Origin of the sequence: Streptomyces sp. 2A115 (assembly GCF_052245575.1) — a bacterium.
Lineage (GTDB): Bacteria > Actinomycetota > Actinomycetes > Streptomycetales > Streptomycetaceae > Streptomyces.
On record NZ_JBQQCG010000038.1, the window covers coordinates 1 to 55,055 of the forward strand.

At 71.0% G+C, this 55,055-nt stretch carries 56 protein-coding genes and 1 pseudogene (1 of these 57 running past the window's edge); 26 read left to right on the forward strand and 31 right to left on the reverse strand.

Annotation, left to right across the window (positions count from 1 at the left end; genetic code table 11):
- The first annotated feature begins 441 nt into the window (after positions 1-441).
- From ACTWQR_RS28965 to ACTWQR_RS28995, 7 genes are all read left to right on the forward strand, one after another.
- Positions 442-1,638 carry an ATP-binding protein gene (locus tag ACTWQR_RS28965; RefSeq protein WP_443230132.1) on the forward strand — a complete coding sequence of 399 codons (1,197 nt, stop codon included), beginning with the start codon at positions 442-444 and terminating at the stop codon, positions 1,636-1,638.
- Positions 1,635-2,036 carry a roadblock/LC7 domain-containing protein gene (locus ACTWQR_RS28970; protein ID WP_443230133.1) on the forward strand — a complete coding sequence of 134 codons (402 nt, stop codon included), beginning with the start codon at positions 1,635-1,637 and terminating at the stop codon, positions 2,034-2,036. The genes ACTWQR_RS28965 and ACTWQR_RS28970 overlap by 4 nt, the downstream gene beginning before the upstream one ends.
- Positions 2,033-2,407, forward strand: coding sequence for a DUF742 domain-containing protein (locus tag ACTWQR_RS28975; RefSeq protein ID WP_443230134.1), 375 nt, complete (start codon positions 2,033-2,035; stop codon positions 2,405-2,407). Before ACTWQR_RS28970 ends, ACTWQR_RS28975 begins: the two co-directional genes overlap by 4 nt.
- The gene (locus tag ACTWQR_RS28980; protein ID WP_443230135.1) at positions 2,382-2,972 is read left to right on the forward strand and encodes a GTP-binding protein; all 591 of its coding nucleotides are present in this window, start codon (positions 2,382-2,384) and stop codon (positions 2,970-2,972) included. Before ACTWQR_RS28975 ends, ACTWQR_RS28980 begins: the two co-directional genes overlap by 26 nt.
- A 117-nt stretch (positions 2,973-3,089) precedes the next feature.
- On the forward strand, positions 3,090-4,391 hold the full coding sequence (locus ACTWQR_RS28985; protein WP_443230233.1) for a cytochrome P450: 1,302 nt from the start codon (positions 3,090-3,092) through the stop codon (positions 4,389-4,391).
- Positions 4,392-4,492: 101 nt separating this feature from the next.
- Positions 4,493-5,755: a cytochrome P450 gene (locus tag ACTWQR_RS28990; protein WP_443230136.1), complete on the forward strand. Its 1,263-nt coding sequence runs from the start codon at positions 4,493-4,495 to the stop codon at positions 5,753-5,755.
- Positions 5,752-6,555, forward strand: a complete 804-nt coding sequence (locus ACTWQR_RS28995) for an enoyl-CoA hydratase/isomerase family protein (protein WP_443230137.1) — start codon at positions 5,752-5,754, stop codon at positions 6,553-6,555. The genes ACTWQR_RS28990 and ACTWQR_RS28995 overlap by 4 nt, the downstream gene beginning before the upstream one ends.
- 29 nt (positions 6,556-6,584) lie before the next feature.
- On the opposite strand, the gene ACTWQR_RS29000 is transcribed toward ACTWQR_RS28995, so the two are convergent.
- The 7 genes from ACTWQR_RS29000 to ACTWQR_RS29030 are packed head-to-tail and all read right to left on the reverse strand — an operon-like array spanning position 6,585 to position 14,095.
- On the reverse strand, positions 6,585-8,003 hold the full coding sequence (locus ACTWQR_RS29000) for an NADH-quinone oxidoreductase subunit N (protein ID WP_443230138.1): 1,419 nt from the start codon (positions 8,001-8,003) through the stop codon (positions 6,585-6,587).
- Positions 8,000-9,505, reverse strand: coding sequence for a complex I subunit 4 family protein (locus ACTWQR_RS29005; protein ID WP_443230139.1), 1,506 nt, complete (start codon positions 9,503-9,505; stop codon positions 8,000-8,002). The genes ACTWQR_RS29000 and ACTWQR_RS29005 overlap by 4 nt, the downstream gene beginning before the upstream one ends.
- 5 nt (positions 9,506-9,510) lie before the next feature.
- A complete protein-coding gene (locus ACTWQR_RS29010; RefSeq protein ID WP_443230140.1) occupies positions 9,511-11,364 on the reverse strand; it encodes an NADH-quinone oxidoreductase subunit 5 family protein in 1,854 nt (617 codons plus the stop codon).
- Positions 11,361-11,666: an NADH-quinone oxidoreductase subunit NuoK gene (locus tag ACTWQR_RS29015; RefSeq protein WP_443230141.1), complete on the reverse strand. Its 306-nt coding sequence runs from the start codon at positions 11,664-11,666 to the stop codon at positions 11,361-11,363. Before ACTWQR_RS29015 ends, ACTWQR_RS29010 begins: the two co-directional genes overlap by 4 nt.
- Complete coding sequence (locus ACTWQR_RS29020; RefSeq protein WP_443230142.1) at positions 11,663-12,223, reverse strand: NADH-quinone oxidoreductase subunit J; 561 nt, start codon at positions 12,221-12,223, stop codon at positions 11,663-11,665. The genes ACTWQR_RS29015 and ACTWQR_RS29020 overlap by 4 nt, the downstream gene beginning before the upstream one ends.
- A gap of 59 nt (positions 12,224-12,282) precedes the next feature.
- Positions 12,283-13,227, reverse strand: a complete 945-nt coding sequence (locus ACTWQR_RS29025) for an NADH-quinone oxidoreductase subunit H (RefSeq protein WP_443230143.1) — start codon at positions 13,225-13,227, stop codon at positions 12,283-12,285.
- The gene (locus ACTWQR_RS29030; protein ID WP_443230144.1) at positions 13,220-14,095 is read right to left on the reverse strand and encodes a hypothetical protein; all 876 of its coding nucleotides are present in this window, start codon (positions 14,093-14,095) and stop codon (positions 13,220-13,222) included. Before ACTWQR_RS29030 ends, ACTWQR_RS29025 begins: the two co-directional genes overlap by 8 nt.
- Here ACTWQR_RS29030 and ACTWQR_RS29035 point away from each other — a divergent pair.
- A complete protein-coding gene (locus tag ACTWQR_RS29035; RefSeq protein WP_443230145.1) occupies positions 14,081-14,716 on the forward strand; it encodes a hypothetical protein in 636 nt (211 codons plus the stop codon). The two genes, ACTWQR_RS29030 and ACTWQR_RS29035, sit on opposite strands and share 15 nt — an antisense overlap.
- Before the next feature lie 143 nt (positions 14,717-14,859).
- Here ACTWQR_RS29035 and ACTWQR_RS29040 read toward each other — a convergent pair whose 3' ends face one another.
- The 3 genes from ACTWQR_RS29040 to ACTWQR_RS29050 all read right to left on the reverse strand — a co-directional run bounded on the left by ACTWQR_RS29040 (position 14,860) and on the right by ACTWQR_RS29050 (position 17,965).
- Entirely contained in the window at positions 14,860-15,216 is a 357-nt protein-coding gene (locus ACTWQR_RS29040) for an NADH-quinone oxidoreductase subunit A (protein ID WP_443230146.1), read from the reverse strand.
- A 129-nt stretch (positions 15,217-15,345) separates the two neighbouring features.
- A complete protein-coding gene (locus ACTWQR_RS29045; protein WP_443230147.1) occupies positions 15,346-17,607 on the reverse strand; it encodes a heavy metal translocating P-type ATPase in 2,262 nt (753 codons plus the stop codon).
- A gap of 73 nt (positions 17,608-17,680) precedes the next feature.
- Positions 17,681-17,965, reverse strand: coding sequence for a heavy-metal-associated domain-containing protein (locus tag ACTWQR_RS29050; protein WP_443230148.1), 285 nt, complete (start codon positions 17,963-17,965; stop codon positions 17,681-17,683).
- A gap of 196 nt (positions 17,966-18,161) precedes the next feature.
- On the opposite strand from ACTWQR_RS29050, the gene ACTWQR_RS29055 reads away from it, so the two are divergent.
- The 3 genes from ACTWQR_RS29055 to ACTWQR_RS29065 all read left to right on the forward strand — a co-directional run bounded on the left by ACTWQR_RS29055 (position 18,162) and on the right by ACTWQR_RS29065 (position 21,630).
- Positions 18,162-19,136 carry a hypothetical protein gene (locus ACTWQR_RS29055; protein ID WP_443230149.1) on the forward strand — a complete coding sequence of 325 codons (975 nt, stop codon included), beginning with the start codon at positions 18,162-18,164 and terminating at the stop codon, positions 19,134-19,136.
- A gap of 19 nt (positions 19,137-19,155) precedes the next feature.
- A complete protein-coding gene (locus tag ACTWQR_RS29060) occupies positions 19,156-20,721 on the forward strand; it encodes a DHA2 family efflux MFS transporter permease subunit (protein WP_443230150.1) in 1,566 nt (521 codons plus the stop codon).
- 273 nt (positions 20,722-20,994) lie between these two features.
- On the forward strand, positions 20,995-21,630 hold the full coding sequence (locus ACTWQR_RS29065; protein WP_443230151.1) for a DUF2218 domain-containing protein: 636 nt from the start codon (positions 20,995-20,997) through the stop codon (positions 21,628-21,630).
- Between the two features lie 107 nt (positions 21,631-21,737).
- Here the strand turns inward: ACTWQR_RS29065 and ACTWQR_RS29070 are convergent, their stop codons facing one another.
- The 3 genes from ACTWQR_RS29070 to ACTWQR_RS29080 form a co-directional block, all read right to left on the reverse strand.
- The gene (locus ACTWQR_RS29070) at positions 21,738-22,391 is read right to left on the reverse strand and encodes a TetR/AcrR family transcriptional regulator (RefSeq protein WP_443230152.1); all 654 of its coding nucleotides are present in this window, start codon (positions 22,389-22,391) and stop codon (positions 21,738-21,740) included.
- Between the two features lie 142 nt (positions 22,392-22,533).
- The gene (locus ACTWQR_RS29075; RefSeq protein WP_443230153.1) at positions 22,534-22,902 is read right to left on the reverse strand and encodes a BlaI/MecI/CopY family transcriptional regulator; all 369 of its coding nucleotides are present in this window, start codon (positions 22,900-22,902) and stop codon (positions 22,534-22,536) included.
- Between the two features lie 84 nt (positions 22,903-22,986).
- Positions 22,987-23,208: a heavy-metal-associated domain-containing protein gene (locus tag ACTWQR_RS29080; RefSeq protein ID WP_443230154.1), complete on the reverse strand. Its 222-nt coding sequence runs from the start codon at positions 23,206-23,208 to the stop codon at positions 22,987-22,989.
- A 156-nt stretch (positions 23,209-23,364) separates the two neighbouring features.
- Here ACTWQR_RS29080 and ACTWQR_RS29085 point away from each other — a divergent pair, with 156 nt between their 5' ends.
- Complete coding sequence (locus ACTWQR_RS29085) at positions 23,365-24,723, forward strand: alpha/beta hydrolase (RefSeq protein WP_443230155.1); 1,359 nt, start codon at positions 23,365-23,367, stop codon at positions 24,721-24,723.
- A gap of 160 nt (positions 24,724-24,883) precedes the next feature.
- Here the strand turns inward: ACTWQR_RS29085 and ACTWQR_RS29090 are convergent, their stop codons facing one another.
- Together ACTWQR_RS29090 and ACTWQR_RS29095 are read right to left on the reverse strand one after the other, a co-directional pair.
- Positions 24,884-25,579, reverse strand: a complete 696-nt coding sequence (locus ACTWQR_RS29090; protein ID WP_443230156.1) for an HAD family hydrolase — start codon at positions 25,577-25,579, stop codon at positions 24,884-24,886.
- Between the two features lie 19 nt (positions 25,580-25,598).
- Positions 25,599-26,075 (reverse strand): Lrp/AsnC family transcriptional regulator, encoded by a 477-nt coding sequence (locus tag ACTWQR_RS29095; protein WP_443230157.1) that lies wholly within the window; start codon positions 26,073-26,075, stop codon positions 25,599-25,601.
- A gap of 237 nt (positions 26,076-26,312) precedes the next feature.
- Between ACTWQR_RS29095 and ACTWQR_RS29100 the strand changes: the two genes are divergently transcribed.
- Positions 26,313-27,821: an FUSC family protein gene (locus ACTWQR_RS29100; RefSeq protein ID WP_443230234.1), complete on the forward strand. Its 1,509-nt coding sequence runs from the start codon at positions 26,313-26,315 to the stop codon at positions 27,819-27,821.
- Between the two features lie 349 nt (positions 27,822-28,170).
- Here ACTWQR_RS29100 and ACTWQR_RS29105 read toward each other — a convergent pair whose 3' ends face one another.
- Entirely contained in the window at positions 28,171-28,347 is a 177-nt protein-coding gene (locus tag ACTWQR_RS29105) for a hypothetical protein (protein WP_443230158.1), read from the reverse strand.
- Positions 28,348-28,605: 258 nt separating this feature from the next.
- On the opposite strand from ACTWQR_RS29105, the gene ACTWQR_RS29110 reads away from it, so the two are divergent.
- A complete protein-coding gene (locus ACTWQR_RS29110; RefSeq protein WP_443230159.1) occupies positions 28,606-29,664 on the forward strand; it encodes a lactonase family protein in 1,059 nt (352 codons plus the stop codon).
- 231 nt (positions 29,665-29,895) lie between these two features.
- Here the strand turns inward: ACTWQR_RS29110 and ACTWQR_RS29115 are convergent, their stop codons facing one another.
- The 4 genes from ACTWQR_RS29115 to ACTWQR_RS29130 all read right to left on the reverse strand — a co-directional run bounded on the left by ACTWQR_RS29115 (position 29,896) and on the right by ACTWQR_RS29130 (position 33,919).
- A complete protein-coding gene (locus tag ACTWQR_RS29115; RefSeq protein WP_443230160.1) occupies positions 29,896-30,819 on the reverse strand; it encodes a sirohydrochlorin chelatase in 924 nt (307 codons plus the stop codon).
- A 195-nt stretch (positions 30,820-31,014) separates the two neighbouring features.
- A complete protein-coding gene (locus tag ACTWQR_RS29120; RefSeq protein ID WP_443230161.1) occupies positions 31,015-32,046 on the reverse strand; it encodes an N-acetylglucosamine kinase in 1,032 nt (343 codons plus the stop codon).
- Complete coding sequence (locus ACTWQR_RS29125; RefSeq protein ID WP_443230162.1) at positions 32,043-32,720, reverse strand: uracil-DNA glycosylase; 678 nt, start codon at positions 32,718-32,720, stop codon at positions 32,043-32,045. The genes ACTWQR_RS29120 and ACTWQR_RS29125 overlap by 4 nt, the downstream gene beginning before the upstream one ends.
- A 113-nt stretch (positions 32,721-32,833) precedes the next feature.
- Positions 32,834-33,919, reverse strand: a complete 1,086-nt coding sequence (locus ACTWQR_RS29130) for a WD40/YVTN/BNR-like repeat-containing protein (protein ID WP_443230163.1) — start codon at positions 33,917-33,919, stop codon at positions 32,834-32,836.
- A 211-nt stretch (positions 33,920-34,130) separates the two neighbouring features.
- On the opposite strand from ACTWQR_RS29130, the gene ACTWQR_RS29135 reads away from it, so the two are divergent.
- A complete protein-coding gene (locus ACTWQR_RS29135; protein ID WP_443230164.1) occupies positions 34,131-34,703 on the forward strand; it encodes an Rv1733c family protein in 573 nt (190 codons plus the stop codon).
- 105 nt (positions 34,704-34,808) lie between these two features.
- On the opposite strand, the gene ACTWQR_RS29140 is transcribed toward ACTWQR_RS29135, so the two are convergent.
- On the reverse strand, positions 34,809-35,888 hold the full coding sequence (locus tag ACTWQR_RS29140; protein WP_443230165.1) for an NADH:flavin oxidoreductase/NADH oxidase: 1,080 nt from the start codon (positions 35,886-35,888) through the stop codon (positions 34,809-34,811).
- A gap of 170 nt (positions 35,889-36,058) precedes the next feature.
- Between ACTWQR_RS29140 and ACTWQR_RS29145 the strand changes: the two genes are divergently transcribed.
- Complete coding sequence (locus ACTWQR_RS29145) at positions 36,059-36,418, forward strand: ArsR/SmtB family transcription factor (RefSeq protein ID WP_443230166.1); 360 nt, start codon at positions 36,059-36,061, stop codon at positions 36,416-36,418.
- Here the strand turns inward: ACTWQR_RS29145 and ACTWQR_RS29150 are convergent.
- Together ACTWQR_RS29150 and ACTWQR_RS29155 are read right to left on the reverse strand one after the other, a co-directional pair.
- Positions 36,338-37,735 carry a nucleobase:cation symporter-2 family protein gene (locus ACTWQR_RS29150; protein ID WP_443230167.1) on the reverse strand — a complete coding sequence of 466 codons (1,398 nt, stop codon included), beginning with the start codon at positions 37,733-37,735 and terminating at the stop codon, positions 36,338-36,340. The genes ACTWQR_RS29145 and ACTWQR_RS29150 overlap by 81 nt on opposite strands.
- Positions 37,736-37,994: 259 nt before the next feature.
- On the reverse strand, positions 37,995-39,347 hold the full coding sequence (locus ACTWQR_RS29155) for an FAD-dependent oxidoreductase (protein ID WP_443230168.1): 1,353 nt from the start codon (positions 39,345-39,347) through the stop codon (positions 37,995-37,997).
- Positions 39,348-39,594: 247 nt separating this feature from the next.
- On the opposite strand from ACTWQR_RS29155, the gene ACTWQR_RS29160 reads away from it, so the two are divergent.
- Positions 39,595-40,080, forward strand: a complete 486-nt coding sequence (locus tag ACTWQR_RS29160) for a DUF6214 family protein (protein ID WP_443230169.1) — start codon at positions 39,595-39,597, stop codon at positions 40,078-40,080.
- Between the two features lie 94 nt (positions 40,081-40,174).
- Here ACTWQR_RS29160 and ACTWQR_RS29165 read toward each other — a convergent pair whose 3' ends face one another.
- Entirely contained in the window at positions 40,175-40,852 is a 678-nt protein-coding gene (locus tag ACTWQR_RS29165) for a DUF305 domain-containing protein (RefSeq protein WP_443230170.1), read from the reverse strand.
- 173 nt (positions 40,853-41,025) lie between these two features.
- On the opposite strand from ACTWQR_RS29165, the gene ACTWQR_RS29170 reads away from it, so the two are divergent.
- Positions 41,026-42,528 carry an LVIVD repeat-containing protein gene (locus ACTWQR_RS29170; protein WP_443230171.1) on the forward strand — a complete coding sequence of 501 codons (1,503 nt, stop codon included), beginning with the start codon at positions 41,026-41,028 and terminating at the stop codon, positions 42,526-42,528.
- Here ACTWQR_RS29170 and ACTWQR_RS29175 read toward each other — a convergent pair.
- Entirely contained in the window at positions 42,516-43,253 is a 738-nt protein-coding gene (locus ACTWQR_RS29175; protein WP_443230172.1) for a TetR/AcrR family transcriptional regulator, read from the reverse strand. The two genes, ACTWQR_RS29170 and ACTWQR_RS29175, sit on opposite strands and share 13 nt — an antisense overlap.
- Before the next feature lie 250 nt (positions 43,254-43,503).
- Here ACTWQR_RS29175 and ACTWQR_RS29180 point away from each other — a divergent pair, with 250 nt between their 5' ends.
- Entirely contained in the window at positions 43,504-43,749 is a 246-nt protein-coding gene (locus tag ACTWQR_RS29180) for a DUF2630 family protein (protein ID WP_443230173.1), read from the forward strand.
- 39 nt (positions 43,750-43,788) lie between these two features.
- Here ACTWQR_RS29180 and ACTWQR_RS29185 read toward each other — a convergent pair whose 3' ends face one another.
- The 4 genes from ACTWQR_RS29185 to ACTWQR_RS29200 all read right to left on the reverse strand — a co-directional run bounded on the left by ACTWQR_RS29185 (position 43,789) and on the right by ACTWQR_RS29200 (position 46,921).
- Positions 43,789-44,502, reverse strand: a complete 714-nt coding sequence (locus tag ACTWQR_RS29185; protein WP_443230174.1) for an HAD family hydrolase — start codon at positions 44,500-44,502, stop codon at positions 43,789-43,791.
- Between the two features lie 67 nt (positions 44,503-44,569).
- Positions 44,570-45,256: a phosphatase PAP2 family protein gene (locus ACTWQR_RS29190; RefSeq protein WP_443230175.1), complete on the reverse strand. Its 687-nt coding sequence runs from the start codon at positions 45,254-45,256 to the stop codon at positions 44,570-44,572.
- Positions 45,257-45,315: 59 nt separating this feature from the next.
- A complete protein-coding gene (locus tag ACTWQR_RS29195; RefSeq protein WP_443230176.1) occupies positions 45,316-46,248 on the reverse strand; it encodes a M56 family metallopeptidase in 933 nt (310 codons plus the stop codon).
- Between the two features lie 139 nt (positions 46,249-46,387).
- Complete coding sequence (locus tag ACTWQR_RS29200) at positions 46,388-46,921, reverse strand: DUF5134 domain-containing protein (protein ID WP_443230177.1); 534 nt, start codon at positions 46,919-46,921, stop codon at positions 46,388-46,390.
- 221 nt (positions 46,922-47,142) lie between these two features.
- Between ACTWQR_RS29200 and ACTWQR_RS29205 the strand changes: the two genes are divergently transcribed.
- The 5 genes from ACTWQR_RS29205 to ACTWQR_RS29225 all read left to right on the forward strand — a co-directional run bounded on the left by ACTWQR_RS29205 (position 47,143) and on the right by ACTWQR_RS29225 (position 52,583).
- Entirely contained in the window at positions 47,143-48,846 is a 1,704-nt protein-coding gene (locus tag ACTWQR_RS29205; RefSeq protein ID WP_443230178.1) for an FUSC family protein, read from the forward strand.
- Positions 48,843-49,448, forward strand: coding sequence for a MarR family winged helix-turn-helix transcriptional regulator (locus ACTWQR_RS29210; protein ID WP_443230179.1), 606 nt, complete (start codon positions 48,843-48,845; stop codon positions 49,446-49,448). The genes ACTWQR_RS29205 and ACTWQR_RS29210 overlap by 4 nt, the downstream gene beginning before the upstream one ends.
- Positions 49,449-49,534: 86 nt before the next feature.
- Positions 49,535-49,693 carry a hypothetical protein gene (locus ACTWQR_RS29215; protein ID WP_443230180.1) on the forward strand — a complete coding sequence of 53 codons (159 nt, stop codon included), beginning with the start codon at positions 49,535-49,537 and terminating at the stop codon, positions 49,691-49,693.
- Positions 49,663-50,010 (forward strand): hypothetical protein, encoded by a 348-nt coding sequence (locus ACTWQR_RS29220; RefSeq protein WP_443230181.1) that lies wholly within the window; start codon positions 49,663-49,665, stop codon positions 50,008-50,010. Before ACTWQR_RS29215 ends, ACTWQR_RS29220 begins: the two co-directional genes overlap by 31 nt.
- Positions 50,011-50,024: 14 nt before the next feature.
- Entirely contained in the window at positions 50,025-52,583 is a 2,559-nt protein-coding gene (locus tag ACTWQR_RS29225) for a cellulosome protein (protein ID WP_443230182.1), read from the forward strand.
- Between the two features lie 27 nt (positions 52,584-52,610).
- On the opposite strand, the pseudogene ACTWQR_RS29230 reads toward ACTWQR_RS29225, so the two are convergent.
- Positions 52,611-53,072: pseudogene (locus ACTWQR_RS29230) on the reverse strand (VOC family protein); the annotation flags it as partial.
- Positions 53,073-53,100: 28 nt separating this feature from the next.
- Between ACTWQR_RS29230 and ACTWQR_RS29235 the strand changes: the two are divergent.
- On the forward strand, positions 53,101-53,433 hold the full coding sequence (locus ACTWQR_RS29235) for a cellulose binding domain-containing protein (protein ID WP_443230183.1): 333 nt from the start codon (positions 53,101-53,103) through the stop codon (positions 53,431-53,433).
- Here the strand turns inward: ACTWQR_RS29235 and ACTWQR_RS29240 are convergent.
- Positions 53,402-54,487: a Ppx/GppA phosphatase family protein gene (locus ACTWQR_RS29240; RefSeq protein WP_443230184.1), complete on the reverse strand. Its 1,086-nt coding sequence runs from the start codon at positions 54,485-54,487 to the stop codon at positions 53,402-53,404. The two genes, ACTWQR_RS29235 and ACTWQR_RS29240, sit on opposite strands and share 32 nt — an antisense overlap.
- 232 nt (positions 54,488-54,719) lie before the next feature.
- Between ACTWQR_RS29240 and ACTWQR_RS29245 the strand changes: the two genes are divergently transcribed.
- Positions 54,720-55,055, forward strand: partial view of a CBS domain-containing protein gene (locus tag ACTWQR_RS29245; RefSeq protein WP_443230185.1) — the 5' portion only. 105 nt of this gene lie beyond the right edge of the window; 336 of the gene's 441 nt are visible here — the first part of the coding sequence; its start codon is at positions 54,720-54,722; its stop codon lies off the right edge, out of view.

Here is a 55,055-nt window from a genome sequence, read left to right on the forward strand (position 1 = left end):
GCCCAGGAGGGGGGACGCCCCCCCCCTCAGGGCCCAAGCCGCTTTGCCGTGGGCGCGTATTGCCGCAGTCTGGCTGAAAGTCGACAGATCGGGTGTCGGGCCCCGGGTGCGTCGGCGGCGGGGCGCGAGGCCGCTTACTCATCTGGTGATGGCCCGTCGACGGGTCCTGGAGTGGAACCGGTCGCGAATCTGCTGTGAAGGTCTCCAAGTAGGCGGTGGAGCAGGGTTGTTGAGCCACTTCAAACTGCTAAGATCATCACACTTTTCAGTAGGCTGACGGCACGTCAAATGCGTGCACGGGGGACAGTCTCTAGGGCCCCATCGCTAAGGAGCGGCTGTTGGTCCGCCGGTATGGTCCGCGGCCGGACGAGGCCCGCGATCTTGGCCTGAACCCAGCGGACGACAACTACGCCTGCCGCGAGGCGACTTGAAGAGAGTCTCATGACGTCATTGATCCAGGATCCGCTGTTGTGGATCTCCCTCCTGGTCTTCGTCGCTGCGATTGCCGCAGTGATGCGCGCCCGGAGAACCAACCTGGCACTCCGCAGGGAGAACGTTGCCCTGCAGAGCGCCCACGACGCCGAGCGAGCTCGGCTCTATGCGGAACACACGGCGCTGAGCGACGTACACGCGGCCGACGTGGCGGCAGTGCGCAAGGATGCGGAAGACACCATCAAGGCCGTCCTGAAGTCGGCGATGCGCTCTCTCCAACTCCTCGCCGACGAACAGCAGTTCCTGATCGCGAACGCGCAGAAGGAGCACGGGGACAACCCGGATGTCCTCTCCGTCCTGATGCAGATCGACCACGCCAACAGCCAGTTCGGCCGCCGTGCCCAGGGCATCGCGGTGCTGTGCGGCGGCTGGCTCGGCCGACGCGAGATGTCCACCGCTCCGCTGTACGACGTGGCCCGCAGCGCGCAGGGCCGCATCAAGCAGTTCGACCGGGTGAACATCAACTCGCAGGTGAACGTGGCGCTGGCCAGCAAGGCCGTCGAACCCGTGGCGGTGGTCCTGGCGGAGCTGCTGGCCAACGCGACCCGCTCCAGCGCACCCGGCACGCGTGTCGACATCAACATCCAGGCCGTGCCCACCGGAGTCTGCCTGATCGTCGACGACGCCGGTGTGGGCATGAGCCAGGAGGAGATGGCCCGCTCCACGGCTCTGCTGTCCCCTCAGGGGCCGATCGACATCACCAGCCTCGGCGACCCGCCCAAGTTCGGCTTCGCCGTCTCCGGGATGCTCGCCACCCGATACGGCTTCAAGGTGTCGGTCGATTCCGTGTCCCCCTACGGCGGCGTACGCGCGGTGATCCTTTTGCCTGAGAGCCTCCTGGCGAACGACGTTCCCGAGCCCGCGGGCGGAGCCGAAATGGAAGAGAGCGAGGCGGAGGCCGAGGCCCCCGCGCCGCAGCGGCTGACTCCGGTGGCCACTCCGGCACCGCCCGTCCAGATCGGCACGACGGCGGGCGGTCTTCCCAAGCGAAGGCGGCGGTCCAGCCCCGTCGCGGTGGTGCCGTCGCCCGAGGGGATGGAGCCGGAACACAACAGCGAGGTGACGGCTTCGCGTATCGGGGCGTTCGGGCGCGGGACGCTGCGCGGGCGGGAAACGACCACTACGGAAGGACCTCAGGACCAGTGAACGCCGATCTGTCATGGGTGCTGAATGACGTGCTTCAGGTGCGCGGAGCCCGCCACGCGATCCTCGTCTCGTCCGACGGTCTGCTGCTGGAACGGTCCAGTGACATCGGGCGCGACGACGCGGAGAAGAACGCTGCCGCGATGAGCTCGATGCAGTCCCTGGGCCGGGCCGCCGCCGGCTTCGTCGGCGCCGGGCAAGGTGTCTGGAAGCAGACCCTCATCGAGTACGACGGCGGCTGGATCTTCCTCATCGCCGCGGGCAGCGGTGCCTACCTGGCCGTGTCCGCGGCCCTGGAGGTGGACATGGAGGCCATGTCGTTCCGGATGCAGCAGCAGGTGAGCGTCCTCGGGACGGCGATGACCACGCCTCCCCGTCAGAACGCCGGTGCCGAGGCATGACCACGCCTGGCGAGGAAGCGCCGGTCACAAGCGACTTCGTCCGCTCGTACGTCATCACCGGCGGCCGGCGCCTGCCGACCGCGGACGATCTGTCCCTGCACACCCTGGTGTCCCTGGCCCCCGACCGGGAGCCGCCCCTGGCGGCCAGCCCCGAGGTGCGGGCCATCTGGGAGCTGTGCGCGGGCGGCTACCTGGCCGTCGCCGAGGTGGCCGGCCACCTGAAGCTGCCGGTGGGCGTGGCCCGACTGCTGCTGACCGATTTATTCGAGCAGGGGCATCTGCTGCGCCGCGCGGCACCCCCTCGCGCCCAGTCCGTCGACAGAGGAATTCTCGAAAGGGTGCTGCATGGACTCGAATCCAAATACGGCTGAGACGATCTACGTCTCGGATGCGGTGACCACTACGGCGAAGATCCTCGTCGTCGGGCACTTCGCCGTAGGCAAGACGACCTTCATCGGCGCGCTCTCGGAGATCACCCCGCTGCGCACCGAGGAGAAGATGACGCAGGCGTCCGTCCATGTGGACGACCTGCGGGGCGCACCGGACAAGATCACGACCACTGTCGCCCTGGACTTCGGCCGGCTGACCGTGGGCGACGAGCTGGTGCTCTATCTGTTCGGGACGCCCGGCCAGCAGCGGTTCATGCAGGTGTGGGAGGACATGACCCAGGGTGCGCTCGGCGCACTGCTGCTGGTCGACCCCTCCCGGCTGGCCGAGACGTTCCCCGTCATCGACCTGGTCGAGAAGTACGGCCTCGAATACGCCATCGCGGTGAACACCTTCAACCCGGACGCCCAGTACGACGTGGAGGAGATACGCGAGGCGCTGGATCTGCTCCCCGACACCCCCGTCGTGTACTGCGACGCGCGGGACCAGGCGTCGTCCGCCAAGGCGCTGATCGCTCTTGTCCAACATCTGCTCACCCGCGCGGCCTGACCCCCGGGCCTTCGTCACCCCCAGGTCCGGGCCGCGAGGACTCCGGTAACGCAAAGGAACACGCTCATGGACTATCAGCACGCGGCCGCCGCACCAGGTGCTCCGGCAAGATGCCCGATGCACGGCGAGGACTTCGCCGCCGAGCCGCACCAGATGTACGACCGCCTGCGGGCGCAGGGTCCCGCGGCACCCGTCGAGCTCGCCCCCGGCGTGGACGCCACCCTCATCGTCCAGCACGAGATGGCGCTGAGGGTTCTTCAGGACACCCGACTGTTCGTCCGCGACTCCCGCCGCTGGGCAGCGCTGAACGAGGGCCGCATATCCCTCGACAACCCCGTGCTGCCGATGATGGCCTACCGGCCCAACTGCCTGTTCACCGATGGCGCGGTGCACCTGCGGCTGCGCAAGGCCGTCACCGAGAGCCTCGACCGGCTCAACATCAACCGGATCCGCCGGGATGTCGAGCCGATCGCCGACTATCTCATCGACCAGTTCAGCGAACGCGGTCGCGCCGACCTCCTCAACGACTACGCCAAGCTGCTGCCGCTGCTCCTGTTCAACAAGCTCTTCGGCTGTCCGGCCGACATCGGCGACCGCCTGACCAGCTCGATGTCCGCCATCTTCGACGGCAAGGACGCCCTGCGCGCCAACGAGGAACTCACCGCCTGCCTCATGGAGCTGATCACGCTCAAGCGCCGTGAGCCCGGCGACGACATGACCTCCTGGCTCATCCAGCACCCGGCCGGCCTCAACGACGAGGAGCTCAAGGACCAGCTCGTCATGCTGATGGGCGCGGGCGTCGAACCCGAGCGCAACCTCATCGGCAGCGCGCTGCTCCTCCTGCTGTCCGACGGTCCCTCGGGACGCGGCACCGGCATGCTCGTCGACGAAGCGCTGGACCACGTGCTGTGGAACAACCCGCCCATCGCCAACTACGCCACGCACTTCCCGCGGCAGGACGTGGACCTCGGCGGGGTCGTGGCCGAGGCCAACTCCCCGGTGGTCATCAGCTTCGCCGGCGCCAACAACGATCCCGCCCTCAACGAGGCCCGCCGGGCGCACGGCAACGGCGCCCACCTGGCCTGGGGAGCCGGCGCGCACGCCTGCCCCGCCAAGGACCCGGCCCGGATCATCGCGCTGACCGCCATCGAGAAGATCCTCAACTCGCTCCCCGACCTCGCCCTCTCGGTTCCCAGCAAGAACCTGATGTGGCGTCCGGGTCCGTTCCACCGGGCGCTGGTCGCGCTGCCGGTGCGGTTCAGCCCGACACCCGCCACCCGTGTCGCGGCGGCGCTCCAGCAAGCGGCGGCGTCCCGGCCCGTGACAGCCCAACCGGCTCCGGCGCCCACTGCCGCCTCCCCGGAACCGGCCAAGAAGAAGGGTTTCTGGAGCTCGTTCCTCGACACGTTCCGGCTCTGACACGGCATGTGACGGGAGCAACACGCAGGGGTGCATGACAGAGGAGGTCGGAAGGGTAGGTTCCGCCAGTAACGGTAACGCCCTGCCCAAAGGAGCTCCGCGTGACCGCTGTTGGTGACATACGCGGCACAACCCACGACCGCCGAGCCGTCATCTCCGTTCTCCGTCGTCTCCGCGCCCCCGATGGGCAGAGCAACCCCTTCCCCCTCTGGGCGGAACTGCGGAGCATGGGAGACGTCGTACCCGCCCCCTGGGGTGGTTACTTCATCACCGGATTCGAGGCATGCAGCCAGGTCCTGCGCGGCAGGAACTGGCTCGTGCCCGACTTCGCCTGGCAGGAGCGGCAGCCGGACGCCGAACGCTGGCACGCACCCGCCACCTTCGAAATGAGCAGCAAACTCTCCCGGCTCAACGCACCCGCGCACACGTCTCAGCGCCGCAGTCTGGGCAATCCCTTCGACCGCCAGACCATCGAGGACATGCGGCCCGAGATCGCCGCGCACACCACCCGGCTCCTCGACGACCTGGAAGAGCGACTGCGCACCCACGGCGAGGCAGACTTCGTCGCCACCGTCAGCGAGAAGCTGCCGATCCACACCGTCGGCCGCTGGCTCGCCCTCCCCGCCGAGGACTACGCGCACATTCTGGACATGACCCACCGCCAGGTCCACGCCCAGGAACTGCTGCCCACCAAAAGCGACTTGGCCGTCTCCGAGGAGGCGACCGGGCAGATCCGTGCCTTCTTCACCGAACTGGTACGCGGACGCCGCGCACATCCTGGCGACGACGTCGTGTCCGACTGGATACGCCACTGGGACGAACAGTTCCCGGACGATCGGGCCGCCGCCGACCGGATCGTCTACGACCTCACCATGTTCATCACGATCGCTTCCCTGGAGACCACGGCGACGCTGCTCTCCGTCACCGTGGCGATGCTGCTCCAGAATCTCGCGCAGTGGGACTGGCTGCGCGGACATCCCGAGCACGTCGACGACGCCATCGAGGAGGCGCTGCGCTACGACCCGCCCATCCACCTCAACTCCCGGATCGCCGCGGACGACACCGTCCTGGCGGGAGTGTCCATAGCCAAGGACTCGATGGTCCACGTCCTGTTCGGTGCGGCCAACCACGACCCCCGGCGCAACGAGAGCCCGCAGACCTTCGACATCCTCCGGGGCGGCGCCCACCTCACCTTCGGCGGCGGCGCCCACTACTGCCTGGGGGCGGCCCTCGCGCGACTCGAGGCCCAGACGTTGCTCACCCAGTTACTGAATCGATTCGCCACGCTGCGGCCGGCCTCGGACCTCACCTATGCGCCCCGGATGGTCTTCCGGCGCGTGACTTCTTTGAAAGTGACGACATGACTGCTCTGACCCCCTCGGTCACCCGGACAGGGACCGCCCTGAAGACCGTGAGGGTGGACCGGCAGGGCCCTGTCCTGTCCATCGAGCTGAACAGCCCGGATCAAGGCAACACCGTCAGCGACGCGGTCCTTGACGACCTGCTGACCGTCCTCGACGACCAGGACCCCCTGATCCAGGTCATCGTGCTCTCCGGCGCCGGAGACGATTTCTGCCTCGGCGGAGACCGCAACGAGTTCACCGAGCACCTGGCCCACGACCCGACGGGCAGCGGCATCCGGAACTCGGGGATCAAGGCCCGGCGTGTCTGCGAAGCACTGACCGGCAACCCCGCCGTCACCATCGCCAGAGTCCAGGGCAAAGCCATCGGCGCGGGTCTGGCCCTGGCCCTCGCCTGCGACCTTCGAGTCGGCGCCGAGAACGCGACGTTCCGGCTGCCCGAACTCGCCCTCGGTCTGCCCACCGCCTGGGGCGGCCTCCTGCCCCGCCTCCTCAGCGAGGTCGGCGCCGCCCGCGTCCGCGAACTCATCCTCACCGGCCGGTCGTTCGGCGCCGAGGAGGCCCTGGCGCTGTCGATCCTGCAGAAGGTCGTCCCCGGACCAGAACTGGATGCGGCGGTGACCACATGGGCCAAACCCATCATCCGACGACAAGCCGCCGCCCTGCGCGTCACCAAGACACTGCTCAACTCCTACACCGCCCCCACGCGCCTCGCCGACGCCTCAGCCCTGGACGGCGAACTCATGGCAGCCGTCCTCGCCGCGACCCACCACAGTCGAGCGCAGGAACCAAGGCGTTCCTAGTCCTTCGACCGGCACGGCCAGGTGACTGCCTAACGCATGATCGGTCCCGCCAGCGCGTCCAGGACGGGCCCTCCGGCCAGGCCGAGTCCGACGGAGACGGCCGCGGCGGCGTACGCGATGACGCGCGCCGCACGGTCACCCTCGGCGGGTCGCGGTGATCCGCCGCGCGAGACCGCGGGCACGATCCAGCGCAGGTAGTAGAAGAGGGACGCCACGGTGTTGACGGCGGCCAGGACGACGAGCCAGGCGTAGCCGCCGTCGAACGCGGCGCTGAACACCTCGAGTTTGCCGAGGAACACCGCGGTGGGCGGGGTACCGACGAGGCCCAGGAGGCAGATGACCAGGCTCGCGGCCAGCAGCGGGCGCTCCTTGGCGAGGCCCCGGTAGTCGTCCAGCGTGTGGGCGCGGGGGAGGGCGCAGACCACGGCGAAGGCGCCGAGGTTGGTGACGGTGTAGGCCGCGAGGTAGTACAGCAGCGCCTGCTGAGCGAGGTCCGAGCGGCCGGCCACCGCCACCGGCATGAGCAGATAGCCGACCTGACTGATCGTCGAGTACGCGAGCAGCCGCTTGACGTCCTGCTGGAAGAACGCACCGAGGTTGCCCAGCGTCATGGACGCGGCGGCGAGTACGGCGATCAGCGCCGGCCAGGGCAGGGGACTGCCCGCGAAGACCGCGTCACCGAGCCGGAAGAGCGCGGCAAGTGCACCTATCTTCGGCAGGGTTGTGAGGAGCGCGGCGACCGGGGGGCTGCTGCCCTGCACGGCGTCGGGGACCCAGAAGTGCGCCGGCACACCCCCGGCCTTGAACAGCACGCCCGCCAGCAGCCCGATCGCCCCGGTGGCGATCAGCACCTCGGGTGCGTCGCGCAGTGCCTCCCCGAGCATCGGATACGCGGTACCGCGCCCGGTCGCGTACAGGACGGTGACGCCGGTCAGCATGAGTACGCCGAGCAGGGCGCCGACCACGTAGAACTTCAGGGCGGCTTCGGTGCCCGGCCCGTCCTTGCGGAACCCGGCGAGGGTATAGGCGGGGATGCTCGCCAGCAGGTACGCGGCGGCGAGCAGCAGCAGGTCCTGCGCCCCGGCCATCATCAGCGCGCCGAGGGCGGCCAGCTGCACCAGAACGTAGAACTCGCTCTCCCTCGGATCCGCTCGCAGGGGACCGAAGGACACGCCGAGTACGAGCAGCGTGCCGCCGAGCACGACGATCCGGGACGTGCTGGTCACCGGATCGATGGTGAAGGCGTCACCGAAGGCGGTCCTGGCGGGCTCGGCGGCGGCCACCGCCGCGGCGACGATCCCCGCCACACACGCGACGGCCGCCAGGAGCCCCACGGCCCACTGCCGGGCGCGCGGCAGCCAGGAGCCGAGCAGGAGCCCGAGTACGGCCGAGGCGGCCAGCAGCACCTCGGGGAGGAGGTAGAGGGGGTTCTCGTTCATCTCGGTCATCGGGCGAGCAACTCCAGGACGGACCGGGAGGCCGGCTCGATGACGTCGAGCATGAAGCGGGGCGCCACGCCGAGGACCACGGCCAGGACGAGCAGTGGCACGACGGCGGCGCTCTCGTGCGCGCGGATCTCGGGGAACACCCGCGGCGTACCCGGTGCGTCGGGCAGCCGCAGCGGCCCGGTGAACACCTGCCGCAGTGCGCGTAGGAACAGCCCGGCGGTGAGCAGGATGCCGAGCACCGAGAGCGCCGTGGCCAAGGGCTGTGGCCCGAGGCTGCCCGTGAAGATCTGGAACTCGGCGATGAAGCCGGAGAAGCCCGGCAGCCCGAGCGAGGCGAACGCGGCGACGCCCGTCATGGCCGCGAACGCCGGTGCTGCGGCGGCGAGTCCGGAGTACGCGCCCATGTCATAGGTACGTCCGCGTTCGTACAGCACGCCCGCGAGCAGGAACAGCGCCCCGGTGAGCAGGCCGTGGCTGACCATCTGTGTCACCGCGCCGGTGACGGCGAGCGAGCGAGCCTGCTCGGAGCCGTCCGCCGTGGCGGCGGCCGCGCCGACCGCCAGCACGATGTATCCCATGTGGTTCACGGAGGTGTACGCGACCATCCGCTTGAAGTCGGTCTGCGCGAGGGCCACCAGGGCACCGTGGAGGACCGAGACGACACCGATGACGACGAGGACGATCGCGTAGCGGCGCCAGGCCTCGGGGAGCATCGGCATGGCGATGCGTACGAACCCGTACGTGCCCATCTTCAGCAGCACCCCGGCGAGGATCGCCGAACCGGCGGCGGGCGCCTCGACGTGGGCCGGCGGCAGCCAGGTGTGGAAGGGCACCGTCGGTGTCTTCACCGCCAGGCCGACGACGATGGCGAGCAGAACCAGGGCTCCGTAGACTGAGCGCCCGGCGACCGGGTTCTGCTCCGTCAGCTCGACCATGTCGAAGGTGTGGGGCTCCGCCGCGAGGTAGAGGCCGATGAAGCCGAGCAGCAGGGCGAGCGACCCGATGAAGGTGTAGAGGAAGAACTTCAACGCCGCGCGTGCCGCGTGCCGGTGACCCCATCCGGCGATGACGAAGTACATCGCCACGATGGACAGATCGAAGAAGACGAAGAAAAGGATCAGGTCGAGGGCCGCGAACAGGCCCAGGCAGGTGGTCTCCAGGAAGAGGAACAGCGCGGCGAACTCGCGGATACGGCGGTTCTCGCGCAGGGAGTACACCGCGCAGGCGAGGAACAGCAGGCCGGTCAGCGCGAGCAGTGGAAGCGACAGCCCGTCGACGCCGACGTGGTAGCCGACGCCGGCGCTGGGAATCCAGCGGGCGCGTTCCTCGTACTGCATGCCGCCGGCGGAGTCGTATCCGGCCCACAGGCCGATGACCAGGGCGAGTTCGATGGCCGACACCGCCACCCAGACGACGCGGAAAACCGTCGGTGAGGTGCGGCGCGGCAGGGCGAACAGGAGTAGTGCCACGGCCGTGGGCGCGAAGACGAGGGCGGTCAGCAAGGGGGTCACCTCACGAGGACGAACACGACGGCGAGGACGGTGAAGGCGGCGACGGCCTGGGCGAGGTACTGGTGCAGTTGACCGGTCTGCGGGCGGCGGGACCAGCGTCCGAGGGCCCGGGTCCCGGCGGCGACCGCGCCCACAGTGCCGTCGACGGCCCGTTCCACGACACCGTCCGTCCAGCGCGCGAGCCGTACGGCGGCCGCGGCGGAACCGTCCACGGCGCGGTCGAGGACCCGGTCGTCGAAGGCCGTCGCCGCGCGGGCGAGCCGCATCGTCGGTGCGACGAGGAGGACATGCGCGGCACGTTCGAGGCCCAGCCAGTCACGGAAACCCGTCTTCGCCCTCTGGGGCAGGGGCAGTTGGCGTGATCCCCAGGCCCAGGCGACGGCCGCCGCGAGAAGGGCCAGTGCGCCCGAGAGAGCGAACTCCCAGGGATGCGGGGAGGGTTCGATGCCGGCGGAGAGACCGAGTACGCGCTCCACGCTGTCGCGCGGGGGAGCGAAGGCCAGTGGCGTCAGCGCGATACACGCCAGGGCCAGCAGGACCAGCGGCGCCACCGCCCCGCCGGGGATGCGCCGGGCATCGGGGCGGGGCACGGCGGGGCGCCACAGGTACCACAGGACCTTGGCGCTGTAGACCGCGGACAGTACGGCTCCGGCGAGCCCGGCGGCGTACAGCCAGGGGCTGCTCTCCAGGGCTCCGGCGAGCAGGACGTCCTTGGCGGCCCACAGCGAGAGCGGCGGTAGCCCGGCCAGGGAGAGCGCGGCCACGGTGAAGGCCACACCGGCTGCTCGGTGCCGGCGCGCGGCGCCGATCAGCCCGGGGAGTCGCTGCGTGCCCAGTGCGGTCAACCACGCGCCCGCGCCGAGGAAGAGCAGACTCTTCGCCGCCGCGTGGGCGATGAGCTGGAGTGTGCCGCCCGTGGCGGCATGAGCCCCGGCCGCGAGCACCATGAAGCCGATCTGCGCGCACGTCGACGCGGCGAGCAGCTGCTTGAGATCGGTCTGCGCCACCGCCACCAGCCCGAGGAGGAGGGCGGTGACCGCGCCGGTCCACGCGACCACGTCGTCACCCCAGCCGGAGGCGTCCAGCAACGGACCGGTCCGCAGCAGCAAGTACGCCCCGGCGACGACCATCGTCGCCGAGTGCAGCAGCGCGGACACCGGGCTCGGACCCTGCATGGCCTTCGACAGCCAGAAGCTGAAAGGCAGTTGGGCGGACTTGCCGAAGGCGGCGACGACCAGGCCCGCGGCGACGAAGGACAGCCACGGCTCCTCGGCGCGCGCCAGCCCGTCGAGCGACAGCGCCGAGTCGTGGCCGCTCGCGAGCGCCGCGCCCGCCGCCAGATAGAGGCCGAGGTCCGCGGTGCGGGTGGTGAGGAACGCGGTGTCGGCCGCGCTCGTACGCTCCGGATCCCGCCACCAGTAGCCGATCAGCGCCCACGAGGTGGCGCCCATGACCTCCCAGCCCATCAGCAGGACGGGCAGGGTCGTAGCGGTCACCGTGACGAGCATGCTCCCGGCGAACAGCAGCATCAGCCCGAAGAAGCGCGCCCGCGCCTCGCCCGCCCCGAACTCCGCCGCGCTGAAGAGGAGTACGGCGAGCGTGACCGCGGTGATCGTGACGGCCAGCAGCCCGGAAAGCCCGTCCACCGCGAACCGCACCGGCAGCCCGTCGAGGAACGGTGCCCGCGCGGACGGATGCCGGAACGCCGCGGCGACGGCCAGCCCCAGGGCGGCGACCGCGACAGCGAGCGCCACGCCGGGCGCGGCACGATCGGCCCGCCGCCCGACCGTCAGGAGCAGCGCACCGGCACCGAGCGGCAGGGCGACCAGCGCCCACATCAGGGCGCTCACTCCTTCAACTCCGCCGCCATGTCGGTCATGTCGACCTCGCGGGAACGGAACAGCGCGGTGACCACGGCGAACCCGACCGCCATCTCCAACGCCATCGCCGTGACCGCCAGGACGATCAGCACCTGACCGTCGGCCGCCGCCGGCGCGATGTAGTGCCAGGCGGCCGCGGCGGCCAGGATGACCCCGCCCAGCATCAGTTCGAGACCCATCATCAGCATCACGATCGACTGCTGGGTGAGAGCCCCGAACAGGCCGACGCAGAACAGCGCCGCGGCCACCAGCAGAAGCAGTTCCAGACTCACCGGCCGACACCGCCCCGTACGGGATCGTCCGCGTGCTGTGCCCGCAGGTCGTCGCCCAGCCGGTCGTACCGTCCCCGCCGGGTGGCCAGCACCACCGTGGCGACGATCGTCGCGAACAGCGCCAGGCCCAGCGTCATCATGGTGAGCATCTGCGGGCCCATCAGCGACATGCCGAGTTCCATGGTCGGATCGGCAGGGGCCTTGCCCCGGCGCGCGGGCCAGGGAGCCAGCATGATCCCGGCGGCCAGCAGCACGAAGACCAGACCGCAGACGACGGCCGCGCCCTTCTTGTTGTGCATCATCGTCATCGGCATGAGCCCGGCCGGGTTCATCATGTACATCACCATGAACACCGCCATGATGGCCATCTCGATGGTCATCATCAGCACGATGACGATGCCCAGATAGTCGAGCCCCAGCAGGATGACCAGGCCGCCCACACACAGCAGCGAGGTCAGCAGGGAGAACGTCGCTCTGGCCATGGAGTCGAAGCGGAACACCCACACGCCGCTGACGACCGCAAGGACGGCCAGGATCCAGAAGACCGCGACATCCATTTGCGTACGTCACCTCGCCCTCGTCACGGAATTCGCGGATTTCACGGAGTTCACGGATTTCACCGGTTCAGCACCACCACGGCCACCACCAGCGCCTGGGCGATGGCGAGCGGGGTCAGCACGACCCAGGCCAGCTCCAGATAGCGCTCCATGCGCAGGGTGGGAATCCTGCGCCGGGCCCACACCAGGAAGGCCAGTACGGCGGCCGTCTTGAGTACGGTCCATACCCAGCCGGGCAGCAGTGGCCCGTGCCCGCCGCCGAGGAAGAGCGGCACGCTGAACGCCGCTGCCACGACCAGCAGCAGCCACCGGCCGCCGAGGAAGAGCACGCGGTCCGCGCCCGACAGTTCGGCGGCCGCGCCGCCCGCCACGTCCTGTCCGGCGGGCTGGTCGAACGGACCCCAGAAGGCCATCGCCATGGCGCTGAGCAGATAGATCCCGAAGGCCGCCGGCATCCACACCGCGAACCACAACCCCGCCTGGGCGTCAACGACTTCGCCGACCCGCAGCGACTCCGCGCCGAGCGCGGCCGTGGTGATGGCGAGCATGTGCGGCAGCTCGTACGCCAGGCCCTGTGCGAGGAAGCGGTAGCCGCCGATGAGCGAGAGGGTCGAGTTCGGCCCCCAGCCGGCCAGCCACACCGCTGCCCAGGCCAGCGCCTCCATCGCGTTGAACCAGACGATCCCGTCCGGCAGATCGCTCACCGACCGGAAGCCGAGGGGCAGCACGACGGCGGCCAGGACCGCGGCGACGGGAAGCAGGGCCGCGCCGATGCGGGCGAGCGGCACATCGGACGCCCGGGTCCGCCGCGGCTGCTGGACCAGCTGCCGCAGCACCTCACGGCCGGGACCGGCCGCCCGTACGGCCACCTCGCGCAGTGACGCGGGCCGCCCGGTCCGAGCACCGGCCGCGAGCACGGCATCGACGCCGGCCGTCACCAGCGCCACCGCGACCAGGAGGGCAGGCAGGACGAAGACCGCCCACAGCGGCGTGCGTTCAGCCATGGGCCATCTCCGCGACCGGCATGCGCGCGAGCTCGTCGGGGTCCGGGTCCAGGCTCGCGACGGTGATCCGCGCGCACGCGAACTCGGCGCCCTCCAACAGGCCGGGCAGGACGTCCAGCAGCGCCCGCGACGGAGGTACCGGCCCGTCGACGCGCCCGCGTGGCCCGATGACCTCGGCCCCGTCCAGCGCCTCGGTGTCGTCGCAGGCAGCCGCACTCCGCCCGACCGCGTCGAGCCACACGAGCATGCGGCTGTGCGCATCGCCGTCGGCGACCAGCGCCGGTCCGGTCACCCCGGAGTGAAGCGCCCGTTCCGTGCGCAGTACCCCGAGCCCCGTCGTGAGTCGTCGCAGGGCCCAAGAGCGCCCGGCCCGACGGATCAAGGGACGTACGAGGGAGGTGAGTTCGGCGGCGTCGACCCCGGCCAGGGCTCGATCGCGTACGTACCGGGTACGGGCGGCCATGTCGGCCCACCCGGCCACGGCGAAGAACCTGCCCAGGCTGTCCAGATGCGCCGCACACAGCCGTCGTGCCGCGTCGCCCTTCGAGACACGTTCACCGGCGGCGGTCCGCAGCCAGGGTTCGTCCCAGAAGGCCCGGAAGTCCCAGGAGTGGGGACGCGGAGACGGCAGAACGGCCACTGTCTCGACGGTCACCTCCTGAACGACGTCGCCCTGCAGGGCCATACGCAGAATCAGCCCCGCGGGCCAGTCGGCCAGCGCGGGCCCCAGCGGCACGTGCAGCCGGTCGAGCCTCAACCCGTCCCGGTCGTCGGCCCGGTCGGCCATGGGCAAGCCATCCACGAGGCCGCCCATGTCGTGTCCGGCGTGCCCGTGATGCCCACCGTGCATGTCGTGTCCGGCGTGCATGTCGTGGCCGTCGTGGTCGCTGTGTGCTTCGTGTCCGGCGTGCATGTCGTGGCCGTCGTGGTCGCTGTGTGCTTCGTGTCCGGCGTGCATGTCGTGGCCGTCGTGGTCGCTGTGTGCTTCGTGTCCGGCGTGCATGTCGTGACCATCGTGGTCGCCGTGCGCCTCGTGCCCGCCGTGCATGTCATGACCGTCATGCTCGTCGTGTGCCTCGTGTGCCTCGTGTGCCTCGTGTGCCTCGTGTGCCTCGTGTGCCTCGTGTGCCTCGTATGCGCCATGCATGTCGTGACCGTCGCGCTCATCGTGCGTCTCGTGTCCGCCGTGCATGTCGTGTCCGCCATGGTCGCCGTGTGCCTCGTGCCCGCCATGCTCTGCGTGCTCGTCCGCCTCCGGCCGCTCGCCATGCCCGACGTCCGCACCATGATTACGGTTCGAGGTCTCGGCCGGACCTGGGAGTTGGCCGTGCGTCAGCTCGGCCAGCCCGCGATCGAGGGCGTCGGCGGTGCGCTCGGGATCCGTGACTTCCACGCGGGCCTTGGGCGCCGGAATGCCGCGCCACAGATTCTCGACCCAGTCGCTCTCCTCGCTCCCCCCGGCCTCCCGATCACCCAGGACCACCAGTAGATCCGCCGCCGCGGGGGCGCTCACACTCGGCCATCCGCGACGCGCCAACTCCGCCTCGACGGCGAGCCGTTCCCGCGTGGCACCGGGACAGACCGCGAGCAGAACTCCCGGCCGGGACACGGCTGTCCGCACCAGCCTGCGCCTCAACTCCACCGGAACGCCCCTTCCCGCCAGGCGTATCCGACCCCGGCGAGCAGCACGCCCAGGAAGAGGAACATCTCGACGACCGCGGTCGTGCCGACGGCCGAGACGACCTTCGTCCACGGGTACATGAAGAGCATCTCCATGTCGAACGCGAGGAAGACCATCGTGACGGGGTACCAGCGCACGTGGAACCGGGAGAGGGGATGTTCCCGCGGTTCGAGCCCTCCGCTGAACGGGCCGGTGTGCAGCGGCTCGCGGACCGCCCGCAGTGCGAGGGACAGGGCATGGAGCAGAACGACGGCCGCGACGACGAGCACAAGGAGGACCAGTACCGGTTGCCAGTCGGACGTCTCCACGCGGACTCCTTTCCGACGATCGTTCTCAGGCGTTCACGCACGCCAGGGATCTTCTAAGCAGCTTAGCAATGTTGCTCTCGGGATGGTCGGGGACATGCGGCCGAACCGCATGTCCCCGAGGGGGGTGGTTCAGTCGGCGGCGCGGAAGGAGCGCAGCCGCAGGGAGTTGCCGACGACGAAGACCGAGGAGAAGGCCATGGCCGCTCCGGCGATCATCGGGTTGAGCAGGCCGGCCGCGGCGAGCGGCAGGGCGGCCACGTTGTAGGCGAAGGCCCAGAAGAGGTTGGACCGGATCGTGCCGAGAGTGCGGCGGGAGAGGCGAATGGCGTCGGCAGCGGCGCGCAGGTCGCCTCGTACGAGGGTCAGGTCGCCGGCCTCGATCGCGGCGTCCGTGCCGGTGCCCATCGCCAGACCCAGGTCGGCCTGGGCCAGGGCGGCCGCGTCGTTGACACCGTCGCCGACCATGGCGACCGAACGCCCCTCGCCCTGAAGCCGCTTGACGACGTCGACCTTCTCCTGCGGCAGCACCTCGGCGATGACGTCGGAGGCGTCGATGCCGACCTCCCGGGCGACCGACTCGGCAACGGCCTTGTTGTCGCCGGTCAGCAGGATCGGTGTCAGACCGAGGGCACGCAGCCGGGCGATCGCCTCCGGGCTGGTCTCCTTCACCGCGTCGGCGACTTCGAGGACCGCCCGCGCTTCACCGTCCCAGGCGACCGCGATGGCCGTACGCCCGGACGCTTCGGCCTCGGCCTTCGCCCGCTCCAGCTCGGTCGGCAGCTCCATGGCCCACTCGGCGAGCAGCCGCTCGCGCCCGACGAGGACGGCGTGGCCATCGACGATGCCCTGCACGCCGAGTCCGGGGACGTTGGCGAAGTCCTCGGGCGTGGGCAGGGCGCCCAGCTTCTGCAGCGCCCCGTCGGCGACGGCCCGGGCGATCGGGTGCTCCGAGGAGTGCTCCAAGGCCCCGGCCAGGCGCAGGACTTCGGCCTCGTCGGTGTTATCTGCGGTGTGCACGGCCAGCAGGGTCATACGGCCGGTCGTGACGGTGCCGGTCTTGTCCAGAACGATGGTGTCGACCTTGCGGGTGGACTCCAGGACCTCCGGGCCCTTGATCAGGATCCCGAGCTGGGCGCCGCGTCCGGTGCCGACCATGAGCGCGGTCGGAGTGGCCAGGCCGAGGGCGCACGGGCAGGCGATGATCAGTACGGCGACCGCGGCGGTGAAGGCGGCCGTCAGCCCGGAGCCGTTGCCCAGCCAGAAGCCCAGGGTGCCGAGCGCGAGAGCGATCACGATCGGTACGAAGACGGCGGAGATCTTGTCCGCGAGCCGCTGCGCGGCGGCCTTGCCGTTCTGCGCGTCCTCAACCAGCTTGGCCATCCGGGCCAGTTGGGTGTCGGCGCCTACCCGGGTGGCCTCGACGACCAGACGGCCGCCCGCGTTGATCGTGGCACCGGTGACCGAGTCGCCGGTGCTCACCTCCACCGGTACGGACTCGCCGGTGAGCATCGAGGCGTCCACGGCCGAGGAGCCCTCGACGACCGTTCCGTCCGTGGCGATCTTCTCGCCGGGGCGCACGAGGAAGCGGTCGCCGGCCTTCAACTCGGCGGTGGGGATGGTCTGTTCGCTGCCGTCGGGGCGCAGCACGGTGACGTCCTTGGCGCCCAGCTCCAGCAGCGCCTTGAGCGCCGCGCCCGCCTTTCTCTTGGAGCGGGCCTCGAAGTAGCGTCCGGCCAGGATGAAGGCGGTCACACCGGCGGCTGCCTCCAGGTAGATGTTCCCGGCGCCGTCGCTGCGGGAGATGGTCAGCTCGAAGGGGTGCGTCATGCCGGGCATGCCCGCGGTGCCGAAGAAGAGGGCCCACAGCGACCACAGGAACGCGGCCGACGTACCGACCGAGATCAGCGTGTCCATCGTGGCCGCGCCGTGCCTTGCGTTGGTGAACGCCGCCTTGTGGAAGGGCCAGGCGGCGTACGTGACGACCGGCCCGGCGAGGGCCAGCGAGAGCCACTGCCAGTACTCGAACTGCAGGGCCGGGACCATCGCCATCGCGATGACGGGCACGGACAGTACGACCGCGGTGATCAACCGCTCGCGCAGTGGCCGCAGTTCGTCGTCCGCCTCCGCCGCTTCGTCGCCGCTCTCGGGCCGGTCCTGTACGGGCGCGGGCTCCTGCGCGGTGTAGCCGGTCGCCTCGACGGTGGCCACCAGGTCCTGGACGGACACCCCGTCGGCATACGCGACCTTGGCCTTCTCGGTGGCGTAGTTGACGGTGGCGGTGACACCGTCCATGCGGTTGAGCTTCTTCTCGATACGCGCCGCGCACGAGGCGCAGGTCATGCCGCCGATGGCGAGCTCTACCTCGGCGGCGCCGGTCGTGGTGGTGGTCATGGCTGCTCCTCGTACGGGGTGGGCGGCCGAGGCCCGGCGTAACCAGGGCCCCGGCGGTTCAGGAGAGTGCGGGTCAGGACCGGCCGGTCAGCTCGTAACCGGCTTCGTCGACGACCTTGGCGATCAGGGCGTCGTCCGGCTCGGCGGCACTGGTGACGGTGACCCGGCCGGTGTCGACGTCGACGTCGACCTTGGCCACGCCGTCCAGCCCACCGATCGCCGAGGTGACCGTGGCCTTGCAGTGGCCGCAGGTCATCCCGGAGACGGTGTAGGCGGTGATGACGCCCTCGGTGGCCGTTGCCTGGCCGGTGGTGCCGGTCGAGCAGTTGCCGTCCGCGGAGCAGCAAGACGAAGACATGGGTCCTCCTGTGTGGGTGGAATAGGGGCCCGACATAGGGGCCGGGGGTATCCGTGCCGGATCCCTGTATACCCCCAAGGGGTATCGTACGCAAGGGGCGCAGCGGCCTTGACATCATACCCCCTAGGGGTATGGTCGAACGAAATGAGAGAGCCTCGTACCCAAGCCGAAGGCCCAGCCCTTAACGGAGATGACCATGCACACCGGAGTGAAGATCACCGCGTTCGCCGCCGCGCTGGCCGCAACTTTCGGCACCGCCTATGGCGTCGGCCAGGGCATCGATCCCGTCGTCGCGGAGAGCGAAGGCTCAGCGAGCAGCCACAGCGAGGCATCGCCGACACTGGAGGGAGGCGGAGCCCGTGCGGGGAACGAACGGCTCCCGGCCGGCGGGCTGCAGATCTCCGAGAGCGGTTACACCCTCGACCTCGAGACTCCCCGCATCGAGGCCGAGGAGCGCACCGAACTGCGCTTCGCCATCCGGGACGGCAAGGGTCGCGCCGTGACCTCGTACGAGCGCGAGCACGACAAGGAACTCCACCTCATCCTGGCCTCGCGCGACCTGGTCACCTACCGCCACCTGCACCCCGCCCGCGCCGCCGACGGAACCTGGAGCATCCCGGTCGACCTGCCCCGGGCAGGCGACTACCGCGTGTTCGCCGACTTCACCCCGGCGAAGGAAGGCGCGGAGAACCTCACCCTCGGAGCCGACCTGGCCGCTTCGGGCCCGTACGAGCCGAAGGACCTGCCGGCGCCGAGCGCCAGTGCCAAGGTCGACGGCTACGAGGTCAACCTGGACGGCGGACTGCGTCCCGGGACGGAGAGCGAGCTGAAGCTCAACGTCTCCCGGAACGGCAAGCCCGTCACCGACCTCCAGCCCTACCTCGGCGCCTACGGTCACCTGGTCGCCCTGCGCTCCGGCGACCTCGCCTACCTCCACGTCCACCCCAATGGTGAGCCCGGCGACGGAACGACCGAGCCCGGCCCGGATGTCTCGTTCTCGGCCACCGCACCCAGCGTCGGCACCTACCGCCTCTTCCTCGACTTCAAGCACCAGGGCGTGGTCCGGACCGCCGCGTTCACCGTCCAGGCCGGAGCCGCGGCGGAGGCGACGGACGGCGGCGCCGAGCAGGACGAGGCCGTGGAAGAAGGCTCGGACGGCCACGGGCACTGAGGGAGCGAGGTGAACCACCATGCGGGCGACTGAGTCGACTCGACTCGATGCGACGTTGGGACCCCGGCGACGGACCGCCGTTCTCGCGGTGATGTGCCTTGCGCTCGCCGTCGTCGTGGGCATGCTCGCGTCGCTGCTGGTGGCAGTGCCGGACATCGCGCGGGATCTCGGGGCGAGCGAGTCCGACCTGCAATGGATCATGAATGCGTACGGGGTGACGTTCGCCGGCCTGCTGCTGCCGGGCGGAGCCCTGGGGGACCGGTACGGACGCAAAGGGGTGCTGCTGGCCGGGCTGGTCCTGTTCGGCGCGGCCTCGGGTGCCGTGGTGTTCGTCGACGACGTGAACGTCGTCATCGCGCTGCGGGCAGTCGCCGGCGCGGGCGCGGCGCTCGTCATGCCGATGACACTGTCGATCATCACCAACGTCTTCCCGCCACAGGAGCGCGGCCGGGCCGTCGGCGTGTGGTCCGGCATCAGCTTCGGCTCCGCCCTGCTCGCCGTGCTCCTCGCGGGCGGACTGCTGGAGGCCTTCTCGTGGCGGTCGGTGTTCTGGGTGAACACCGGGCTCGCGGCCGCCGCCTTCGTCGCCGCCGCGCTCATCGCTCCCACGTCGAAGGATCCGCATGCCGCCGCGCTGGACATCGGCGGCGCCGTGCTGTCCGTCGTGGGCATCGGAGCCCTCGTGTACGGGATCGTCGAGGGCCCGGAAGCCGGCTGGGGCGATCCGGCGGTGGTGACCGGCTTCGTCGTCGGGGTCGTCGGCCTTCTTGCCTTCGTCGCCTGGGAGTTGAGGGCCGAGCGGCCGCTGCTCGACGTACGGGTGTTCCGGCTGCGCGGCGTGTCGGCGGGGTCCCTGGTCATCACGGCCGAATCGCTGGCGATGTTCGGGTTCTTCTTCCTGCTCCTGCAGCACCTCCAGGAGATCCTGGGCTACTCGCCGTTCCGCGCCGGGGCCGCGCTGGTCCCCATGGCGATCGCCGCGATGGTGGTCTCGCCCGCCGCCCCACCGCTGGCGCATCGGTACGGGATGCGCCCGGTCATCGGCCTGGGCATGGCGATGATCGCGACCGGACTCGGCATGATGGCCGGGTTCACCGACGGGGCGGACTACTGGCCCGTGCTGGCGAGCACGGCCCTCCTCGGTGCGGGCATCGCCTTCGCCGCCACTCCGGCCACCGACGCGATCGTGGCGGCCCTGCCACCTGCCAAGCAGGGCGTCGCCTCGGCGCTCAACGACCTGACCCGTGAACTCGGGGGAGTGCTGGGCATCGCGGTCCTGGGCAGCGTGTTCAACAGCGTCTACCGCACCGAAACCGGGGAAGCGACCCGGGACCTGCCCGGCGAGGCGGCCGACGCGGCCCGCGATTCCCTCGCGGCCGCGCTGCGCGTCGCGCAGCAGCTCGACGGCCGCCCGGGCGCCACCCTGGCCGACGCGGCCCGCGACGCCTTCGGCTCCGGCCTGAACGCCGCGCTGCTCATAGGCATGGCCGTGGTGATCGTGGGAGGCGCCGTGGCGGTCGCCCTGCTGCCTGCCCGATCGGCGGCGCCGGGCGAAGAGACTGGCCCCAAAGCCGAGAAGACGTAGCGGAGTTGGCGTCCGCCACCCTCCCGCCACTGATGACGGCCGCCTGAAGGCGGCGGACGACCTGGTCAGTCCGGAGCGTCCTTCGTGCCGCAGCAGTCCGCAATCCCGGAAGGGCGTCGGCCTGCCTGAAGACACTCCGTATTGACAGAGACACTGTGTATCGATAAAGCTGGCGGGCGTCCTGAAGGTCCGACGGTGATCCGGCACGCCGTACGCGGCGGGGCCGCGTGCCCAGGGGTGTCGACCTGGGAGAACCCCCAGAAGGGAAACGCCATGCCGATCGCGGAAGCTCGCGTCGAGACCGAACGGGCGAGCCGCTACCTCGTCCAACTCTGCCGTCATGCGCAGCAGATGAGGCGCCGCCACTTTCGGCCACGCGCCCACGCCGGCGGTGGTACGCATACGCCGCCCGAGGTGCATCACGTCGAATGGTCCGACACCCACGGGACCGTCCGCCTGAGCTTGGGCCAGTGGACCTTGCGGGCCACCCCGGACGCGCTGGTACTGCGCGCCGACGCGGCCAACGAGGAGGACCTGCGACGGATGCGGAGCCTCGTCGCCGCCCGTGTCGAGAAGATCGGCAGGCGCGATGACCTGACGGTGGTCTGGCAACGGACCGAAGCGCCCAGCGCTCACTCCGGCACGGACGACCGGACGGACGGCCCGCACCCACCCGTCCCGGAGGAGTCGGGGCACGCCGGCGCCGGCACACGCAGGCGGACCCTCAAGGCGGTTGGCGCAGTCGCGGCGTTGATCGTCGCCGCGCACCTGGTTCTCGGCGGCTCCGTGCTGGCCGCTTCGCAGTGGCTGGGCTGGGGCACCGGAGCCATCGGCCTCGCGGTCGTCCTCGTGAAGGTCATCGGAGTGGGCGGCTTCGCGGCCCGCCACCGCCACAGGCGTGCACGGTGAACCAGGCGCGACGGCCCGCGCGGTGAACCAGCGCGAAGGCCGGCATGGTGAACCAGCGCGACGGAGGGACGCACGGTCATACGGGCAGAGCCTGCGGCTCCGGCAGCTCAGCGGTCAGGGTGGTGCTGCGCGCGGTGGCCGTCGTGCTCGTGAGCTGCCGTCGGTTTCCGGTCGACCAGTGCCTGGGACGGGGCACGCAGCCCGGCCAGAGTGACGGTGACGAGGCGGGCGACCGCCGCCTCGGAGCGCAGGGCGCCGGCGGCTGTGAGGGCGTGGAGACAGAAGGTGGCGAGTTCGTCGGGCGCGACGTCGTCACGGAAGTCGCCGGCCCGCGCGCCCTCGGCCAGCAGGTCCCGGACCATGTCGTGCAGCTGCTGCTGTGCCCGGACGACCCGCTCGTCCCGGTGCAGGAAGGCCGAGAGTTCGGTGCCGTGATGCTTCTGCGTCTGCCGGGAGATGGCAGCGAAGGCCTCAAGAACCGCGGTGAGCCGTTCACCCGCGTCCTCGGTCCGGTCCCGGACTTCCGCGAGGTGTCCCAGGTGCTCGGTGATCTGTCGGTCGTGCCAGGCGAGCAGGATCGACTCGACGTCCGGGAAGTACTTGTACAGGGTGGCCCGGCCGATACCGGCCTTCTCGGCGATCTGCGACATCGTCACCGACCGCACTCCGTGCTCGGCCGCCAGCTCCGCAGTGGTGTTCACGACCGCGTCGCGCACCGCACGACGGTGCGCCTCGATCGTCTCGTTCCACAGTTTGGGCACCGGCTCAGTGTATGTGGCGGCGGTTTCGACACACCCTGGCCGATGACGTGTACGCCAATGGACGCCATGTATCGCGAACTGCTGGACGGACGAGGGTCGCGACCCGCCGGTGAACAAGACGGTGCCCGCCCTCAGGGCGCGGTCACGGCTTGGCCTGTCGTCCCACGTTCCGCAGGGCCTTGCGCAGGGCGGCGACCTCGTCCTCCGACATGTTCTCGACGAAGTGGACCAGCGCCGCCGGCCGGTCCTTGCTGGCCCCGAGACCGTCCTCCATGAGCGCGGCGGAATACGCCTCACGGCTGCGGACCGGGGTGTAGAGCCAGGCCCTGCCCTGCTTGCCGCGCAGCAACCAGCCTTTGGAGTACAGGATGTTGGTCACCGTCATCACCGTGGTGTACGCGACGGGGCGGACCTTGTTGATGTCGTCGACGACCTCGCGCACCGTCGCAGGGCGCTTCCACGTCCAGAGGCGGTCCATGATCTCCGCCTCGAGGTCCCCCAGCCGTCGCATGGCCCTGACTCCCTTTCGTCGCCGAGTGCGCAGGGCCATAGTAGATCGCCGGCCAGGTCGGACTTCCCGGGCGGAGGCGGAGGGTTACATCCGCCCGGTCAGTTCGTAGCCGGCCTCGTCGACGGCGGCGCGCACCTGCGCGTCGTCGAGCGGGGTGCTGGAGGCCACGGTGACGCGTCCCGTGGAGACGTCCACCTGGACGTCGACGACGGTTTCGAGCGCCGAGACCTCTTCCTTCACCGCGCTCTCGCAGTGGCCGCAGGTCATGCCGGACACGTGGTACTCGGTCTTCACTGGGTCGGACACCGTTCCTCCTCGGAGATCCTGCATACCCCAGGCGGGTATCGCGTCTTGCGTCTCCGTGTCTACTCCGGTGAGGCCCGGGATGCAAGGGCCGGTGATCGAGAGGCGAAGGGGGTGGACGAAGCTGGAGGGAAGCAAGTCCCTTGAAAGGAAAGCGATATGACGAGTGGTCTGCCGCGCAGGGCAGTGCTGGGCGGGTTCATCGGCGGTCTGGCCCTGGCCTCCGGCGCGGCCGGGGCGACCACCGCGTCCGCGCGGGCGGCGCGGCGGGAGCCGTACGTTCCGCTGACAGTGGGCGGCGGGGGCGGCCCGGCCGGCACGGACCGGGTGCATGTGCTCAAGGTCGGGCCCGACACCGCGCACACGGTACTGCTGCTGGTCCCGGGCATGTTCGGAGCCGCCAACGACTTCCGGCTGCTCGCCCGGGACCTGGTCGAGGCCGTGCCGGGGGTGCAGGTGTGGGCGTTCGACCGGCGCGAGGAGAACCTGGCCGACCGCTCCGGGTTCGCCGGCCCGGACCCGGTCGCGTACTACCTGGACGGTCACTACCGCTCGCATGACCCCAACACCTCCGGGTTCGCCGCCGGTTGGGGCCTGGCCCGCACCCTGGAGGACCTCCGCGTGGTCGTGACGGCCGCCGCCCGAGGTGGCCGGCGCCGGGTGGTGCTCGGCGGCCACTCCTGGGGTGCGACCACTGCGATGACGTACGCCAACTGGGACTTCGACGGCCGCCCCGGGTACCGGGATCTCGCGGGCCTGGTGCTGATCGACGGCGGTGTGGGCGGGGCCTTCGAGGGGACGGGCCAACCGATCCGCAACTCGCCGGAGGAGGTACGGGAGCGGCTGGCGGCCATCGAGGGCGGCGCCGTCTTCGACATGACCCTGAGCGGCGTCGGGCTGGGTGGGCGCGCGGAGAGCACGCAGATCTGGTACCAACTCGCCGGCTGGTACGCACACCGCGACCCCGACGGCCGCTCGGTCCTGCAGCCCCGGCTCCCCGACGCCCTCCGGACGCCGTACCCGGTCACCAACGCCGCCCTGCTGGGCACCCTGGTGGACGCGGGCTTCGGCTGGCCGAACGACATCAGCGTGCACTCGGGACACCTCGCCGACAGCGGCGATGTCCGCGGCTGGGTCGACGGGGGCATCACCCCCCTCAGCCGCGTCGCGACGGCGTACGCGGGCCCGGAACCGGCCGTGTGGGAGTGGTACTGGCCGTCCCGGCTCTCGGTGGACCTCGATGTCGCCGACCCCTACGCCGACACCGAACTGGCCCGCTCGCTCGGCCTGCGGCTGCGGCACACCGAGGAGCTGGACGTCCCGCTCTACGCCCTCCAGACGAGCTACGCCCAGGGCACGATCGTCACTGCGGCCCGCCAGGTCGTCGCCAACTCCCGTATCCCGTACGCGGCTTACGAGACCGACAACGGCATGAACCACCTCGACCCGCTCTTCGCCGCCGCGCCGCACAACACCCTGACGCGCACCCTCACCCCCTTCCTCGCCGGACTGAGGTGAACGCGCGGGAGCCTGCCGCCGCCGGTGGCAGGCTCCCCGGCCGGGTCGTCCGTTCAGGAGGCGAGGCCCGGAAGCCCAGGAGGCCCGGAACCCCAGGAGGCCCGGAAGCCCAGGAGGTCTGGAACCTCAGGAGGTCCGGAAGCTCAGGAGGTCCGGAAGCTCAGGAGTTCCGGACTGGGCGCGCGAGCCAGTCGTACGCCGCCCGTGCCGTGAACTCGGCCTGCCCGCCCCGCACGAGCAGCCCCGCCGTGGCGAACGACGGGTCGTCGGCCTGTGCCGTGACATACGGAACGGCGATGCAGCGCATGCCGGCCGCGTGGGCCGCCGCCGCGCCCGGAGCGGCGTCCTCGAGGACCACGCAGTCCGCAGGGACCGCCGCGAGCCGGCGCGCGGCTTCCACGAAGACGTCGGGAGCGGGCTTGCCGTGGGCGACCTCGTCCGCCGAGACGAACGTCCGCAGATAGGTGTCCAGTCCTGTCCCCGCCAGGATCGCCTCGATGGCCTCGCGCGAGGAACCCGAGGCCACGGCCATCGGGACGTCTTCCCCGGCCAGCAGCTCCACGAACTTCCGCATCTCCGGGAAGACACGGGTGGACGCGCGGGCCAGCGCCAGATAGCGCCGGTTCTTGTCCGCGAGGAGCACGTCGAGCGGGGCGTCGAGGGCGTACCGCTCCTTCCAGAGCGCCACCGTCTCCCGTGTGCTGATGCCGACGTACCGCTCGTGGTCGGCCCACGTGAAGTCCGTGACGCCCTGCCCGGCGAGTGTCTGTCGTCCTGCCTCGTAGTAGTTCGGCTCGCTGTCCACGAGCGTTCCGTCGAGATCGAAGATGACCGAAATGCTGCCGAGAGTGCTCATGGGTCCAGGATGCCAATGATCAATTCCGGGCCGCTCGGCCGATCGACTCGACCAGCGGCAGCACCCGCTGTGCCACACGCTCGCGCAGTGCCACCTCGGTACGGGTGCGGACGACGCCCGGCAGGCTGATCAGCGACTGGATCACGTCTTCCAGATGCCCGTTGTCCCGCGCGACGACCCGCGTCAGCAGATCTCCTCCGCCGGTGATCGAGAACGCCTCGATGATCTCCGGCACGGCGGCCAGCGCGTCACCCACGTCGTCGAGATTCCCCTGGGTGACCTCGATGTGCACGAACGCGAGCACGGGGTGGCCGAGCGCGGCGGGGGAGAGCGACGGGCCCGTACCGGTGATCACGCCGTCCCGCTCCAGCCGGTCGAGCCGGGCCTGCAGCGTGCCGCGGGCGACACCTAGGATCCGGGCGTACTCGCGCGCGCTGGTGCGCGGCTGTTCCAGGAGCAGTCGCAGGATGCGGGTGTCGAGCTTGTCCACGGCCATGGTCCGTTGGCCTCCCTGTGGTATCGGCTGATCGCACCTGACAGTACCAATGGACCAGTCGATCCCGAGCCTGTTGAGCCACTGTCCTTCTGCTGCTTATCTTGACGGTATTCATGGCGCCGCGAAGCGCCGGACGGCAAGGAAGCCGGCTCCGGACCCGCGGCGCCATTCCCATGCCCTGAAGGTGCGTCCTGAAGGTGGGGTCGACGCGAAGTGGGGGTGCCGACGGTGAAGAAGATGTTCATGGCTCCGGATCCGGGCCTGGTACGGATGCGGGTCTCGCTGCGGGCCGTGCTCGGCATCGGTCTCGCCGTGACCGCGTCGGAGCTCGCCGGACTCTCGCTGCCCGCCTCGATCACGGGCGGGCTCGCCGCGCTCCTCGCGCTGTTCACGGTCGGCGACCCGACCGTGCGCGGCCAAGCGGCCACCACCGCCCTGCTGCCCGTCGTCGGCTTCCCGGTCCTGGCCCTGGCGACCACGCTGCACGCGGTGCCGACCGTGCGCGACGCGATCTGGCTCGCCGTGATCTTCTGCGGCGTGTACGCCCGCCGCTGGGGACCGCGCGGGCACGCGCTCGGCATCTTCGCGTTCATGACCTTCTTCATCACGCAGTTCCTGCACGCCGTACCGGCTGAACTCCCGCAGCTGTACGCCGCGATGGCGCTGTCGCTGGCCGCGTCCTCGGTGGTGCGTTTCGGCGCGTGGTGCATCGAGCGGCGCACTCCGCCGCCGGCCGCGCCCGCCGCGCCGACCGGCCGCGGCCTGTCCCGGCCGACCACCCGGCAGGCCTTCCAGGCGACGGCCGCCTGCGCCTTCGCCATGGCCGCGGGCCAGTTCCTGTCGCACGAGCGCTGGTACTGGGCCGTCGGCACCGCCTGGTGGATCTTCGTCAACACGTCCTCGCGCGGCGAGACCCTCGTACGCGGCTTCCGGCGCGTGGTCGGCACGGTCACCGGAATCGTCGCAGGCCTGCTGATCGCCGTACCGCTGGAGGGCGCCCCCGCGCCCACGGCGGCGATCGTGGCCGTCTGCGTCTGGGGGATCTTCTACACCGCGGCGCTCTCGTACAGCTGGATGATGTTCTTCGTCACCGTCATGGCGGGCCTGCTGTACGGCCTGCTCGGCGTGCTGCACCCGGGCCTGCTGGGGCTGCGCCTGGCGGAGACCGGCGCCGGCGCGCTCGGTGCCGCGCTCGCCGTCGCGCTGGTCCTGCCGGTCACCACGCACGCCGTCACCGACCGCTGGGTGGGCCAGGCCGTACGCGCCGTGCACGGCTGCACGGGGGCGGCGGGCCGGCGCCTTGCCGGTGACCCCGGTGCCGATCCCGCGCCGCAGGCCGCGGAGTTGGAGGTGCTGCTCGGCCGGGTCCGGTTCGCGCTCGCGCCCCTCGTGCACCCCCTCAACCCGCTGCGGGCCCGCAAGGCCCGGGCCCGCCAGGTGCTCGCGCTCCTCGACGACTGCGCCCGGGAGGCACGCGGACTCGCGGCCGTCGCCGCCGATCCGGACGCCTCGCACGACGCCCGCCTCACCGCCGCCTGCGGGCGCGTCGAGGCGGCGGTAGAGGTCCTGGTCGGCGCGGTGCCGGAACGCGCCGTGACGGCGGGTACGGGCGTTTCTGGCCACCACTCCGGGGCCGAGGCCCACCACCCCGGGACCGAGCAGGCCCTCGCCCACCTCCACGGCCTGGAACGGGCACTCGCCGCGCTGGCCACGCCCCTGCGCCGGTCCTCGGCCGTGGGCGCCTGAACCCTCGCCGTACGCCGACCAGTTGGACATCCCGCCCGTGAATGAGGCAGTTTCACCGGCCACGTAGAGGGTGGATCAGGCCACCGGGCGGGTAATCCCGCGGCAATCAGCCGCACAACACCCGCGGGCCGTGCGGGCGCGGTCCGCGGGCGGAGCCGCCTGGGGGTGCGCCATGCTGCATGTCCCGCACGTCCCGCGCAGAACCGGACAACGCGTCACTGAGGGCGGGAGCGTGGGGTTTCCGTCGCCAAGGGCGGAGAGGGCGGAGAGGGCGGAGCGGGCGGGTGGCGCGGCTGCGTGGCCGGGTCGGCTTCCGGCCGATGGTTGTCCCCGTGACGTAGGGAACGAACTAGGGGACGTGGATGACGTACACCACGGCCTTCCGGCATCGACCGAGCCGCACGGCCTCTTCCTCGCCGCCGCCGAGTTCATCGCCCTCCGCCACACAGAGGAACGGCTCGGGGACCCGGCCCGCCGGATCGCCGCCGCGCACGCGGAGATCGCGGACTCGGGAACGTACCGGCACACGACGGGAGAACTACCTATCCCGGGCAGTGCCACGCCGGTCTTCACCGGACGTACGAGGCCGTGGAGCGGCATCCCGCCTACGTGCACTGTCCGGAGGCGCGCGCCCGGGCATGCGGGGAGGAGGTCCCTGTCTGAGGAAGCTGAGGAGGCTGATGAGACTTGAGGGTCTGAGGAGTCGGGTGAAAGGCCCTCGTCTGGTCTAGGCCTATGACTGCTACCGTCGCCCCGAACAGCGTGACACCGAGAGGGGACCGCAGTGACAGAGGGCGACGGGCGGCAGCGGCGGGCGTACATCGGCTCGTTCACGGCGGCGGGAGGCCTCGGCGTCCTCACCGCGGCCGTGGACGAGGAAAGCGGTGCCCTGACGGTGCTCGGCGCCGTGGACGGAGTCGCCGACCCCTCGTATCTCGCGCTGTCGCCCGGCGGGGACATGCTCTACGCGGTGAGCGAGACGACTGAGGGCGCGGTAGCCGCGTACCGGCTGAAGGGCGACACACCCTCCCTGAGCGGTCCGTTGGTGCCGGTCGGCGCCAGCGGGCCCACGCACCTGAGCCTCTTCGACGGGCACCTCCTGACCGCCAACTACGGCTCCGGCAGCGTCACCGCCGTGCCCGTCCGCCACGACGGGAGCCTCGCCGCCGCCTCAGGTGTGCTGCGGCACGTGGGATCCGGCCCGCACGGGCAGCGCCAGCAGGGCCCGCACGCCCACCAGGTACAGCCCGATCCGAGCCGCCGGTGGGCCGTGAGCGTCGACCTCGGTACCGACTCGGTGCGGGTGTGCGCGTTGCGCGCCGGCGCGCTCGTACTGCACCGCGAGATCGCCCTGCGGCCCGGCTCGGGGCCGCGGCATCTCGTGTTCCACCCGGACGGCCGGCGCGCGTACGTCCTCAACGAGCTCGCGCCGACCGTCACCGCCTGCCGCTGGGACGCCGCCGAAGGCGTACTCCGGCCGGTCGGGGAGACATCCGTGCTGCCGGACCTCCCCGACGGCGACGCCTACCCGTCCGGCATCGTCGTGTCGCCCGACGGCCGCTTCGTGTGGACCGCCACGCGCGGCCAGGACGTCCTCTCCGTGCTGGTGCCCGACGCGGCCGGCACCTCCGGCGAGGGGCAGGGGCTGCGGCTGGTGGCGACGGTGCCGTGCGGCGGCACCTGGCCCAGGGCACTCGCCCTCGACCCGACGGGCCGCTTCCTGTACGTGGCGAACGAGCGCTCCGGAGACGTCGCGTGGTTCGCGGTGGATCCGGCCACAGGAGTGCCGCGCAGGGGCGGGTCCGTCAAGGCGCCCGCGGCTTCCTGCGTGGTACTCGACTGAGCGCTCCGCTGGAAGAACGGTGACCCGCGGGCCGGTGGGGGCTGGTCGCGCCCCGCGGTGGAGCCGCATATGTCACAGCCCCGCGCCCCTTACGGCCCGCGGGCCGGCACAGGCCCGGAAGCCTGCGCCGAAACCCCGAAGGGCCCGGCTCCTGACACAGGAGCGGGCCCTTCGGGGGTCTTGCTGGCGCGGCAGCGGCCTTCCGGTTGCCCAGCCTTCCGGCTCGTCCGGTCAGCGGACCGGCGCGCCCTGCGGCTGCTGCGGCGCGATGCCCAGCGCCGTCGTGTACTTCGCGAGCGCGAGCTTGCCGATCGCCGGGTACGGGCCGAGCGCCTCGGCGGCGGAACAGCCCGCCTCCTTCGCGGCGGCGTCGAGCAGTCCCGCGTCGAGTTCGGGGCCGATCAGATACGGGGCGAGCGCCAGCTGCTGGGAGCCCGAGTTGCGCAGCTGCTCGGCGGTGGCCGCGATCGCGCCCTCGTCGTCGAGCGCCGCCGCCATCACCGGCACGGCGAGCCGCGCGGCGAGCAGCATGCCGGTGATCCCGGCCGCCTGCACGGCCTCGTCACCGCCCACGGAGGCCAGGATGATGCCGTCCGCGGCGGTCGCCACGGTGAACAGCCGGGCGCGGTCGGCACGCGCCAGACCGGCCTCCGACAGGCGCACGTGCAGCGCCTCGGCGAGCAGCGGGTGCGGGCCCAGCACATCGGTCAGGTCGGCCGCGACGCGGCTGTCCATCACGGCCTGGCGGACCCGGCGCAGCAGTGCGTTGTCCGGACCGGCGAGCAGCGGCACGACCACGGCGACGGGGCCGTCCGGCTCCGCCGCGTCCACACCGGCGGCGCGGGCCTGCTCGAAGCGCGCGACGCGCTCCTCGGCGGCGTGCGCGAGCACGGCCCGGAGCGTGGGGAACTCCGAATCGTCCCCGTCGAGGTACCCGATCCGGGCGTCGAGGCCGGGCAGCTCGGAGCGCGCGATGCTCACGACCTCCTCGGCGAGGCTGCGGACGGCGGCGCTGGGCGTGCCCGGCACCGCGAGGACGAACGCGGGCGCGCCCTCGGGAGCCGCCAGCGGTTCCGGACGGCGGTGCCGCCCGGGCTGGCGGGGTCGCGGCATTCGTACTGGCAGGCCGGACGCGGGCCCAGTGGGGGAGCTCATGGCGCCGCATGTTACTGGTTTCCTGGGCTCCCCTGTTCGGGGAGGGTGCAGGTGAGCGGTATCCGTCCGGTTTTGTCTGATGAGTTACGTACAGATTGATCTCACTTGTTATAGGTGGATCAAGGCGATCGGTCCGATGACCGGCTTCGAGGATGCGCCTCATCGGCGCTGGGGTCCTTTCGCACCTTTGACCCCTCAGGCCCCTTCTGGCACTTCTGTCGCGTCCATCGCCTCCGCCACGACGTGGAGCATGCTGTCGTCGCGCGGGAGCGTCAGGCGGTCGGCGGCCAGGTCCACGGCGATGCGTACGGCACCGTCGAGCGGGTCGCCCGCGGCCGGGACCTGCCGGGCATACGGCAGCCGGTCCGCCAGTGCCGTCCGCAGGGGTACGAGGAGGGGGTCGCCCATCTTGAACAGTCCCCCCGTGAGGGCGACTTGGACCTCCCCCGACGCGGCGTCCCCCTCGGCGGGACAGACCGCGGCCGCGGAGTCGGCGATGTGCCGGGCCGCGGCGGCCAGGATCTCGGCCGCCGCCGGGTCGCTCTCGGCGCAGGCGGCCACCTGGGGTGCGAAGGACGCCAGCACGGCGGGGCGGTCCGTGCGCGGATAGAGCCGCCCCGGCAGCGCGTCCGCCGAGCCGAACATCTCCTCGGCGCGGGCCAGGAGCCGGGCCGAGCCCCCGGGCCGCCCGTCGTGGGCGCGCAGCGCCGCGTCCAGGCCGGCTTGTCCGATCCAGGACCCGCCGCCGCAGTCGCCGAGCAGATGGCCCCATCCGTCCGCCCTGCGCCAGCTCTTCAGATCCGTGCCGATCGCGATCATCCCGGTGCCGGCCGCGACGACCGCGCCCACCCGCTGCCCCAGTGCACCCGTGTACGCCGTGACGGCGTCGGCGACCAGCGCGAGTCTCCGTACGCCGAGCTCGCGGGCCAGCGCCGACGGCAGCTCGGCGCGCAGCGCGTCGCCCAGGGTGGTGAGGCCGGCCGCGCCGATGGCGACGGCGCGGAGCGTGCCGACCCCCGCGTCGGCCATCAACTGCCGGGCCATCGGCACCAGTTGCTGCAGCATGTGGTTCGCGTCGATGCCGCGCGGACCGGTGCGCACCGGCTCCTTGGACGCCAGCGGAGCCACCGCGCCCCGGCCGCCGTCGACAGCCACGACGACACGCAGCCCTGAGCCCCCGGAGTCCACCCCCAGTACGCCCGAGACCCCGCCGCCGGGACGGGTCACGGCAGTCGCCAGTCCACGGGTTGGCCGCCCTGCCGGGCCAGCAGGTCGTTGGCCCGGCTGAACGGACGTGAGCCGAAGAAGCCGCGGTCCGCCGACATCGGTGACGGATGCGACGACTCCACCGACGGCAGGTCGCCGAGCAGCGGGCGGAGGTTGCGGGCGTCGCGCCCCCACAGGATCGACACCAGGGGCCGTCCCCGCGCCGCCAGTGCCCGTATCGCCTGCTCGGTGACCTCTTCCCAGCCCTTGCCGCGGTGGGCCGCCGGACGGCGCGGGGCCGTGGTGAGCGCCCTGTTGAGCAGCAGGATGCCCTGCTGGGTCCAGGGGGTCAGGTCACCGTTCGACGGCGGGGGCAGGCCCAGGTCGGTGTTCAGCTCCCGGTAGATGTTGATGAGACTGCCGGGCAGCGGCCGCACCTCGGGCGCGACCGAGAACGAAAGCCCCACCGCGTGTCCCGGTGTCGGATAGGGGTCCTGGCCGACGATGAGGACCCGGACGTCGTCGAAGGGCTGTTGGAAGGCCCGGAGCACATTCGGTCCCGCCGGGAGGTAGGTGCGTCCCGCGGCGATCTCGGCGCGCAGGAAGTCCCCCATCTCGGCGATCCGTCCGGCCACGGGGTCGAGGGCCTTGGCCCAGCCCGGTTCGACGATTTCATGCAACGGTCGTGGTGCCACGGCGTCACCCTACTGCCGCACACACGTGGTCGATCAACCGGTGGTCGGCGCACCGCTCAAGGTGGTATGTGCGGTGATGGCGACGGGCGTTGGGGCCGAGGCGGGCGACGGGCTCAATCGATCACCGCGGCCCGCACGCACAGCACATCCGGCAGATGGGACGCCAACTGCTGCCAGCTGTCCCCGTCGTCGGCCGACGCGAACACCTCGCCGTTGCGATTGCCGAAGTACACGCCCGCCGGGTCCGCGTCGTCCGTGCACAGCGCGTCGCGCAGCACCGTGCCGTAGTGGTCCTCCTGCGGCAGTCCCGCGGTGAGCGGCTCCCAGGTCTTGCCCGCGTCCGCCGTGCGGAAGACGCGACATCGGCGGTCCGCGGGGATCCGGTCCGAGTCGGCGTTGATCGGGAACACGTACGCCGTGTCCCCACGATGCGGATGGGCCGCCGCGGCGAAGCCGAACGTGGACGGCAGCCCCTCGCCGATGTCCGTCCAGTGGGCCCCCGCGTCGTCACTGCGGTAGACGCCCCAGTGGTTCTGCAGGTACAGGCGGTCCGGCGTCGCCGCGTCCCGCGCGACCTTGTGCACGCACTGGCCGAACTCCGGGTTCGGATCGGGCAGGAACACCGCGGAGACACCGGAGTTGGAGGGTTCCCAGGTCGTCCCGCCGTCCTTGGTGCGGAAGACGCCGGCGGTGGAGACGGCGACCGTCACCGCGAGGGGGTCGCGCTCGTCGGTGAGGACGGTGTGCAGGCCCTCTCCACCGCCGCCCGGCACCCACTGCGAACGGGTGGGGTGCTCCCAGAGCGCGCGCATGAGCTCGAAGGACTCGCCGCGGTCCGTCGAGCGGTACAGGGCCGCCGGCTCCGTGCCCGCGTACACCACGTCCGGCTCGGCCGCCGACGGGTGCAGCTGCCACACCCGCTCCAGCGAGGCACCGGTGTCCTGGGGGAACTTCACCGCGGGCTCGGCCGGCTCGGTCCAGGTGCGGCCCAGGTCGTCGGAGTGGAACACCGACGGGCCCCAGTGCGCGCTGTCCCCGCCGACGAGGAGCCGCGGGACGTCACCGCGGGTGTCGATGGCCACCGAGTAAACCGCTTGGGCGTTGAAGTACGGACTGTCGTCGAACTCCCAGACACCGCCGCGCCGCCGCCCGACGAACAGTCCCTTGCGTGTGCCTACCGTGAGCAGTACCTCGGCCATGCCGGCCACCTCCGGACGTCGTTGTCTCCAGATACGGGCCAGTCTGCACCCAGGCACTGACAGTCACCCCTGGACGCGCTGCCGACGCAGGTCAGAGGCCTCCCAACGGTCGTCGACGATGTTGGATACGTCTCCTTCTGAGCACCTCGGCGGCCGCTCCCGTATGGGAAGACGATCCGGTGTGCGTGCTCGGGACGAGGAGGGGCCTTCGATGGCGGCGTTACGTGGTCCGAGGGTATTGCTGTGGCGATGGTGGCCCAATCCGCTGCGGCGCCGCAGCGACACGCTGGAGGGCTGGGTCGTGCTGGCCGTGTGGACCCTGACCCTGCTCGCCGGGGCGCTCGCGGGTCTGGCGACCGCGCAGTCGGTCGAGCACAGCCTCGCCGACCAGCGCGCCGAATGGCGTCCCGTACTCGCCCTGCTCACCGAGCGCGCGCCCGGCACGACCGCGTCCGGTGCCGAGCGGGTGTGGGCGGAGGTCCGCTGGACCGCGACGGACGGTTCGGCGCACACGGGCCAGACCCGGGTCGAGGCGGGCAGCACGGCCGGCACTCCGGTCACCGTGTGGACCGACGGCGACGGCCGCCTTGCCACCAAGCCCGCCACGCGGGCCCAGGCCGCCCTGCGAGGCGCGCTGGTCGGGACGCTGGTCGGGATGAGCGCCGCGGCCGTGCCCTACGGGGGCGGGCGGCTGGTGCGCGAGCGTCTGGAGCGGCGGCGGCTGGATCGGTGGGACGCGGAGTGGGAGCAGGTCGGCCCTCAGTGGGGGTGGAAGACGGGCTGAGAGAGCCGGGAGAGTCTTCACCCGCCGTCGACCGCCTTCACCCGCCGTCGTCCGACCTGACACCGCTGTCCGCCCGACAACGCCCCCTCTGCGTAGCAACCGCCGTCAGACAGACCGGTGGTACTGGTCCGGCACATGCACGTCGCCCCCGAGTTCGCGGGCCGCGTGGCGGGCCCACGACGGGTTGCGCAGCAGTTCCCTGCCCAACAGCACCGCGTCCGCCTCGCCGTTGGAGAGGATCTTCTCGGCCTGCGCGGCATCGGTGATCAGGCCGACGGCGGCGACGGCCATCGACGTCTCGTTCTTGACGCGCGCGGCGAAGGGGACCTGGTAGCCCGGGCCGAGGGGGATGCGTACGCCGGACGCGTTGCCGCCCGTCGACACGTCGAGCAGGTCCACGCCGTGGTCCGTCAGTTCGGCGGCGAGGCGTACCGTGTCGTCGGCCGTCCAGCCGTTCGCCTCCAGCCAGTCGGTGGCCGAGATGCGGAAGAAGAGCGGCTTGTCGTCGGGCCACACCTCGCGCACCGCGTCCACGACTTCGAGGGCGAAGCGCACCCGGTTCTCGTACGAGCCGCCGTACTCGTCCGTGCGCCGGTTGGAGTGCGGGGAGAGGAACTCTCCGATCAAGTAGCCGTGCGCGCCGTGGATTTCGGCGACCTCGAACCCGGCGGCCAGCGCACGCCGCGCGGCGTCGGCGAACCGGCCGACGACCTCCCGGATCCCGTCCACCGTCAGCTCGGTCGGCACCGGGTGGTTGTCGTCGAAGGCGACCGGGCTCGGGCCGAGCGGCCGCCAGCCGTACGTGTCCGGGCCGACCGGGGCGCCGCCCTTCCAGGGGCGGTCGGTCGAGCCCTTGCGCCCGCTGTGCGCGAGCTGCACCCCGGGAACCGTGCCCTGTCCCTTGAGGAACCGCGTGATCCGCCGGAACGCCTCGACCTGCGTGTCGTTCCAGATGCCCAGGTCGTACGGCGTGATCCGCCCCTCGGGGCTGACCGCGGTGGCCTCGACGATGATCAGGCCCGTGCCGCCGCTGGCGCGCGCCCCGTAGTGGGCGAAGTGCCAGTCGTTGGGGGCGCCGGTCTCCGGACCCTCCGGCACCGCGGAGTACTGGCACATCGGTGTCATCCAGACCCGGTTCGGGACGGTCAGATCGCGAAGGGTGTAGGGCTCGAACAGCGCGCTCACGGCGGACTCCATTCGTGACGGGGCCGAGGACTCCTTGTACGATAAACCTCGTAGTACGGTGGATGTCAAACTACGATGTCCCTCGTACAATGGAATCCGCCGGAGATCTCCGGGTCAAAGAACCATCCGGAACAGCCGGGCCGGCCGGACCGGAGAGGACTGGAGCCACCGTGACCACCGCCGCCACGACCAGCAGCAGCCGCGATCTTCCGCACCCCGCGCGTGAGGAGATCCGTCTGGAAGCCGTGCTGCACGCGCTCTCCGACCCGATGCGGCTCCAGGTCGTGCGAGAGCTCGCCGCCGACGGCGACGAGCTCTCCTGTTCGCACTTCGATCTGCCGGTCACCAAGTCCACGACCACGCACCACTTCCGGGTGCTGCGCGAGGCCGGGGTGATCCGGCAGATCTACCGGGGCACCGCCAAGATGAACGGGCTGCGGCGGGACGACCTAGACGACCTCTTCCCGGGGCTTCTCGACAGCGTCCTCGCTGCCGCCGTCCGCCAGGCCGTCCGCGTCGGGGGCAGCTGAACCGCCCTTTCCGGGAAGGTGGTTGAAGAGCAGGTTCAGCACGATCGCCGTCAGGCAGCCCGCGCTGATGCCGCTGTTCATCACCGTCTGGAACCAGTCCGGGAACTTCCCGTACACCGTCGGCACACCGACCGGCAGCATGCCCACGGCGACCGAAACGGCCACCACCGTCATGTTGTTGTTGCCCTTGAAGTCCACCTGGGCCAGCGTCCGCAGTCCGCTCGCGGCGACCGTGCCGAACATGACGAGACCCGCGCCGCCGAGCACCGGCGCCGGTATCGCCGCGACCACCGCGCCCAGCTTGGGCAGCAGGCCGAGCAGGACCAGGATGACGCCGGCGGTGGCGACGACCCAGCGGCTGCGGACCCGCGTCATCCCGACGAGGCCGACGTTCTGTGCGTACGCCGTGTACGGGAAGGTGTTGAAGACACCGCCGAGGACGGTGGACAGGCCGTCGGCGCGCAGTCCGTCGGAGAGAGTGCGGGGCTCGATCCTCCGGTCGGTCATCTCGCCGACCGCGATGAAGTCACCCGTGGTCTCGGTCATCGTCACCAGCGCCACGACCAGCATCGACGCGATCGCCGACGCCTCGAACGTGGGTGCCCCGAAGTGGAACGGCGTGCTGATCCCGAGCCAGTCCGCGTCGCCGACCCCGCCGAAGTCCGTGAAGTCGAACGGCACTGCGATCGCGAGACCCACCGCGATGCCGATCAGCACGGCGATCCGGCTCAGGAACACCGGCGCGAACCGCTGTACGCCGAGCACCACCGCGAGAACGAAGGCGGCGAGTCCCAGGTTCTTCGGTTCACCGAAGTCCGGGGAACCCACCCCGCCGGCCGCCCAGTTGCCCGCCACCGGAAGCAGCGAGAGCCCGATGATCAGGATCACCGTGCCCGTGACCAGCGGCGGGAAGAACCGCAGCAGCTTCCCGAAGACCGGCGCCAGCAGGATGATCGCGAGCCCGGCGACGATCACGGATCCGTAGATCGCGGGCAGCCCGCCCTCACCCGTACCGATCAGCACCATCGGTCCCACGGCCGCGAACGTGCACCCCTGCATGATCGGCAGCCGCACCCCGAAGCGCCAGAAGCCGACGCACTGGATGAGTGTCGCGATACCGCACAGCAGCAGATCGGCCGTGATCAGATACGCCATGTCCGCGGGCGACAGCTTCATCGCGCTGCCCACGATCAGCGGGACCGCCACGGCTCCCGCGTACATCGCCAGCACGTGCTGCAGTCCGAAGGCGGCGAGTTGGCGGACGGGTGGGACCTCGTCCACGGGGTGCACGGGTCGTGCGGGGGTGGTGGTTGCCATGGGCACTCCAGGAACGGCGGGAGCGGAACTGGGGACTGGGACTGCACGTGACCGTAGGGGGCTTGAACAGTTTGTTGATTTCCGGTCTGTTGCCGCTAGGTGTCATGCCCACGGGTGCGTCTGCGACTCGGCTGGGCGGAAGAGGTCGTGCGGAATCCGCGGGTCGGGTGTGGCTGGTCGCTCCCCCACTCTCGACTTCGCTCGAGAGGCGGGACCCCCATCGCGGCGGAGCCGCATACTGGCACAGCCCCGCGCCCCCTTACGGGGCGCTGTCCTGCCTCGCCGCCTCCATCAGCGACCGCCAGTCGGGGAGCTTGACCACGCCTCGCCCGAGCGAAGCGCCCAGCTCCGCCTCCGCCCGTTCGATCGCCTGCCAGCCCGCCCACTCGACCGGCCGCAGCCCCTCCGCCCGCAGTACGGCCAGCGGATCGTCCGGCACCTCACGCCGTACGAGCGCGGGGGCGTCCTCCAGCAGTGAGGTCACCGTTTCCTTCGCGCACGGGCGGTTGGTGCCAATGACGCCTGTCGGGCCGCGTTTGATCCAGCCCGCCACGTACTCGCCGGGTGCCACCGAGCCGTCCCGCAGGACCCGGCCCGCGAGGTGGGGCACGGTGCCGCGGTCCGCGTCGAACGGCAGGCCGTCCAGCGGCACTCCGCGATAGCCGACCGAACGCAGCACCAGCTGCGCCTCGATGTCCTCGTACCGCCCGGTCCCCGTCACGCCGCCGTGCCCGTCCGGCACCGTCCGCTCGAAGCGCACCGCGTCCACGCGCCCGGCCTCGGGGAGCAGTTCGACCGGGCGCAGGAAGAACCGGAGCCGGATCCGCCGGGAGGCGCCGAGCGGCGGTCGCTCGGCCCAGCCGCGCAGCACTTCGACGTTGCGGCGCTGTGCGCTGGGCAGGCCGGCGGGATCCGTATACCCCGGATCGAGCGCCAACTCCTCCGGATCCACCACTACTTCGGTGTCCGGCAGGCCGCCCAGCTCCCGCAGCTCCTTGGTGGTGAAGCGGGCCTGTGACGGGCCGCGCCGCCCCACCATGTGGATCTCCCGTACGTGGCTCTCGGCGAGTGCGGAGAGCGCCGCCTGCGGCATGTCGGTGGGGCTCAGCTCGGCGGCGCCGCGGGCCAGTATCCGGGTCACGTCCACCGCCACGTTCCCGACGCCGATGACGACCGCCGCCCGCGCGCCGAGCACGAATCGGTCGGCCGCGGCATCCGGATGCGCGCTGTACCAGGACACGAACTCGGTCGCCGACCAGCTGCCCGGCAGCTCCTCGCCGGGCACGCCGAGGCGGCGGTCCGCGGCGGCGCCCACGCAGTACACGACCGCGTGGTACAGCTCCCGCAGCCGGGCGGCCGGCAAGCCGTCCGGGCCGACCCGGACGCCGCCCAGGAACCGCACGCGCTCGTGCTCCAGAACCGTCCGCAGATTGTTCTGCAGCGACTTGATCTTCTCGTGGTCGGGCGCCACGCCGTAGCGCACCAGGCCGTACGGGCATGGCAGTCGGTCCAGGACGTCCACCCGGACCCCGGGCACCTGGCTCTGCTGGACGAGACTCTGCGCGGTGTAGACCCCGCTCGGTCCCGAACCGACGACGGCGACATGCAGCACGGCGGAACTCCTTCCCCGAGGAGAACGAGGAGATCGCTGCTGGCTCCAGCATCGCACCGCACCGCGCGCCCGGGGAGGGGACGGCAGCGCCCGCGGCGGGGAAGGGGCGGGTGCTGCGCCGACGGGGTGCCGTGCCGGGACCGTACGCGTGCCCTGTTCGCAGCGAATGTGATCATGCGGTTACGTTGCGTATGTGCTGGAAACGTCCTTTCTCAATCTCTGTGACCGCAATGGGCCGGATGGTGCGGTGTCCGTGTGGCCCGCCTGGAAAGTGCGGGAGCACGACACCGTCACGACGTGGTGCAACGTCCGCCTCTCCTTCGATGACGGCGCCCGGGTCGACGTACTCGCCGTGGTGTGCGGCGGAGACGTCTCCATCGAGGACGTTCGCGCCCAACCCGCGCTCTCCCGCGACGACTTGGCCGTGCTCCCGGACTGGATCGAGGGCCGGCTCCTGGACGTGTGCGGGAGCGCGGTCGAACCGGAGCGCGCCGCCCCCGGCAGCGGAGCCCCGGAGAAGCGGCCCGCGCGGCCCGACCCGCGCACCGCCCCGCGGCGTGGCATCGAGCGCCGCCGCTTCGTCGCCGAGGAGTATCTGGCGGCTCAGGAGGCGGGGCGGGATCCGGTGCTCGCGGTGATGATCGCGACCAGCCGCAGCAGGCGTCGCGCGCTGAGGCTGATCGCCGGGGCACGGGACGCGGGCTTCCTGGCGCCGCGCCATGCCCGCCGCTGACGGACCTCCGGGGCCGGTGCAGGGCTCCTGACGCATCTCCGCGACGCCAGGTGGATCCATCAGGTCCCTGGCCGTCCGACGCCGAAAGGTCCCGTCAGGACATCTCGCGCATCCGGTTGATCTCGCTCGTCTGCTGCGCGATCACGTCGTCGGCCATCTCGCCGATCTGAATGTTGTTGCCCTGCGCGAGGACGTCCGTGGCCATGGTGATCGCCCCGGTGTGATGGGTGATCATCAGTTTCAGGAAGAGCTCGTCGAACGCCTTGCCCTCGGCCGCGCTCAACTTCTTCAGCTGCGCCTCGGTCGCCATGCCCGGCATCGCCTCGTGGCCGTGCCCGCCGCTCTTCTCCTTGCCGCCATTGGTCTTGAGCCAGCCCTCCATGGAGTCGATCTCCGGCCCCTGTGCGGCCGCGATCCGCTCGGCGAGCCGCTTCACTCGGGTCGACTCGGCGCGCTTCGAGGCGAGTTCGGTCATTTCGAGGGCCTGGGTGTGATGGTCGATCATCATTCGCGCGTAGTCGATGTCCGCCGAGTTGGGGGAGTCGTCGTCGGTGCGCTGCTTCGCCGCGTCCTCGGCGGAGAGTGTCTCTGCGGCCTCGCCCGGCTTGCCCGGCGCGATCACCGAAGGGCCGGTGCCCGACGCGGACTTGGTCTCCTCGTCCGAGCCGGTGCAGCCACCGAGCGCGAGGACGGCGGCCGTCACGGACGCCGTGATCAAACGGCGGGACGTACGGCGAGAGAGCACAGCGACCTCCTGGCACTTGTGGCACATGAATCGACACACACCTCGTGAGTGTTGATGCCCGTCCTAGCACGCTTCCGTACATCGTTGATCAAAAACATTCATTACGAGTGTGTTGCCATCTGTTGATCTGTGCATGATGAAGACGATACTTCGGGGGTGCCTGAACCGTTCAACTGCGAACGGATACAAGGGAGGACGCAGTGACCCTGTTGAACAACCACCGAACACGGCGCAGACGTCTGGGAGTTGCCGCCACCGCGGCGGGACTCCTCGCAGCACTGCTCACAGCCGCTCCGGCGGTCGCGACCCCAGACCCCGGGGACGCGCCGGCCGCTTCCGAGAAGGTCTCCAAGAGCGAGGCGGCCGAGGCCAGGGCGGCGATCGCGAGCGGCGAGATACCGGGACAGGACGAGATCGTCCACTCGGACAACATCAAGCACCTCGCGAACGTCCCCAAGGACGCGCTGCCCGGCTTCAATTCGGACCTTGCCTTCCAGGGCAGGTACGCGTTCGCCGGCAACTACGACGGCTTCCGCATCTTCGACATCAGCAACCCGAAGGCCCCGAAGACGGTCTCCCAGGTGCTCTGCCCGGGCTCGCAGAACGACATCTCCGTCTCCGGCAACCTGCTCTTCCTCTCCACCGACTCCTCGCGCAGCGACAACTCCTGCAGCAGCACCACGCAGCCCGCGACCGAGAAGTCCTCGTGGGAGGGCATGAAGGTCTTCGACATCAGCGACAAGAAGAACCCGAAGTACGTCGCCGCCGTCGAGACCGCCTGCGGCTCGCACACCAACACGCTGGTGCCGGAGCGCAAGAACGTCTACATCTACGTCTCCTCGTACTCGCCGAGCGCCACGTTCCCCGACTGCCAGCCGCCGCACGACGGCATCTCGGTCATCAAGGTGCCGCGAAGTGCCCCCGAGAAGGCGGCGGTTGTGAACTTCCCCGTCCTCTTCCCCGGTGCGGGACCCGACGGCGGCGGCAACCCGGGCGCGCCCACCAACCCGGGCGTCTCCAAGACCACCGGCTGCCACGACATCACCGTGCTGCCCTCCAAGGACCTCGCGGCGGGGGCCTGCATGGGCGACGGCATCCTGTTCTCCATCAAGGACCCGGAGAACCCGAAGATCATCGACCAGGTCCAGGACAACGTGAACTTCGCGTTCTGGCACTCGGCGAGCTTCAACCAGAAAGCCAACAAGATCGTCTTCACCGATGAGTTGGGCGGCGGCGGCGCGGCCACCTGCAACGCGGCCATCGGTCCGAACCGCGGTGCCAACGGCATCTACGACATCGTTGGCAAGGGTGACAGCCGCAAGCTCGTCTTCAAGAGCTACTACAAGATCCCCCGCCACCAGGCGGACACCGAGAACTGCGTGGCCCACAACGGCTCGCTGATCCCGGTCAAGGGCAAGGACATCATGGTCCAGGCCTGGTACCAGGGCGGCGTCTCCGTCTGGGAGTTCACGGACTCCTCGAAGCCCAAGGAGATCGCCTACTTCGAGCGCGGTCCGGTCAGCACCGACACGCTCCAGGTCGCCGGTTCCTGGTCGGCGTACTACTACAACGGCTACATCTACTCGAACGACATCGCCAAGGGCTTCGACGTCCTGAAGATCAGCGACCGTCGCACGGACCCGGCGAAGTGGGTCCGCCTCGGCGAGCTCAACGTCCAGACGCAGCCGGACTACTTCGACTGACCCGTCCGGCCGGTCTGCCCGGCCGCGTCCGTCTCACGGCCTCCCTCGCGGCTTGTCCCGCGGCTTTCGGGAGCGAAGAACCGTGAGAGGTCCTTGCGGTACGTCTCGGCATACGTCCCGTCGGGCGCCTCGGCGTCCGGCGGGACACCCCGCTCCCAGTCGAGCCCGTAGCGCCCGAACAGCTCGGCCCGCAGAGCCCGCAGGGGCATGGGCACTCCGGGCACCAGGGCCGCGTACACCGAGCCCATCAGGAGCGCGCGCAGCATCGGGTAGTCGACGGCGGCGTCCGGCGAGCCGTAGCGGGCCATGGTGTCGCGGAGCAGTTCCGCGAGACGCCGCTGCTCCGCGCACTGCATGAATCCCTCGCCCTGCAGGATGCCCGCCATGTGCTGGCGCATCAGCACGGGGTGGTCCCGGGCGAGGCCGAGGATGGCGTCGATGGTCCGCGCCATGAGCTCCTGGCCGTCCTCGGTGCGCGGCTCGCACTCCAGCGCCTCTTCCAGGGTGCGGTGCATCAGCCGGTGCACGGCCGACTGGACGAGCTGTCGCTTGCCCGGGAAGTAGTACGAGACGAGGCCACGGGCGGAGCCCGCGCGGTCGGCGATGTCGCCCAGTGTCGTGGCCTCGAAACCACGCTCGCTCACAAGCTCAAGTGCCGCCTGCAGAAGCCTCTCCCGGGAACGCCGCCGCAACTCTTCATTGACCGCGGGGCTGCGAGGCGACATCCTGTACTCCTGCGTTGACTGGCTGCCAGCCAACTATACTCAGGACGTCTGGTGAGTTCCCTGTGAGGGACGCTTTCCAGGCTGCCGTCCGCTCGGGGCGACGCGGGGGATCGTCCCGGGCGGTCGGACAGTGCACGCCGGGACCCGCCGCCCGGGGCCACACGCGGGGCCACAGGGTCCGACCAGCGGCTGTCGCCGAGCCGTCGCTGTCTCCTTACAGTGGGCTCGAATGCCGAGGAGGCGTACGGACATGGACCAAGAACAGATTCTGGCCAGGATCACGGCGATGGTCGACGACGAACGAAGGCTCCGGGACGCCCTCGCGTCCGGGCAGATCGATCGCACGACCGAACACGAACGGCTCGGGCAGCTGGAACGCGAACTCGACCAGTGCTGGGACCTGCTGCGCCAGCGGCGCGCGAAGACGGAGTTCGGCGAAAACCCGGACGAAGCACAGGCACGCCCGTCGTCGCAGGTCGAGGGTTACCTGAGCTGACGGGCGCGGCACCCGGTGGCCGGGACGGTACGTCTCGGCTCACCAGGTCCGCGACGCGTCTGAGTCCACCAGGCCCAGCACGGGCAGAAGCCCGGCCGGCCGCTGGGTCACCGGCAGATGGTCGACGAAGTGCACGCCGCAGCCCAGGGCCGCCGCGCCGCCGTCCGCGCGCCGGTCGTCGCCGACCGTCAGCGTGTCCCGCGGGTCGACCCCAAGCACCTCGCAGGCGGTCGTGAACAGCCTGGGGTCCGGCTTCTGGACGCCGTGCTCGTACGACAGGACGTACGCGCCGACGTACGGGTCCAGGCCGTGGTCCCGGAAGACGGGCCGCAGGTCCCAGCCGATGTTGCTCACCACTCCGACGGCGACACCGCGCTCGCACAGCGCGCCCAGCACCTCGGCCGCGTCGGGGTAGGGGCGCCATGCGGCGGGGGTCATGTGGCGGTCGTACAGCGCGTCGTGCAGTTCCGGATCCGGGAGCGTCACCTGGCGGGAGAGTCCGGTGTACGCGGCCCGGTGCAGCTCGGCGCTCCGGTCGCGGACGCCCCACACCGCGGCCACGTCGTCCGGCAACGGCCCCGACGGGAGGGCCCCGCCCGGCAGCGCGCCCACCGTCTCCAGCTCCTTCGCCGCCCGGAGCAACTCCGGCTCGGGCAGGGCGACTCCGGCCTCGGCCAGCACCGCGCGCAGCCAGGACTCGGAGGATTCGATACGGAAGAGGGTTCCGGAGAAGTCGAACAGCACGGCAGCCATGCGGTGGACCTTACCGGCGGCTCTGTCCAACTGGTCGGCCATGTTCTCAGCCTGGTCGGCCGTGCTGTCAGCGCGGCTCGGCGGCGCCCCGGAACCTCGAGTACGAAGCCACCGCCAGCGCCACCGCCACCGCGCCGAGAAGCCAGCCGCCGAGCACGTCCGTCGGCCAGTGCACGCCCAGATAGACCCGCGTCAGGCCCACGCCGACGACGGACACCACCGCGAGGGCCAGCGCGGCACGCCACAGGACGCGTCCGGCGCCGTACAGGTGGAGGAGCCACAGCAGCAGACCGCACACGACCGCGGCCGTCATGGCGTGGCCGGAGGGGAAGGCCGAGTAGTGGGCGGAGTCCACGGGGTCGGGCCAGACAGGGCGGTCCCGGCCGATCGCCGCCTTCAGCCCCTGCTGCAGCAGTGTGCCGAGCGCACATGTGGCCGCCACCCACAGGGCGAGCCACCATGCCGCGTGGCGCAGCACGAGCCAGAGCACGGCGGCGGCGCACAGGGCACGCATCGTCCATGGGTCCCACACCCAGTCCGTCAGGATGCGGGACGTCTGCGTCAGATCGGGGTCGTCGACGGCCCAGCGGTGAGTCGTGCGCGCGATGTCGCCGTCAAGGGACATGAGCGGGTCCCAGGACGCCGCGACCAGGATGAGCAGCAGCACGGAGGGAACGGCGAGGACCGCCGCGAAGCGCAGCGCGATTCCGGGACCTGACGTGTGGGGCGGCGAGTCGACGGAGGGGGAGTGCATGTAATGATCCTCGCCGATCGGTGGGGCCGGAGGCGAACCCGGGGTGTGCCCCCCCCTGACTACCCCAGCGCCCGCAGACCCGGCACGAAGGTCACCAGGACCGGGACCACCGGCACCAGTGCCGCGGCGGCCGTGAGCCGGAGCCGGCGGACGGCCGGGAGGCGGTCCGGGGGAGCGAGCAGCCGGTCGACGCGCTGCGGGACATGTGCCCCCGGAGTGGGGCAGGGGCCGAACACCCCCCGGTCCTCGTTGAGTTCCACCAGCGCGAGGGCGATCGTCAGCCGGCCGAAGCGGCGTGACGCCATGTCGTCGGCGGCGAGTTCGACCAGCCGGTGCATCTCGTCGCGGAACGCCGCGAACACCGGGACCTGCGGGAAACCGTTGGCCAGCGCTGCCGAGGAGTGCAGCAGCCAGTCGTGCCGGGCCCGCGCGTGCCCCTGCTCATGGGCGAGTACGGCGTCCAGCTGCCGCCCCTCGAGGCGGCGCAACGCGGCCGTGGTGATGACGAGTTGGGGCGCGGCTCCGGACAGCCACCAGGCGTCCGGCCGCTCGGCCTCGATGACGACCAGACGATCACTGCCCGGCTCCTCACCGGGCAACAGCGGGGCGCGTACGAGGAGTTCGGTCCGCCGTTGACGGCGGCGGGACCGAGCCCGGGCGATCTCGCGGACCAGCATCGCCGCGCTCCACACGCCGCCGAGCGCGAGCGTCACGGCGAGCGTCGCGGCCCAGGGCCCACCCGCGAGTGCGTACGCCTCCACGACGGTGCGCGGCGCGGGGGCGAACACCTGGCCGCGGACCGCCTGCCAGGCGGCGGCCGCGCTGAGCGTCATAGACAGTGCGCAGCACAGCAGAACGGCCGCCACCACGCACTGCCACACCCACAGGGCGACCACCGGTTCTCGGTCCGGCCAGTCCGTTCGGGCGAGCAGCCGCGGGGCGACAACGGCGGTCAGGGCGCCGAGCAGCAGCAGTGCCGCGGGGACCATCATGGGAGCAGACTATGAGCGGGCCGCGTCGGAGGATACGGGCCGGCGCGGCAAGTGACGCAGACCACGGTTTCGTAAAGGACCTACCGCTCGGCCGCGGAATCTCCACCGCAGCTCGACTCAGAGTGTGAGAAGCCCGGTTTCAGAGTGTGAGAAGCATGGCGAGCATCCCGATGCCCATCGAGAGCCGGCAGGCCCGGGCCAGTTCCAGCCGATCGCCCCAGCCGGTCGTCCGTACGCCCCCTTGGTGCCCGCCGACCGCGACCGGTACCAGCCGCGTGCCGGTCCACAGCACGTACCCGGTGAAGTACACGAGGAGCACCCCCGTCAGCACGGGAACCCCGGCGTGCGCTCCGCTCGCCATCACCGCGGCCATGTAGACCATCGCGGACGCGCCCACCAGGTGGTGCAGATGGTGCGCGCCGGTCCGTGCCGCCCAGAGAGCGTGCAGCGCGGCCGTGCCGAACACGGCCGCGTAGGCGAGCCAGGCCCAGCGGGGCGGCGCCAGCGCGGCCGCGGGCACGGCCATCGCGGCCATGCCGAATCCCATGAGCGCCTCGCCGCCCGCGGTGCGGCGCTGCTCCTCGAGGGTGCTGCGCATCCGCAGCAGACAGTAGGCGCCGGTCGCCGCGCACAGCACGACGAGCAGCCAGCCGGGCGATGTCGGTCCGTGCACCGCGCACCTCCCCGTCGACGGTGTCGGACAGCCGGATCGGACAGTCAGAACCGTCCGGTCGAAGGGATGCCCGATCCGGGCGGTGCGCAAGCGAGCGCAAGGGTGTACGCGGGGGAGCGTGCGGGGGTGCGCAGCGGATGGGAGGGCGGGGAGGGCTACTCCGTGCCGGCTGCTACCGCGAAGTATATTTTACAAGTAAAACACCTGCTAATCTTGTGGGTATGAGCAGTGCCGCACCCAAACCCCCGCTCGTACGCCGGCTGCCGCTCGCCGGTGTGCTGCGCGCCGGCCGCCCCTCCGACATCTGGTTCAAGCCCGCGCTGAGCGTGGTCGTCGCGACGGGTGTGCCCAACCTGACGCTGCTGGCGCTCGGCCGCCTCGACCTGGCGATGTACACGATGGCCGGGGCGCTCTGCGCGCTCTACGCCCACAACCTGCCGTACGCCGCCCGCGCCCGGGCCCTCGCCCGGGTCGTGCTCGGCATGGTCGCCTCGGTCGCGATCGCGCTGGTCACGGCGTCGTTCACGTCCTCCGCCGTGGTCCTGGTCGCCGTCGGGGCGCTGCTCGCCGCCGCGCAGAAGGCGCTGTGCGACGCGGCGCGCATCGGCCCGCCCGGGCCGGTGATCTTCGTCTTCATCAGCTCGGCCTCCCTCTTCGCCCCGCAAACGCTGGGCCAGGTCCCCGGTCATCTCGCCCTGGTCGTCGCGGCCGGCGCCTGGGCCTGGCTCATCGGCATGGCACCCGGCCTCCTGCGCCCGCACGGGCCGGAACGCCGCGCCACGGCCCGAGCCCTGAACGCCGTCGCGGTGTACGCCCAAACGCGCGCCACCGGTAGTGGCCCCGGTGCAAGCGCCGACGCCGGCCCCGACACCGGCCCCGGCGCAAGCTCCGACAACGAGCGCGCCCGCGCCGCCGCGGCCACCGCCGTGCACGACGCCTGGCAGTCGCTGCTCGCCACCGGCGCCCGCTCCGAGCCCCGCCGCGCCCTCGAGCGGCTCGTCGTCCGGGCCGAGGTCGCGCTCGCCGCCCCCGCCGACACGGACCCCGGACGGTTGCGCGCATGGGCTCGCGACCTGCGCGGGACGAACCCCGTGCCGCATGTGGACCTGGCGCCGGCGGCCGGCGAACTCCTCGGCGTGGACGCCGAACCGGCCGCTGAGAAGCGCCCGCTGGTGAGCAGGCTCGGCCCTCTCCTTCCCCTGGCCCTGCGTACCGCGCTCGGCTGCGCCCTCGCCGGATACGTGTCGCTGGCGCTCGGCGTCGGCCGCCCGTTCTGGGCCCTGGTCACCGCCGCCTCGCTCTACCAGGCGAACATCACCCTGACCTGGAGCCGCGGAGTGCAGCGCGTCGTCGGCAACCTCTTCGGCGTGCTCCTCTTCGCGGCGGTCGCCCCGCTGGCCCACCTCGGCCCGGCCGCCCTCGTCCTGTGCTGCCTCGCCTTCAACTTCGGCGCCGAGGCCCTGATGAGCCGCAACTACTGGCTCGGCAGCGTCTGCGTGACTCCCATGGCGCTGCTGATCACCGAGTTCACGGGCTTCGAGGAGCCCGGGGTGCTGATGACGGACCGGGTCGTGGACACCTTCGTCGGCGCGCTGGCCGGCTTCGTCGCGGCGATCGCGGTCACCAACCGGCGCGCAGGGGACCGCGTCGAGTACGTCCTGGACGCCGTGGAGCGTGCCCGCGAGCACTCCGCGCGGCTGGTCGCCGCCGAGTGCCCGGACTCCGGGGCCCTGGAGTCCGCGCGCCGTCAGCTGGCCGCCGCGCTCGTCGAGCTGCGCGGCACGGCCGACGCCGCGGCCGGTGAATGGTGGCAGCGCTCCCTGCCGGAGGAGCGGGTGATGCTCGCCGAGCGGGCCGGACACCGTACGCTCGCGGCGACGGTACGACGACAGGGACTGCACGCTCTGGAGGGCGCACGGGCATGACGGCGGCGAACGGGCGGACGGGGACCGGACGGACTGCGATCGGGCGGACAGGGAGCGGGCGGACCGATGCCGGGACCGACACGGAGGGGCAACCCGTGCCGGGGGACACCCTTGCCGCGGTGGTACGGCAGTGGCAGGCGGTCCACCCCGACCTCGACACCGGGCCGATGGAGATCATCGGCCGCATCAACCGCTGTGCCGCGCTCCTCCAGCAGGCCGAGGACGCGCCGCTGCGCCATGCAGGCCTCACCCGCCCCGAGTTCGACCTCCTTGGCGCCCTGCGCCGCACCGGCCTCGAACTGACCCCCGGCGAGCTGGCCCGGGAGACGTTCTCGTCCGGCGCCGCGGTGACCAAGCGGCTCAAGCGGCTGACCGAGCGCGGACTCGTCGAGCGCCGCGGCGACACCCGCGACCGCCGTGTCGCCCACGTGCGGCTCACGGACGCCGGACGCGACCTCGTCGACGGCATCCTGCCCGAGCAGCTCTCGTACGAGACGACGGTCCTGTCGGGACTCGCTTCCGGTGGGCAGCGGGAACTGGCGTCGCTGCTCAGCGAGTTGCTGGTCCAGCTGGAAGGCCGCCTGGGCGCCCCGCGCGTCTGACGCGCCGCAGCCCGTTCCGCGCATCTTCCGCCCCCCGGTCCTTCCGTCGCGGCAGAAACTTCGCGGTTACCGACCGTTGACACGGGATGCACGCCACTCCTACGTTCGGCACGCTGGCCTTCGCGGTGATCGTGCTGCGACGACTCGTGCGCGCCATGCCCGCCGAGGTCGAGGAAGCGGCACGGGGGGACGGCTGTGGGTTGCCTGGCGCGCTGTGGCGGATCGTGCTGCCCGGCCCGGGCTGATAGCGGTCGGCGGCTTCTCGGTCCTGCTCGGCTGGGGCGAGTTCGTCTTCGGGATCACCCTCAACAGCGACCCCGAGGTGCAGCCGGTGACCGTCCTGCTCAACACCTTCGTCGGTCAGACCGGCACGGACTGGGGACCGCTCATGGCGGCCGCCACGCTGGTCAGCGTCCCCGTGGTGTGCGTCTTCGCGATGCTCCAGCGGTACATAGTGGGCGGGCTGACCGCCGGAAGCGTCAAATCCCGAATCGCGCAGCGACAGAACAACGTCCACCACCGGTGCCGCGGCCACCGCGCTCGCCGTAATTCCGACTACTGAAGGGAACTGACGCCGTGCCGGCCGAGACGGAGAAGTTGACGATCGACCTGGGCACCGACACCGGTGCCTTCCACGGCGGGGCGAGCGGCACGCTGTACGGCCTGTACGGAGAGGGCGTCCCGAGCCGCAACCTCGTCGAGGGCATGCACGTCCGCACGGTCTCGACCAAGGCCCAGGACGGCACGCAGCACCCCGGCGCCGACGCCCTCGAAGTCCTGCCCGCCTTCGTGGACTCGGGTGGCAAGGACGTCTACATCTACATGACCGACATCTACCGCGGCTTCCCCTACCAGTGGCCCGGCGCCACCGGCGAGGAACGGCTCGCGGACTTCAAGGGGAAGGTCGAGAAGCAGGTCAGGCAGGTCCTGACCATGGGCGCGTACAAGTCCCATGTCGTGTACGTGCCCTTCAACGAGCCGGAAGGGAACATGTTCGGCACGGGGGAGTGGAGCTACGACAAGGTCTCCTGGCGCACGGACCCCACGCACTTCTTCGCGGCCTGGAAGGACTTCCACCACCTGATCAAGGACCTCGACCCGGACGCCCGCATAGCCGGCCCCAATACCAGCATCCTGTATGCCGAGGTGAGGGGTTTCCTCGAGTTCGCCAAGGCCAACGACGTGCTGCCCGACGTGATGACGTGGCACGAGCTGTCCTCACCCGCGGAGATCCGGACGAACGTCGCCAAGTACCGCCGGATGGAGAAGGACGTGGGCATCGACCCGCTCCCCATCAACATCAACGAGTACGCGCACAACTACCACCTCTCCGTCCCTGGCCAGGTCATCCAGTGGATGTCGGCCATCGAGGAGTCGAAGATCGACGCCGACATGGCGTACTGGAACATCGACGGGAACCTCAACGACTCGGCGGTGGAGGCGAACAAGGGCAACGGCCAGTGGTGGCTGTTCAACGCCTACGGGCAGCTGACCGGTCACACGGTCCAGGTCGCGGCTCCGCGGCCGAACGTGCAGTACACGCTTCAGGGGGTCGCCACGTTCGACCCGGGCAAGCGGCAGTGCCGGGCTCTCTTCGGCGGCAGGAGCGGCGCGGCCGATGTCGTCTTCGAGCACGCGGACGTCCTCGGCTCCGCCGTCCACGCGACCGTCCAGGAGATCCCCTGGACCGGCCAAGTGGGCGCCTCCGCACAGCCGTTGCGGCTCCAGGACCGCGAACTGACCGTGCGGGACGGCAAGGTGACCCTGTCGCTGACCGACCTCAACGAGATGTCGGCCTACCAGGTCATCCTCTCGCCGGGCGGCAAGGGCGCGGTCGGAGCGCCGCCCTCGGTGGGCTGGCGGGGGTCGTACGAGGCCGAGAACGCGACGTACACGGGCAGCGGCCACTCCAAGAACGGCCCCGAGGGATCCCCCTCCGACGTGGACAAGTTCGCGACCTCCAGCGGCTACAACGTGGGTGGACTGCGCACCGGTTCCGACGGCGCCCTCGCCTTCGACGTCGAGGTCCCGCAGGACGGGACGTACGACCTGAGCGTGTTCGCCAACTCCTACAACCAGTACGAACTGGTGAAGGAGCAGGGTCCCACCAATGTCTTCCTGCGCGTCGACGGCAAGGACCCGCAGGAGCTGCGGCTGCCGCTCGGCTACAAGTGGGTGGTGTGGGGGCACACCGACACGCGGGTGACCCTCACGGCGGGCAAGCACACCCTCACCCTCTCCGCCCAGGACCCCGATCTCGGTCTCACCAAGGGCGACGCGATCATCGACAAGATCGACCTGGCCCTGCGCGACGCGCACGTGACCGCGCCCGCGCTGTACGAGGCCGAGTACTCGACCCTCGGCGGCGGAGCCCGTGTCAGCTACGCCCACCGTGGGGCCTCCGGTCCCGGAGCCGTCGCACTGCCCCCTGGCGGTACGGCCACCTTCTGGGTGCATGCCTCCCTCGACGGCGAAACGACGGTGACGGTCGATCAACTGGGCGGCGGTGAAGGCTCATTGAAGGTCAACGGCGAGAATGTGGGGCGGATCGAGCACGGTGGCGTCCCGCTCTTCCTGGTCGGCGGCATCAACAAGATCACCGTCACCGGGACGTCGGGGCGCCTGGTCCTGGACCGACTGCGGGTCGGCCCGTCGCGCGGACGCCTGAAGAGCACGGTGTACGCGGCCGAGGAGGGCATCCTCACGGGCGCGGCGAGGGTGGCGGCGTACCCCTTCGCCACCGGCGGCAAGGCTGTCGACGCCATCGGCAAGGGCACCGCCAACGCGCTGGCCCTCACGGTGACGGCGGCGAGCAGCGGCCGGCACGCCCTGACCATCCGCTACTCCAACGGCGAGCAGCCCCCGGCCACGCATTACAACCCGGACCCGGTGTGCCGCCACGCGGACATCTCCGTCAACGGAGCGAATCCGCAGCGCGTGCTCTTCCCCACCACCTTGCACTTCAACAACTTCTGGGACCTCACCGTGCCGGTGACGCTGAAAAAGGGCACCAACACCTTGACCTTCACCGCCGACGAACTCCCCGACTTCGACGGCGACACCTCGAACCAGTATCAACAGCGCTCCCCGTACGCCCCGGTCATCGACCAGGTCACGGTGACGCCACTCGCCTAGGGTCTGGGCGGGCGAACAGGGGAACCAGCCCACTTCGCCCGCCTTGTAGATACCGAACACCGCCCCCCCGCGGGTCCCGGACAACCGCGATCCGCGGGTCCTCCGGGACCGAGGTGTGTTCCATGAGGAGGCTTCCGCCCGCCCGCGTACCGGATCCGCGATGGCGTCGACGTCCTCGACGGCGAAGTACGGCAGCCAGTGCGAGGGCACCTCGTACGGGAACTTGTCACCCATCTCCACCATTTCGCCGAAGTCGGCGCCCCCGACGGCCCACCGCGTGTAGAACTCCCAAGCGTTGACGGTCCAGCCGAACACCGTCGTGTAGAAGGCGGTGACCGCCTCGGTGTCGCGCGTCATCCGTTCGACCCAGCCGAGCGAGCCGGGTGCGTTGAACAGGGCCGCACCGGGGAAGGACCGTGCTTGCCAGAGCTGGAAGACCGCGCCACCCGGGTCGGCGACCACCGCGAAGCGGGCCGTCCGGCGGACTTCCGTAAGGTCGTCGAAACCCACCACGCTCATGCCCTCCGGCACGCGCAGCCCGCGTCGGCGCACATGGAGTTGGCCCTCGGGCCAGCGCGTGACGCAGGTCTGGAGCGCCACCGTCACTCAGTCCGGCTCCGCCGTCACCGCTGCCGACGCCGGCTGCAACGCGGCGATCGCGCCAGGCGGGACGGTCACCTTCGGCTTCAACGGATCCTCGTCCGGGAGCAACACCGCACCCACGGCCTTCACCCTCAGCGGGACGGCCTGTACGGCCTGGTCCGCCCGCGTGTGCCGACGGGACCTGCCCGTCGGCACACACTCTTCCTCTCCATCAACTACCCTGCGCTTCCCGGTAGTTGAGAGTTGAATTCGGAGGTGGAGGCAGAGGCGGAGCTGGACCCGGCGGTCGCGGTCTTGTCCTGGCCGACCGGCCGGAGCACTCGCGGCGGCGTGGCGTCCTGATTCCGGAGACTGGGCGCCATCCCGTCCCACCAGTCGGCATTGCCGTCCTCGATACAGCGGAGCAGGACTCCCTCACGCAAGGCCCAGGGGCAGATGGTCACCTCGTCGATGCCCATCAGCTTCATCGTGGTGTGGGCGACGATCGCCCCGGCCAGGGACTGACCGGCCCGGGCGGCGGAGATGCCCGGCAGAGTGGCGCGCGCCGAGGCCGGCAACTCCGCCAGCCGGTCGACGGCCCGGCGCAGATCGGTCCGGGCCATGCCGCGCGGTGTGAAGGGGCCCGACCGGCCCGGCTCCGCGCCGCACAGGCGGCCCAGCTGCTGGAACGTACGCGAAGTGGCGACGCTCGTGCGGGGCGCCTCCCACCGTATGCGGGCCGCGACGTCGCGCAGCTGGTGACGTACGTGCCGGCGCAGCGCCTTGACCCGGCGTGGCGACGGCGGATCCTGGCCGCGGAAGAACTCGCGGGTCAGCAGGTTCGCTCCCAGCGGCAGCGAGATCGCGAAGTCGGGCAGCTTGCTGCGGCCGAAGGCCACCTCCAGGGAGCCGCCACCGATGTCCAGCATGGCCAGCGGCCCCGCGCGCCAGCCCATCCAGCGCCGCGCGGCGAGGAAGGTCAGCTCCGCCTCGACCTCGCCGGGCAGGATGTGCAGCGGCAGCCCGGCTTCGGCGGCGACCTGTTCGAGGATCTCGGCGCGGTTCGGGGCGTCCCGCACGATCGCGGTGGCGAAGGCGAAGGGCCGAGCCACTCCCCAGCGCCTGCCCTCGTCCCGGGCGGCGGTGACGGCCTCCACCAGCCGGGTCACCTGTTCCGGCGGCAGGCGACCGCCACGCTCCACGTGTTCCGAGAGTCTCAGCCGGCGCTTTGCGGTGTGGACAGGCAGTGGAACCGCCCCGTCCGTCTCCGCGATGACCAACCGGACCGTGTTCGAACCGACATCAAGTACACCCATTCGCATCCCCTCCCAGTACCCGTGGCAGCCCCCGGCATGCGGCGGAGCGCGTGTCGCGGGCAGATGGTGCCTGGGAGGTTGGGCAGGTTCGCCCGGGGTACTGGGGGCGGCGGCCCTGGAGGGAGCCGTCATGCGCCCCAGAGACAGCACCCGGGACGGAAACGGGACGAGAAGCGGCCGAAGCCAGGGCCGGAGACAGAGCCAGGGACAGGGTCAGAGAGAGGAAGGGCGAAGGGACATGGTCCAGTTGGTGGAAGACGTGATGACACCCGACCCGAGGGCGGTCGAGCCAGACTCCCCGCTCGTCGACGCAGCCCAGCTGATGCGCGACGAGGATCTCGGCGGCGTCCTGGTCGTCGAGGGAGACACGCTGGTCGGTCTGGTCACCGACCGCGACATCGCGTTGCGTGTGGTGGCGGACGGCGGCGACCCGCGCATCATCGACGTCCGCTCGGTCTGTACGCCGGACCCGGTGTGCATCGGCCCCGAAGAGGAGGCCTCGGTGGCGGTCGAGCTGATGCGGCGGCACGCGGTCCGGCGGCTCCCGGTGGTCGAGGACGGACGACCGGTCGGC

What these genes read in the sequence shown, in the direction of transcription:
- ACTWQR_RS28965 (WP_443230132.1), top strand. Translation starts at nt 442, where the DNA reads ATGACGTCATTGATCCAGGATCCGCTGTTGTGGATCTCCCTCCTGGTC.
- ACTWQR_RS28975 (WP_443230134.1), top strand. Translation starts at nt 2,033, where the DNA reads ATGACCACGCCTGGCGAGGAAGCGCCGGTCACAAGCGACTTCGTCCGC.
- ACTWQR_RS28980 (WP_443230135.1), top strand. Translation starts at nt 2,382, where the DNA reads ATGGACTCGAATCCAAATACGGCTGAGACGATCTACGTCTCGGATGCG.
- ACTWQR_RS28985 (WP_443230233.1), top strand. Translation starts at nt 3,090, where the DNA reads ATGCACGGCGAGGACTTCGCCGCCGAGCCGCACCAGATGTACGACCGC.
- ACTWQR_RS28995 (WP_443230137.1), top strand. Translation starts at nt 5,752, where the DNA reads ATGACTGCTCTGACCCCCTCGGTCACCCGGACAGGGACCGCCCTGAAG.
- ACTWQR_RS29000 (WP_443230138.1), bottom strand. Translation starts at nt 8,003, where the DNA reads ATGACCGAGATGAACGAGAACCCCCTCTACCTCCTCCCCGAGGTGCTG.
- ACTWQR_RS29020 (WP_443230142.1), bottom strand. Translation starts at nt 12,223, where the DNA reads ATGGATGTCGCGGTCTTCTGGATCCTGGCCGTCCTTGCGGTCGTCAGC.
- ACTWQR_RS29025 (WP_443230143.1), bottom strand. Translation starts at nt 13,227, where the DNA reads ATGGCTGAACGCACGCCGCTGTGGGCGGTCTTCGTCCTGCCTGCCCTC.
- ACTWQR_RS29030 (WP_443230144.1), bottom strand. Translation starts at nt 14,095, where the DNA reads ATGCACGCCGGACACGACATGCACGGTGGGCATCACGGGCACGCCGGA.
- ACTWQR_RS29045 (WP_443230147.1), bottom strand. Translation starts at nt 17,607, where the DNA reads ATGACCACCACCACGACCGGCGCCGCCGAGGTAGAGCTCGCCATCGGC.
- ACTWQR_RS29050 (WP_443230148.1), bottom strand. Translation starts at nt 17,965, where the DNA reads ATGTCTTCGTCTTGCTGCTCCGCGGACGGCAACTGCTCGACCGGCACC.
- ACTWQR_RS29055 (WP_443230149.1), top strand. Translation starts at nt 18,162, where the DNA reads ATGCACACCGGAGTGAAGATCACCGCGTTCGCCGCCGCGCTGGCCGCA.
- ACTWQR_RS29060 (WP_443230150.1), top strand. Translation starts at nt 19,156, where the DNA reads ATGCGGGCGACTGAGTCGACTCGACTCGATGCGACGTTGGGACCCCGG.
- ACTWQR_RS29065 (WP_443230151.1), top strand. Translation starts at nt 20,995, where the DNA reads ATGCCGATCGCGGAAGCTCGCGTCGAGACCGAACGGGCGAGCCGCTAC.
- ACTWQR_RS29075 (WP_443230153.1), bottom strand. Translation starts at nt 22,902, where the DNA reads ATGCGACGGCTGGGGGACCTCGAGGCGGAGATCATGGACCGCCTCTGG.
- ACTWQR_RS29085 (WP_443230155.1), top strand. Translation starts at nt 23,365, where the DNA reads ATGACGAGTGGTCTGCCGCGCAGGGCAGTGCTGGGCGGGTTCATCGGC.
- ACTWQR_RS29090 (WP_443230156.1), bottom strand. Translation starts at nt 25,579, where the DNA reads ATGAGCACTCTCGGCAGCATTTCGGTCATCTTCGATCTCGACGGAACG.
- ACTWQR_RS29095 (WP_443230157.1), bottom strand. Translation starts at nt 26,075, where the DNA reads ATGGCCGTGGACAAGCTCGACACCCGCATCCTGCGACTGCTCCTGGAA.
- ACTWQR_RS29100 (WP_443230234.1), top strand. Translation starts at nt 26,313, where the DNA reads ATGTTCATGGCTCCGGATCCGGGCCTGGTACGGATGCGGGTCTCGCTG.
- ACTWQR_RS29115 (WP_443230160.1), bottom strand. Translation starts at nt 30,819, where the DNA reads ATGAGCTCCCCCACTGGGCCCGCGTCCGGCCTGCCAGTACGAATGCCG.
- ACTWQR_RS29130 (WP_443230163.1), bottom strand. Translation starts at nt 33,919, where the DNA reads ATGGCCGAGGTACTGCTCACGGTAGGCACACGCAAGGGACTGTTCGTC.
- ACTWQR_RS29135 (WP_443230164.1), top strand. Translation starts at nt 34,131, where the DNA reads ATGGCGGCGTTACGTGGTCCGAGGGTATTGCTGTGGCGATGGTGGCCC.
- ACTWQR_RS29150 (WP_443230167.1), bottom strand. Translation starts at nt 37,735, where the DNA reads ATGGCAACCACCACCCCCGCACGACCCGTGCACCCCGTGGACGAGGTC.
- ACTWQR_RS29165 (WP_443230170.1), bottom strand. Translation starts at nt 40,852, where the DNA reads ATGTGCCACAAGTGCCAGGAGGTCGCTGTGCTCTCTCGCCGTACGTCC.
- ACTWQR_RS29175 (WP_443230172.1), bottom strand. Translation starts at nt 43,253, where the DNA reads ATGTCGCCTCGCAGCCCCGCGGTCAATGAAGAGTTGCGGCGGCGTTCC.
- ACTWQR_RS29180 (WP_443230173.1), top strand. Translation starts at nt 43,504, where the DNA reads ATGGACCAAGAACAGATTCTGGCCAGGATCACGGCGATGGTCGACGAC.
- ACTWQR_RS29185 (WP_443230174.1), bottom strand. Translation starts at nt 44,502, where the DNA reads ATGGCTGCCGTGCTGTTCGACTTCTCCGGAACCCTCTTCCGTATCGAA.
- ACTWQR_RS29190 (WP_443230175.1), bottom strand. Translation starts at nt 45,256, where the DNA reads ATGCACTCCCCCTCCGTCGACTCGCCGCCCCACACGTCAGGTCCCGGA.
- ACTWQR_RS29195 (WP_443230176.1), bottom strand. Translation starts at nt 46,248, where the DNA reads ATGATGGTCCCCGCGGCACTGCTGCTGCTCGGCGCCCTGACCGCCGTT.
- ACTWQR_RS29205 (WP_443230178.1), top strand. Translation starts at nt 47,143, where the DNA reads ATGAGCAGTGCCGCACCCAAACCCCCGCTCGTACGCCGGCTGCCGCTC.
- ACTWQR_RS29210 (WP_443230179.1), top strand. Translation starts at nt 48,843, where the DNA reads ATGACGGCGGCGAACGGGCGGACGGGGACCGGACGGACTGCGATCGGG.
- ACTWQR_RS29215 (WP_443230180.1), top strand. Translation starts at nt 49,535, where the DNA reads ATGCACGCCACTCCTACGTTCGGCACGCTGGCCTTCGCGGTGATCGTG.
- ACTWQR_RS29235 (WP_443230183.1), top strand. Translation starts at nt 53,101, where the DNA reads ATGCCCTCCGGCACGCGCAGCCCGCGTCGGCGCACATGGAGTTGGCCC.
- ACTWQR_RS29240 (WP_443230184.1), bottom strand. Translation starts at nt 54,487, where the DNA reads ATGCGAATGGGTGTACTTGATGTCGGTTCGAACACGGTCCGGTTGGTC.